General features: G+C 65.8%; 47 protein-coding genes (1 of these 47 running past the window's edge). 18 read left to right on the top strand and 29 right to left on the bottom strand.

From position 1 onward, the window contains the following. Positions 1-85: 85 nt before the first annotated feature. The 7 genes from trxA to ACQP0C_RS41340 all read right to left on the bottom strand — a co-directional run bounded on the left by trxA (position 86) and on the right by ACQP0C_RS41340 (position 11,528). Positions 86-412: a thioredoxin gene (gene trxA / locus ACQP0C_RS41370; protein ID WP_354960257.1), complete on the bottom strand. Its 327-nt coding sequence runs from the start codon at positions 410-412 to the stop codon at positions 86-88. A 32-nt stretch (positions 413-444) separates the two neighbouring features. Continuing rightward, complete coding sequence (gene trxB, locus ACQP0C_RS41365; protein ID WP_433729311.1) at positions 445-1,431, bottom strand: thioredoxin-disulfide reductase; 987 nt, start codon at positions 1,429-1,431, stop codon at positions 445-447. A gap of 242 nt (positions 1,432-1,673) precedes the next feature. Next, positions 1,674-2,519 carry a hypothetical protein gene (locus ACQP0C_RS41360; protein WP_433729309.1) on the bottom strand — a complete coding sequence of 282 codons (846 nt, stop codon included), beginning with the start codon at positions 2,517-2,519 and terminating at the stop codon, positions 1,674-1,676. Between the two features lie 102 nt (positions 2,520-2,621). Beyond that, the gene (gene sigM / locus ACQP0C_RS41355) at positions 2,622-3,206 is read right to left on the bottom strand and encodes an RNA polymerase sigma factor SigM (RefSeq protein ID WP_433729307.1); all 585 of its coding nucleotides are present in this window, start codon (positions 3,204-3,206) and stop codon (positions 2,622-2,624) included. Between the two features lie 411 nt (positions 3,207-3,617). Continuing rightward, the gene (locus ACQP0C_RS41350) at positions 3,618-8,105 is read right to left on the bottom strand and encodes a lipid II flippase MurJ (RefSeq protein ID WP_433729305.1); all 4,488 of its coding nucleotides are present in this window, start codon (positions 8,103-8,105) and stop codon (positions 3,618-3,620) included. Between the two features lie 184 nt (positions 8,106-8,289). Further along, entirely contained in the window at positions 8,290-10,995 is a 2,706-nt protein-coding gene (locus tag ACQP0C_RS41345; RefSeq protein WP_433729303.1) for a DUF6049 family protein, read from the bottom strand. Continuing rightward, positions 10,992-11,528, bottom strand: a complete 537-nt coding sequence (locus tag ACQP0C_RS41340) for an NUDIX hydrolase (protein WP_354960251.1) — start codon at positions 11,526-11,528, stop codon at positions 10,992-10,994. The genes ACQP0C_RS41345 and ACQP0C_RS41340 overlap by 4 nt, the downstream gene beginning before the upstream one ends. 622 nt (positions 11,529-12,150) lie before the next feature. Between ACQP0C_RS41340 and ACQP0C_RS41335 the strand changes: the two genes are divergently transcribed. Beyond that, positions 12,151-13,581, top strand: coding sequence for a CCA tRNA nucleotidyltransferase (locus ACQP0C_RS41335; protein WP_433729301.1), 1,431 nt, complete (start codon positions 12,151-12,153; stop codon positions 13,579-13,581). Positions 13,582-13,615: 34 nt separating this feature from the next. Here ACQP0C_RS41335 and ACQP0C_RS41330 read toward each other — a convergent pair whose 3' ends face one another. The 3 genes from ACQP0C_RS41330 to ACQP0C_RS41320 all read right to left on the bottom strand — a co-directional run bounded on the left by ACQP0C_RS41330 (position 13,616) and on the right by ACQP0C_RS41320 (position 19,955). Continuing rightward, entirely contained in the window at positions 13,616-14,431 is an 816-nt protein-coding gene (locus ACQP0C_RS41330) for a hypothetical protein (RefSeq protein WP_433729299.1), read from the bottom strand. Between the two features lie 207 nt (positions 14,432-14,638). Next, the gene (locus tag ACQP0C_RS41325; RefSeq protein ID WP_433729297.1) at positions 14,639-18,250 is read right to left on the bottom strand and encodes a hydantoinase B/oxoprolinase family protein; all 3,612 of its coding nucleotides are present in this window, start codon (positions 18,248-18,250) and stop codon (positions 14,639-14,641) included. 73 nt (positions 18,251-18,323) lie between these two features. Next, positions 18,324-19,955, bottom strand: a complete 1,632-nt coding sequence (locus ACQP0C_RS41320; RefSeq protein ID WP_433729295.1) for a DUF4185 domain-containing protein — start codon at positions 19,953-19,955, stop codon at positions 18,324-18,326. A gap of 157 nt (positions 19,956-20,112) precedes the next feature. On the opposite strand from ACQP0C_RS41320, the gene ACQP0C_RS41315 reads away from it, so the two are divergent. After that, positions 20,113-20,667, top strand: coding sequence for a hypothetical protein (locus ACQP0C_RS41315; protein WP_433729293.1), 555 nt, complete (start codon positions 20,113-20,115; stop codon positions 20,665-20,667). Here ACQP0C_RS41315 and ACQP0C_RS41310 read toward each other — a convergent pair. Beyond that, on the bottom strand, positions 20,657-22,009 hold the full coding sequence (locus ACQP0C_RS41310) for an MFS transporter (RefSeq protein WP_433729291.1): 1,353 nt from the start codon (positions 22,007-22,009) through the stop codon (positions 20,657-20,659). The genes ACQP0C_RS41315 and ACQP0C_RS41310 overlap by 11 nt on opposite strands. Positions 22,010-22,044: 35 nt before the next feature. Further along, complete coding sequence (locus tag ACQP0C_RS41305) at positions 22,045-22,512, bottom strand: NUDIX hydrolase (RefSeq protein ID WP_433729289.1); 468 nt, start codon at positions 22,510-22,512, stop codon at positions 22,045-22,047. Between the two features lie 260 nt (positions 22,513-22,772). On the opposite strand from ACQP0C_RS41305, the gene ACQP0C_RS41300 reads away from it, so the two are divergent. Then, entirely contained in the window at positions 22,773-23,558 is a 786-nt protein-coding gene (locus tag ACQP0C_RS41300; RefSeq protein ID WP_433729287.1) for a pirin family protein, read from the top strand. 115 nt (positions 23,559-23,673) lie between these two features. Further along, the gene (locus ACQP0C_RS41295; protein ID WP_433729285.1) at positions 23,674-24,156 is read left to right on the top strand and encodes a DUF4190 domain-containing protein; all 483 of its coding nucleotides are present in this window, start codon (positions 23,674-23,676) and stop codon (positions 24,154-24,156) included. On the opposite strand, the gene ACQP0C_RS41290 is transcribed toward ACQP0C_RS41295, so the two are convergent. Then, the gene (locus ACQP0C_RS41290; protein WP_433729283.1) at positions 24,134-24,685 is read right to left on the bottom strand and encodes a hypothetical protein; all 552 of its coding nucleotides are present in this window, start codon (positions 24,683-24,685) and stop codon (positions 24,134-24,136) included. The two genes, ACQP0C_RS41295 and ACQP0C_RS41290, sit on opposite strands and share 23 nt — an antisense overlap. A gap of 132 nt (positions 24,686-24,817) precedes the next feature. Between ACQP0C_RS41290 and ACQP0C_RS41285 the strand changes: the two genes are divergently transcribed. The 3 genes from ACQP0C_RS41285 (at position 24,818) to ACQP0C_RS41275 (ending at position 28,154) form a co-directional block, all read left to right on the top strand. Then, positions 24,818-25,669 (top strand): Scr1 family TA system antitoxin-like transcriptional regulator, encoded by an 852-nt coding sequence (locus ACQP0C_RS41285; protein WP_433729281.1) that lies wholly within the window; start codon positions 24,818-24,820, stop codon positions 25,667-25,669. A gap of 10 nt (positions 25,670-25,679) precedes the next feature. Further along, positions 25,680-26,057 carry a DUF397 domain-containing protein gene (locus ACQP0C_RS41280; protein WP_433729279.1) on the top strand — a complete coding sequence of 126 codons (378 nt, stop codon included), beginning with the start codon at positions 25,680-25,682 and terminating at the stop codon, positions 26,055-26,057. Positions 26,058-26,135: 78 nt separating this feature from the next. Continuing rightward, positions 26,136-28,154: a M13 family metallopeptidase gene (locus ACQP0C_RS41275; protein WP_433729277.1), complete on the top strand. Its 2,019-nt coding sequence runs from the start codon at positions 26,136-26,138 to the stop codon at positions 28,152-28,154. Between the two features lie 48 nt (positions 28,155-28,202). On the opposite strand, the gene ACQP0C_RS41270 is transcribed toward ACQP0C_RS41275, so the two are convergent. The 8 genes from ACQP0C_RS41270 to ACQP0C_RS41235 form a co-directional block, all read right to left on the bottom strand. Further along, positions 28,203-29,282: an ABC transporter ATP-binding protein gene (locus tag ACQP0C_RS41270; RefSeq protein ID WP_433729275.1), complete on the bottom strand. Its 1,080-nt coding sequence runs from the start codon at positions 29,280-29,282 to the stop codon at positions 28,203-28,205. 66 nt (positions 29,283-29,348) lie between these two features. Then, positions 29,349-30,677, bottom strand: coding sequence for an ABC transporter substrate-binding protein (locus ACQP0C_RS41265; RefSeq protein ID WP_433729273.1), 1,329 nt, complete (start codon positions 30,675-30,677; stop codon positions 29,349-29,351). 17 nt (positions 30,678-30,694) lie between these two features. Further along, the gene (locus tag ACQP0C_RS41260) at positions 30,695-31,486 is read right to left on the bottom strand and encodes a carbohydrate ABC transporter permease (RefSeq protein WP_433734806.1); all 792 of its coding nucleotides are present in this window, start codon (positions 31,484-31,486) and stop codon (positions 30,695-30,697) included. Positions 31,487-31,557: 71 nt separating this feature from the next. Continuing rightward, the gene (locus ACQP0C_RS41255) at positions 31,558-32,487 is read right to left on the bottom strand and encodes a carbohydrate ABC transporter permease (RefSeq protein WP_433729271.1); all 930 of its coding nucleotides are present in this window, start codon (positions 32,485-32,487) and stop codon (positions 31,558-31,560) included. 335 nt (positions 32,488-32,822) lie between these two features. Further along, entirely contained in the window at positions 32,823-33,722 is a 900-nt protein-coding gene (locus ACQP0C_RS41250) for a L,D-transpeptidase (RefSeq protein ID WP_433729269.1), read from the bottom strand. A 402-nt stretch (positions 33,723-34,124) separates the two neighbouring features. Then, complete coding sequence (locus tag ACQP0C_RS41245) at positions 34,125-35,525, bottom strand: cytochrome P450 (protein ID WP_433729267.1); 1,401 nt, start codon at positions 35,523-35,525, stop codon at positions 34,125-34,127. 16 nt (positions 35,526-35,541) lie between these two features. Further along, complete coding sequence (locus ACQP0C_RS41240; RefSeq protein ID WP_433734805.1) at positions 35,542-36,765, bottom strand: serine hydrolase domain-containing protein; 1,224 nt, start codon at positions 36,763-36,765, stop codon at positions 35,542-35,544. An 86-nt stretch (positions 36,766-36,851) separates the two neighbouring features. Further along, the gene (locus tag ACQP0C_RS41235; RefSeq protein WP_433729265.1) at positions 36,852-37,406 is read right to left on the bottom strand and encodes a DUF6764 family protein; all 555 of its coding nucleotides are present in this window, start codon (positions 37,404-37,406) and stop codon (positions 36,852-36,854) included. A gap of 259 nt (positions 37,407-37,665) precedes the next feature. On the opposite strand from ACQP0C_RS41235, the gene lppU reads away from it, so the two are divergent. Together lppU and ACQP0C_RS41225 are read left to right on the top strand one after the other, a co-directional pair. Next, entirely contained in the window at positions 37,666-38,334 is a 669-nt protein-coding gene (gene lppU, locus ACQP0C_RS41230) for an LppU family putative lipoprotein (protein WP_433729263.1), read from the top strand. Between the two features lie 39 nt (positions 38,335-38,373). After that, positions 38,374-39,825, top strand: coding sequence for an MFS transporter (locus ACQP0C_RS41225; RefSeq protein WP_433729261.1), 1,452 nt, complete (start codon positions 38,374-38,376; stop codon positions 39,823-39,825). A 50-nt stretch (positions 39,826-39,875) separates the two neighbouring features. Here ACQP0C_RS41225 and ACQP0C_RS41220 read toward each other — a convergent pair whose 3' ends face one another. Then, positions 39,876-40,550, bottom strand: coding sequence for a S1 family peptidase (locus tag ACQP0C_RS41220; protein WP_433685948.1), 675 nt, complete (start codon positions 40,548-40,550; stop codon positions 39,876-39,878). A gap of 632 nt (positions 40,551-41,182) precedes the next feature. Between ACQP0C_RS41220 and ACQP0C_RS41215 the strand changes: the two genes are divergently transcribed. The 9 genes from ACQP0C_RS41215 (at position 41,183) to ACQP0C_RS41175 (ending at position 50,665) form a co-directional block, all read left to right on the top strand. After that, positions 41,183-42,001, top strand: coding sequence for an MlaE family ABC transporter permease (locus tag ACQP0C_RS41215; RefSeq protein ID WP_433729259.1), 819 nt, complete (start codon positions 41,183-41,185; stop codon positions 41,999-42,001). Between the two features lie 4 nt (positions 42,002-42,005). Further along, positions 42,006-42,869, top strand: a complete 864-nt coding sequence (locus ACQP0C_RS41210) for an ABC transporter permease (RefSeq protein WP_433729257.1) — start codon at positions 42,006-42,008, stop codon at positions 42,867-42,869. A gap of 6 nt (positions 42,870-42,875) precedes the next feature. Further along, positions 42,876-44,369, top strand: coding sequence for an MlaD family protein (locus ACQP0C_RS41205; RefSeq protein WP_433729256.1), 1,494 nt, complete (start codon positions 42,876-42,878; stop codon positions 44,367-44,369). Beyond that, positions 44,366-45,409, top strand: coding sequence for an MCE family protein (locus ACQP0C_RS41200; RefSeq protein WP_433729254.1), 1,044 nt, complete (start codon positions 44,366-44,368; stop codon positions 45,407-45,409). The genes ACQP0C_RS41205 and ACQP0C_RS41200 overlap by 4 nt, the downstream gene beginning before the upstream one ends. Continuing rightward, positions 45,409-46,404, top strand: coding sequence for an MCE family protein (locus ACQP0C_RS41195; protein WP_433734804.1), 996 nt, complete (start codon positions 45,409-45,411; stop codon positions 46,402-46,404). The genes ACQP0C_RS41200 and ACQP0C_RS41195 overlap by 1 nt, the downstream gene beginning before the upstream one ends. Continuing rightward, the gene (locus ACQP0C_RS41190) at positions 46,401-47,507 is read left to right on the top strand and encodes an MlaD family protein (RefSeq protein WP_433729252.1); all 1,107 of its coding nucleotides are present in this window, start codon (positions 46,401-46,403) and stop codon (positions 47,505-47,507) included. The genes ACQP0C_RS41195 and ACQP0C_RS41190 overlap by 4 nt, the downstream gene beginning before the upstream one ends. Then, complete coding sequence (locus ACQP0C_RS41185) at positions 47,504-48,610, top strand: MCE family protein (RefSeq protein WP_433729250.1); 1,107 nt, start codon at positions 47,504-47,506, stop codon at positions 48,608-48,610. The genes ACQP0C_RS41190 and ACQP0C_RS41185 overlap by 4 nt, the downstream gene beginning before the upstream one ends. Next, complete coding sequence (locus ACQP0C_RS41180) at positions 48,607-49,785, top strand: MlaD family protein (protein WP_433729248.1); 1,179 nt, start codon at positions 48,607-48,609, stop codon at positions 49,783-49,785. The genes ACQP0C_RS41185 and ACQP0C_RS41180 overlap by 4 nt, the downstream gene beginning before the upstream one ends. Before the next feature lie 169 nt (positions 49,786-49,954). Next, positions 49,955-50,665, top strand: a complete 711-nt coding sequence (locus tag ACQP0C_RS41175) for a hypothetical protein (RefSeq protein ID WP_433729246.1) — start codon at positions 49,955-49,957, stop codon at positions 50,663-50,665. A gap of 109 nt (positions 50,666-50,774) precedes the next feature. On the opposite strand, the gene ACQP0C_RS41170 is transcribed toward ACQP0C_RS41175, so the two are convergent. The 7 genes from ACQP0C_RS41170 to tnpB all read right to left on the bottom strand — a co-directional run. Beyond that, positions 50,775-51,377, bottom strand: a complete 603-nt coding sequence (locus ACQP0C_RS41170; RefSeq protein ID WP_433729244.1) for a ribonuclease H family protein — start codon at positions 51,375-51,377, stop codon at positions 50,775-50,777. Positions 51,378-51,387: 10 nt separating this feature from the next. Further along, positions 51,388-51,858, bottom strand: a complete 471-nt coding sequence (locus tag ACQP0C_RS41165; protein ID WP_433729242.1) for an SRPBCC family protein — start codon at positions 51,856-51,858, stop codon at positions 51,388-51,390. 148 nt (positions 51,859-52,006) lie between these two features. Beyond that, positions 52,007-53,185, bottom strand: a complete 1,179-nt coding sequence (lhgO, locus tag ACQP0C_RS41160) for an L-2-hydroxyglutarate oxidase (RefSeq protein ID WP_433729240.1) — start codon at positions 53,183-53,185, stop codon at positions 52,007-52,009. Positions 53,186-53,204: 19 nt separating this feature from the next. Continuing rightward, positions 53,205-53,936 (bottom strand): hypothetical protein, encoded by a 732-nt coding sequence (locus tag ACQP0C_RS41155; RefSeq protein WP_433729238.1) that lies wholly within the window; start codon positions 53,934-53,936, stop codon positions 53,205-53,207. 350 nt (positions 53,937-54,286) lie between these two features. Next, positions 54,287-55,078, bottom strand: coding sequence for a TIGR03084 family metal-binding protein (locus ACQP0C_RS41150; RefSeq protein ID WP_433729236.1), 792 nt, complete (start codon positions 55,076-55,078; stop codon positions 54,287-54,289). A gap of 190 nt (positions 55,079-55,268) precedes the next feature. After that, positions 55,269-56,624 carry a hypothetical protein gene (locus tag ACQP0C_RS41145; protein WP_433729234.1) on the bottom strand — a complete coding sequence of 452 codons (1,356 nt, stop codon included), beginning with the start codon at positions 56,622-56,624 and terminating at the stop codon, positions 55,269-55,271. Between the two features lie 50 nt (positions 56,625-56,674). Beyond that, positions 56,675-57,671 carry the 3' portion of an IS607 family element RNA-guided endonuclease TnpB gene (gene tnpB, locus ACQP0C_RS41140; RefSeq protein ID WP_433729232.1) on the bottom strand. 482 nt of this gene lie beyond the right edge of the window, so the window shows 997 of its 1,479 coding nt (coding positions 483-1,479); the start codon falls outside the window, past its right edge; its stop codon occupies positions 56,675-56,677.

Here is a 57,671-nt window from a genome sequence, read left to right as displayed (position 1 = left end):
GGAATTCGGCAATTCCCGGCGTCCAGGCATCCTACGGCGCGTCGTCGAATGACGGCGTTGTTTGGACGTGTCAATTTATGAAACGTCAGATAATGCCGTCGAGTTCGCGCAAGAGGGCGGCTTTGCCCTTCGCTCCGACGATTTGCTTAACCGGCTTACCACCGGAAAACAGCATCATAGTTGGCAGCGAAAGGATCTTGTAATCGCGGGCGGTATCCGGGTTGGCGTCCACGTCCAGCTTGGCCACGGTGAGCTTATCCGCGTGCGCGCCGGCGATCTCCTCCAGTACCGGGGCGACCATCTTGCACGGACCGCACCAGTCCGCCCAGAAGTCGACGAGGACGGGCTTCTCGCTGAGCAGCACGTCATCGGCGAAGGACGCGTCGGTCACGGTGACCGTGTTTTCGGACATGGGTATCTCCTTGCAGTGCAAAAGTGATGAGATCAGTTGGCGGGCACGGCAACTGCGTTACCGGCGTGATCCAGGGTGTTCGCGGTGATATCACCTTGTTCGGCCAGCCAGCGCTCGGCGTCGATCGCGGCGCGGCAGCCGGTGCCCGCGGCGGTGATGGCCTGACGGTAGGTGTGGTCGACCAGATCGCCCGCGGCGAAGACGCCGGGCACCTTGGTGGCTGTCGAGGGGTGCTCCACCTGCACGTAGCCCTCGTCGTCCAGCTCCACCTGGCCCTGTACCAGCTCGCTGCGCGGGTCGTGGCCGATGGCCACGAACAGCCCGGTCGCCGCGAATTCCGAGGTCTCGCCGGTGCGGGTGTCGCGCAGTGTCAGGCTCGTCACACTGGTATCGCCGTTGACCTCGGCGACCTCGGCATTGAGTACGAACTTGATCTTCTCATTGGCCTTGGCGCGCTCCAGCATGATGCGTGAGGCACGGAATTCCTCGCGGCGGTGCACGATGGTCACGCTGTTGGCGAACTTGGTGAGGAAGGTCGCCTCCTCCATGGCGGAGTCGCCGCCGCCGACCACCACGATGTCCTGGCCCTTGAAGAAGAAGCCGTCACAGGTGGCACAGGCGCTGACGCCGCGGCCGAGCAGCTTCTGCTCACCGGGGACGTTCAGATAGCGCGCGGCCGAGCCCATGGCGAGGATCACGGCGTAGGCCTGGTAGGTCTCATCGCCGACGGTGACCGTCTTGATCGGGCCGCTCAGGTCGATGGCGTCCACATCCTCGGTGCGGATATCGGCGCCGAACCGCTTGGCCTGCTCGCGCATTTCCTCCATGAGGTCGGGGCCCATGATGCCCTCACGGAAACCGGGGAAGTTCTCGACCTCGGTGGTTGTCATGAGCGCGCCACCGAACTGGGTGCCCTCGAAAAGCAGGGGCTGGAGTTCGGCCCGGGCGGCGTAGACAGCGGCCGTGTAACCGGCGGGTCCGGAGCCGACGATGATCAAGTCGCGAACTGCGGTGCTCATTTGACCCTTCCGAGGGAGACTTCGTTAGACGTGACGGTCAACAACAGGGTAAACGGTGTTGTTCCCGCGATTGCGGCCGCTTCCGGCCGCCGGACAGTGGGCTATGACACGTGACGACCGGTTTCGGATGTATGTGGGTAACTCCCAGCACTGAACCGATCCTTCGACCGCCGGTCGGCAATGCCATTGTCGTGGCACTCACGATGCCGCCGAAGGTTCAGGCAGGCGCAGGAGCCCACTCGCTAACCGATATCGGTGAGTGCCAACTGTTGGGGATCGTTGGTGCCGCAACCGATTCCGACGACCAGTGCGGTGATCTTGTGCGGGCGCGGGCCGGTCAGCAGGATCAGGACTGCGTCCTTGCCCTGGAAGGTGGTGTTGGTCGAGCCGAGGACCGTGCGGTCGAGGCCATTGGCGTGTACGCAGCGATTCAGGGCCGCCGGGGTGCCGAGCGCGCCGGTGACATCGTTGCGGCCGAGTGCGCTGAGTGCGACGGTGGCGTCGAATTGGTCACCGAGTTCGACATTGCCGGTGGTCGGCTGTGCGGTCGAGGCGACCTCGTGTCCGCGCATGGTCGCCACCAGTACGGCGGTGCAGCCCGCGGCCGCGATGACGGCCGCGGCGGCGAGCCAGCGGAGCCGGCGCGGGCGACGGTTCGCGAGCGGGATCGGTGCGATGGCGGTTTCCACGGGTGAGTCGGAGACCGGGTGCTGCTCGGAAACCGTTGCGTCGTCGGCGGGTTCGGGCGATCCGACGGTCGACGTCTCGGGCCGGGCGGCGGCCGAGGGTAGGTGGTGGACGGTCGCGACCCGCTCGGTGGGCTCCTCGGCCAGATCGAGGCCGTCGACGAACTCTTCCAGCCGGGCCGCGATATCGGCGGGCATCGGGTGGATGATGCGCTCATCGCGACCCAGGGTGCGCAATTCGGCGCTCACGTCGTCCAGCGAATTCAGGAAGCGCAGCGCCTCCGGATCGCTGCGGACCACGGGCCAGAGCTGTTCGCTGAGTTCCGGTGCGACATTGTCGGCGTGCAGGTCGGCGAGCAGTTCCGGCGAGAACGGAGGCTGCGGAACGGATCGGGTCGCCATCGCACCTCCATCGTCCTCGAGTAGGTATCGCGGGGGCCCACACGTCGCGGGCACAGCAATTACATCGTCTGGTTGTCCGTCACTATTAATGACGCAGCTCAGCTACTTCCGGTTCCCCGGATCACGCAGAAATTCCAAACGTTCTTGCAGCCGCTGCCGACCGCGCGCGCATCGGCTCTTGATCGTGCCCTCCGGGACGCCGAGCAGCGCCGCCGTCTCGGCGACACTACGCCCCTCCAGTTCCACCGCGACGAGTGCGGCCCGCTGCTCCTGCGGCAGCGTGAACAGGGCGCGGTCGATGACCAGCGACATCTCCAGCTCGGCGATATCGTCCCTGGCGTCCTTCGGTTCCGGCATGGTCTCCGGCGACAGCGATACCGCTCGGCGGGTCTTATTGCGCCGGATCCGGTCCAGACAGGCGTTCACCACGATGGCGTGCAGCCAACTGCGCACCTCGGCCTCGGCGCGAAAGGAGGCGGCGGTGCGGTGCGCGGACAGCAGGGCGTCCTGCAGCGAATCGGCGGCATCCTCGCGGGTATAGGAGGTACGCAGCGCGGTCTGCCAGAGGTGGTCGTTATGGCGGCGCAGGAGTTCGGCGAAGGCGTGCCGCTGGCCACGCACATGGGCCTGCAGCAGTTCGGCGTCGGTGAGCTCTTGCGGGACGAACGAACGTTCACGAAACACCACAGGCCGCGCCTTCCCCCCGTGGGAATCGTCGTTCAGATCGGACGGCAAAACCAACCCCTTGGACAGCTCTCGCGCCGACGACGGACGTGACCGACCATCATCGAAGATTTCGCAGCATCCAGGATCGAACAACCAGAACCCGGGGAGCTCCCCTGCCGAGAGCGCGGGATGATCATATCCTCAGTAACGAAATGGCAGCAACCAGAGCGGTCGGGACGGGGTGCACGCTCGATCGGCGCGATGTGCCCGGGGAATCGACACCGGCGGGCGAATGCGAGGACGCGACAACTGGTTTCGCGAGAACGTAGGTGACTCGTCGGGTACGTCCAGATGTCGATGAGCACTCGACGCTGGACCGGTACGCGGGCCTAGCGGGTCTTACCTGTGCGGCCTAAATACGCGGTGAGGCGGTCACGCTGCGGCGTCGAAGCGGACTTCGGCGATCGAGGTCTGGAACTGGCCACCGGAGTTGCCCAGGCCGGTGATCCACACGAGCACGTAGCGGGCCGCCTGATCGGTGTGGACCGGGATCTCGGTGATGCCGTTCTCTAGTCGTGCCGAGCCGATCAACTGGGTCTGGTCCAGGGTCGGCGATGCCGTCGGCGAGGTGCGGATCTCGACCGAGGTGCCCACACTCGGCGATTCGATCGAGACGTTGGTCAGCTTGGCCGGACTCGGCAGTGTGGCCAGCAGCCCGACGCCCTTCTTGAGCGCCGGGAACTGCTGGAAATACTGATCGGTGCGCCAAGCGGTGCCCGAATCGTGATCGAGCACCGCCCCCGTACCACCGACATTGTCCGGCGTGCCCTCCGGGGAGAAGACCGTCACACCGGTCACCGGAACCGGCACCCCGCCCGTCGGCGTACCCGTGGCGCCGCCGGGCGTCGGCGCGGGGCCGGGTGCGCTGTTGGTGGTGAGCCCGATATTGCGCTGCTCGTTGAGCGGGGCGTCCGAGGCGCCCGGTGCGAAGACACTCACCATCCACCAGATGATGATGCCGACCACCAGCGCGGCCAGGATGCCGAGCCCGACCATGATCCACATCATCCGCTGCGAGCGTTCCCGTTCCGCCGCAAGCAATTCCGGATCGGCGAGCGATTCTTCGGCGCCGCTCTGCGGACGCTGACCGAGGCGCAGTACCGGGATGAAGTCGGTCTTCTGATCGACCACCGAGGCCTGTTCGAGCACATGCTGCACAGTCGCCGCGGTGCGCACACCCTTATTCGATTCCAGCGAGCGAACCGCGACCGCCGAAATCTCGAACGGCACCTCGGGCCGGATCTGCCGCGGCTCGACGGGAGTTCCATCCGAGCCGAAATCGGCCAGCCGCAGTCCGCCGACCGTCGCGGCGGTACCGGTCATACCGCCGGCGCGGATCGGCCAGCGCGCGGTGATCAGTGCGTAGAGCATCGCGCCGAGGCCGCGCACATCGGACTGCGCGTCGGAATCGGACAGGGTGCCGGGGAATGCGAGCACCGCATCACCGGTCGCACTGATCCGGACCCGATCCGGATGATCGATGGACAGTGAACCACCGCCGCGGTGCGCCAGCTCGGCGGCCGAGGCCAGTGCCCGGATGGCTCTGGCGGCACCGATCGGTGACGGCACCGTCTCGGCCATTTCGCGCAGCGACCGGCCCGGTGTCCATTCGGCCACCACGATGCCGCCGGAGCTGCCGCGCACCACATCCAGCACGCGGGCCAGGCCCGGCGAATTGATCCGGCCGAGGCGCAGCGTGCGCGACAGGATGGCCTGCGGACCGTCGTGGCCGGAGTTGTCGGTGGCCTTTTGATCGGCGTCGACGAAGGTGAGCGCGACCTCGCGGTCGAGCTTGATATCGAGCGCCTGCCAGAATTTCAGCCCACGGGAACCGCCGTGACTGGCCAGCAGTCGGTAGCGGCCGCCCGCGACCGATGCGCCCGGAATCAGCTTGGGACCGCGCGGTGTACGTCGACCGGCCGGATCGCCGCCGCCCATCGGCGGCAGCTGCGGCGGGATCGGGATCATCCCGGTGTCGTACATCGGATCGCGCTGCGGCGCCTCCCGCGGTTGCTCACCGGATCCGGGCCCCGAATCGTGCCCCGGCGGCCCTTCGGCCGCCGGGTTCGCGTATGCGGGATCGGAGGCCTCCCCGGTGGACGGAACATCTGTGGAGAGCCCGCCTGCCTTGGTCGCAGCAGATTCGGCGGCTGGGACGCCGCCCGGCGCCGCGTCGTCGCTCACCCTCGTTCCTCCTTCGCCCTGATATGTCGAAGTTTCGGCGAACTCGCCACTTGTGCTTCTCTGCCGAACAGGGTACGGGAACTCACCCATACCGGTGCTGTCAACGGTGTGAGCTCTGATCACGGGCAGCACCATGGTCTGGGCATCCATGTACGGGTCGAAGCCTGGGTATGCCACATAGGGCTCGGGCCGCCGGAACACCTGCGTCGCGTATTCGTCCGAGACCGGACCCTCGAGGTCGAGATCCGGTGCGGGCGGGGTGAACCCGAGGCGCCGGGAGATGGCCACGGTGATCGCGACGATCTCTGGAATACCCGCGAGTCGCATCAGCCCGAACGCGACCGCGAACATGACGATCGCCGATATCGTCACCCGGATCAGCGAACCGGGTCCGCCGGAGAGCCGGTCCAGCCCGAGCACCTTGTCCACGATGAGCATGACCGCGCCGCCCGCGACCGAGGCGAGCAGGACGCGGGTCACCGTGCGTCCGACATTGACCATGCGCAGATCGCCGAGACTCTGGTGCAGCAGATAGCCGCCGATGATGGCGCCGGCCAGGAAGCCGAGACCGGTCGCGACACCGAGAATGATCACGACCTGATCGCTGCTGCTCGCGAGGAACGGCGCCAGCGCCGAGAACAGGATCTTGATCGTGGTGATGCCCAGGATGATCCAGGTCGGGGTCCAGGCCTGCTCCCTGGCGTAGAAGACGCGCAGGTGGATCAGCACCAGCGAATACGGGATCAGCGCGAAGGCCGACCAGCTCACCGCCTCACCGAGACGTTCGGCGTCACCGGAGAAGCGGGCGTAGCCGAACAGCGCCTCGCCGACCTGCGGTCCGGCGAGGGTCAGGAAGGTGACCACGGGGACCAGGGCGATCATCGTCAACCGGGTCGCGACGGACAGATCGTCCACCACCGCCGGGGTGTCGTCGGCGGCCGCATTGCGGCTCAGCCGCGGCATGATCGCGGTCAGCAGCGTGACACCGAGTACGCCGTACGGCAGTTGGAGCAGCAGCCAGGCGTTGGTGTAGATCGCCGGTCCGGCCGCGTCGGCCGCCGAGGCGATGTGGTTCGAGACGATCAGACCCACCTGGCTGATCACCACGTACACGATGATGGCCGAGCCCATCTTGCCGAACTGCCTGAGCCGCGCGTCGATGCCCCACAGCGGACGCAGATCGATGTTGTTGCGCCGGATCGCGGGCAGCAGGCTCAGCGCCTGGGTGGCGACGCCGAGGGTGATACCGCCGCCGAGGACCAGCAGTTTCGGATCACTCATCCGGACCGGATCCAGGGTGATCTCACCCGGTGTCAGGGCATAGAGGGCCAGCACGACCAGTACGACGACGTTGTTCAGCACGGGCGCCCAGGCGCCCGGTTTGAAGTTCTGCCGGGTATTCAGGATCGCCGTGAACAGCGCCGACATGCCGTAGAACAGGATGGCGGGTACCAGCAGATAGGTCAGCGCCGTCGTCAGCTCGGTATTGACCTTGCCGTCGGAGGAGACGAAGACCCGGGTCGCCAGCACCGGCGTGGCCGCGGCGGCGAACAGCGTGGCCGCGGCGAGTACCGCGAAGGCTGCGGTCACCAGCCGGCGGACGAAGGCGGCGCCGCCATCGTCGTCCTCTTGTTCGGCACGCACCAGCGTCGGCACCACCATCGCGGTCAGCACCGCGCCGAGCACGAGCTCGGTGATCATATTCGGGATCAGGTTGGCCGAGGTGTAGGCACTGGCGATGGCCGGGCCGAGCGCGGTCAGCAGCAGCAGCTGTTTGCCGAAGCCGGTGACCCGGCTGATCAGTGTTGCGATCGCGATCGATCCGGAGTCGCGCAGCAGTCGCGAACTAGCGCTCTGCTCGGTGTCGGTGGCGACCGGCTCCGCGGCGGGTTCGGCGGGCCATTCCTGGGTGCGTGGGCGGCTGCCCGGCTCCCGTGGCGGGCGCTGCTGTTCCACCGGGGGCTGCCCCCGGTCGACGTGCGGTCGCTCCGGTCGCGGTCGTTCGATCGGTGGCTGCCGCGTCACGGCGGGCTGCGGCTGCGGTGTCTGATAGCTCGGCCGTGGCGCCTGATAATTCGGCGGCGGCGCGAAACGCTGTGGCGGCACCCGCGGCGGCTGCCCCTGCGGTCCGGGGGCTGGCTGGCCAGGCGGCATCGGGCGCGGCCGGGCCGGGCCGGGTGGTGGTCCGGCGGGGTATTGGCGCTGGCCCGGATGCGATTGCTGGCCGGGATGTGGCCGGGGGTCAGGATATTGCTGGCCGTCCGGGTACTGCTGGGGCTCGGGGTACTGCTGGGGCCGGGGTCCCGGCCGCTGCGGCGGCGCGGATTGGCGAGGCAGTGCGCCCGATGGTGGCGCCATCGGTCCGTTGGGCGGCGGCGCGGGTTGACGGGGCAGTGCGCCGGACGGCGGCGCCATCGGTCCGGTCGGTGGCTGGACGACGCGCGGTGCCGGGCGGGCGCGTGGCACCGGACGCGGTGGCTGGCCGGGGCGGCTCACCTGGGGCACGCGCGGCGCATCGCCGTAGCGGTCATCGGGAGTCATATCCGCGTCCTCCGGTTCTTCCGGTGACTGCGCCAGGCGCCGCTCCCAGGGTGCCGCGGGCGCCCGGCGGGCCTGGGGTCCGTCGGGCCGATCAATAGGTCGTTGCCGATGAGCGGATAGATCATCGTCGCTCATCGTGCCTCCTGCGCCATGCTGTCCCCCCGCCACCCGGCCGATGGCGTCCAGGGTGTTACGCGATTGTCCTCCACGATGCCACGAGAGGTGCGGGGTCGGTACCGATCAGGGACGGTCGACTGCTTGCGGGTCGGTCCAAGAGACTCTGCGACGACAGCCGAGTACGAGCGCGGTGTCGTCGTCCTCATCTCGCCTCCTGCTGCTCCTGTTGCCGTAGTACGCGCTGACGGGCTCGCCGATACCTGTTCACCCGGCGCCGGGTGCCCGGATCGAACCCTTCGTCGGCCGGATCCGGCTGTCCGTGGAACCGGCGCCACAACCGACGCCCGGCCAACAGGAACAGCAGTATTCCGGCACACGCCGTAATTATCGCCAAGGTCTGACCGTAAGCGTTCGAACGCACCGAGACCGAGGTGGGATTGCCGAGTGCGACACCGTCGGGCGTGGTAAGGGAGATCGGAATGACCAGGTTACGGCTATCGCTCACCTCGGTCGGAATCTGGAACGACCGGCTCCCGGTGGGCGGCAGTGTTTCCTCGCCGGGATCGGTGATCTTCGTCTCCGTCGGTGCTTCGATCCGGAACCTGATCCGGATGGCGACCGGCAGCTCGTTGCGGGCGACCAAGAGCAATGGGCTCTGTTCGGAGGCCAGCGTGTACACCCCGCCGGGCGGCAGCACGGTGACCGAACCATAGAGCCTGTCCATCGTGCGCGTGGTCTGGTCGAGGCGGCGCTGGGCATAGGTGTCCGGCTGCGCCGAATCGCCGGAGCGGCGATCCGAGAGCGTCAGTACGCGCAGCAGATCGTCGCGCAGCGGGGTCAGGAATTGGCGCGGTGTCGGCTCGTTCTCGGGCACCTCGACGAGGGCGTGCATGAGTTCGGTGATCCGGCGTCCCTGGTCGCGGACCGGGACCACGAAGCGATCCGGGACGGCGTCGTGGGCGGCCTGCGGCAGATAGTCGGGTTCGTGCGGCTGTGCGTCGGGCGGCTCGGCGACCAACTCGGTGAGCGTGCGCGGGGTCGCGAGATTGTTGCGCAGCAACAGCTCGACCTGTTTGAGGATCGCGGTGGCCTCTTCCCGGTTCGCGCCCCACTGCTGCGGTGGCACCAGCAATAACGAACGCGGGCGGCTCGGCTCGGGGTTCAGCGCGGTCCAGCTGATGGCGCCCAATGCGTCCTGCAGCCGGGCCATCCGCGAGTCGTTGGTGACGTCGTAGCGCACCCGGGACGGGGTGAACGACGGTGTCGGCGGGTTGGAGCCGACCGCGGCGAGGGCGGTCGCGGACCAGATGTCGAAGGTCGCCGCGTGCAGGGCCGGATCGGCGGGCGGGGTCGCCGGTTGGGTCGCGGCGCCGGGAGTCGGCGTGGTGGTTGTGCCGGGCACGGAGGTGCTCGGCGCCGCGCTGGTCTGTGGTTCCGGTTCCGGGGTCGCCTCCGCCGTACCGTTCGGTGTGACCGGCGCCGGGGCGATTTCGGCGAGGCGGACCACATCGGGGGTGCTCGTCTCCGGCAGCGGCGGACTCGTGGTGTAGGTCTGGTTGGCGGTGCTCTGATTGCCGTTGATGCGTCCGGTGGTCGGCGGCTGTTGCGACGCCGCGGTGGTCCCGGCGGTGCCGAGCGGGACGGCGGTGGTGTCGGCCAGTACCGCGGTGCCGAAACCGTGGCTGCGCAACAACATTCCCGCGCTGTCATCGATGGAGCCGGAATCGGGCACGCTCACCCCGCGCACCGACTTGGTGGCCAGGATCGAATCGACGATATCGGCGGGTGCGTCCAGCGCGCGGGCGGACAGGTCCGGATCGTTGACCGCTGCGAGCGCCGTCACATCGACCTGCGCGAACGGCAGTGCGACCGTGCAGACCGAGGACGCGACCGCGCGCAGCCGGTCCAGCCAGGTCTGGGCCTGATCGGCGCCGGAGCCCGCCCTGGTCGCGCCGTCCGGATCGGACGGGCTGGCCAGCACGCGATAGCCCCTGGTCATGGCCTGTGCGGTGATCAGCAGATCGGGATCGACCGCGACGCAGACCGCCGAGGTCAGCGTCCGATCGCGCGTGGCCGGATTGGTGCCGAGCACCGATTCCAATGCGCCGAGCAGTTGGTCGAGGCGTCCGCCCTTGCCCAGCGATGCGGCCAGTTCGTCGTCGGTGAGCTCCGCCTTCCCATTGACCGAGCCGGGGACGCCGGCCACCAGTCGCGGGCGATCGGCCAGCGGCCAGAGCAGCGTCGTCGCCACCGGCGTATCGGGCACCGGCTGGGTAGCGGCACCGGAGGCATCGGCCGCTGGCGGGACGCCGAGCACCGGGAGCAGGAACCGGGCATCGTCGAGGCGGGCCTGCGTGCCGTAGGCCGGTTCCCCGTTGACGTTCAACAGCAGCGGATAGACCCCGGGCTTGGTGATATCGAGGGCGGCCGAGCTTGCCGAGTGCAGCGCGATGCTGATCGTGAACTGTTTGCGCTGGCCCGGGCTCAAACGTTCCGCGACATCCTCGAACGGTCCGGTCACGTCGTAGTTGACCTGGTCGAGCCGCAGTGTCGAGCGCAGCGCGCCCGGTGTCGCGACCGCGGCGGCGCGCTGAACGCGGACGCTGATGTCCTCGACCACCCGATCGCCGATATTGGTCACGGTGCCCGCGATCGTGAGGGTCGGGTCGCTGGTCGTGGTCACCGCGGACGGATTCACCGAATCCAGGGTCAGCTTCAGGAATTTCGGCGATGACGAACTATTCGGTGTCGTCGGCTGGGCGGCGGCGTGCTGAGTGATCAACACCGGTAGCGCCGTCGCGGAGCCGAGAATGGTCAGGACCGCCGCGATGATCCGGAACAGGCCCACCCGTCGCCCGGCCACCACCCCCCACGGAATCGCTGTGCGATGCCGAAAAGTCTGGGTCATCGCTTGCCGGTCTCCATCCGGTCGATCATCCGGTTCGCCACTTCGGCGAGGCGCCGCTCATCGGCGTAGGCCAGCCGAGAATCCAGTTCGCTCAATGGAACCCACGCGACCTGTGTGACCTCGACGTCGGCGTCGGAGAGTTCACCACCGATGGAGCGCAGCAGATAATGATGCACGGTCTTGTGTACCCGGCGACCCTCGGTGACGAACCAGTAATCGATGCTGCCGAGTTCGGCGACCACGATTCCGTTGATTCCGGTCTCCTCGGCGACCTCGCGGATCGCGGTCTGCTCGGGCGTCTCCCCCTCTTCGATATGTCCCTTGGGCAGCGACCACAGCAGTCTGCCACGCCGATCGGTCCGCCCGATCAGCGCCGCACTGCGATTCTCGCTCGGACCGTCCAACCCGTCGACGACAAGTCCACCCGCCGAGGTTTCCCGTACCGTGCGCATGCGCGGTTTCGCCGCGTTGGCGGCCGAACCGCGGCGCCGGGGTTGGCGGCGTCGACTGTTCGCGCGATCGGCCGGAGACACCACGCAATCCTACTGTGCTGAATTGCCGCGCCTCCGGCGCTCTGTTTTTGGCCGCGCGGGCGCGGCGGGTTCGCGGCCCCCTTGGTCTCGCGTCCGAGCCGTCGAGACTCGCGACTTCGTCGCATGCGCTTCGACGGCTCGGACGCGAGACGGGCCCGAACGGGTCGCTCGTAAGACTCGCTCCGTGGTGGTCGAATGGGGGCGGGCAGGTCGGTGCTGGATGTATAGCCGCTGAGCGGGCGAGACTCGTGGCTCTGGCGCAGGCACCTCGGACGGCTCGTATGTGAGATGGGCCGCGAACGGGTCGCTCGTAAGACTCGCTCCGTGGTGGTCGACTGAGGGCGGGCAGGTCGGTGCTGGATGTATAGCCGTCAAGCAGGCGAGACTCGTGGCTCTGGCACAAGCACCTCGGACGGCTCGTATGTGAGATGGGCCGCCAACGTCGCTTGGTTGCGTGAAGCCGTCGGCCCGCTGGTGCCTGTGCCTTCTATATAGGAGGCACGCGCCGTCTGTGTAGATAGACGCGTGGGACGGGTCGGTGCGGAGGTCGCGCTGGAATATCGGTTGGGCGGGCTCGGTAAGCTGCTACTTCGTGGTTTCGCCCAAGTCCGAGGATGCAGCGTTGGATCGACGTACCCGATTGCTGGCCGCGGCCGCGGTCACGCTCGGAGGGCTATCCGATGTGCTGACGCCATTGGGCGAGTTGTTCGCCGCGCGCGGTCATGAGCTGTACCTGGTCGGGGGCAGTGTGCGCGACGCTGTGCTCGGGCGGCTGGGGACCGATCTGGATTTCACCACCGATGCCAGGCCCGAGCAGGTGCAGGAGTTGCTGCGCGGCTGGGCCGATCATCTGTGGGATACCGGTGGGCTGGCTTTCGGCACGGTGAGCGCGTCCAAGGCCGATCAGCAGTTGGAGATCACCACCTTTCGCAGCGATACCTATGACCGGGTGTCGCGCAATCCCGAGGTGACCTTCGGTGATTCGCTCGACGGTGATCTGGTGCGCCGCGATTTCACGGTCAACGCGATGGCGGTGAAGATCGGGGCCGAAGGGTCGCTGGAGTTCGTCGATCCGCTCGGTGGCATGGACGCGCTGCTCGCCGGAATGCTGGATACCCCGGCGGCGCCGGAGGATTCGTTCCACGACGATCCCCTGCGCATGCTGCGGGCGGCGCGTTTCGTCGCACAACTCGGCTTCGACCTGCATCCGCGGGTGCGGGCCGCGATCACCGCGATGGCGGGTGAGATCGAGCGGATCACCGCCGAGCGGGTGCGCGCCGAACTGGACAAACTCATGGCCTCGGCACATCCGATCGACGGCATCAACGTCATGTGCGAGTCCGGTCTGGCCCAGCTGGTGCTGCCCGAGGTGCCCGCGATGAAGCTGGAGATCGACGAGCACCACCAGCACAAGGATGTGTACTGGCATTCGCTCACCGTGCTGCAGCAGGCCATCGACCTGGAGGACGGCGATCCGGACCTGGTGCTGCGCTGGGCCGCGCTGCTGCACGATATCGGCAAGCCCGACACCAAGCGCAATGAACCGGGCGGCGGCGTCAGCTTCCACCACCACGAGGTGGTCGGCGCGAAAATGGTGCGCAAGCGGATGCGAGCGCTCAAGTACTCCAAGCAGTTCACCGAGGACGTGGCGCGACTGGTGTTCCTGCACTTGCGTTTTCACGGCTACGGCAAGGGGCAGTGGACCGATTCGGCGGTGCGCCGCTACGTCACCGATGCCGATGATCTGCTGCCTCGGCTGCACAAACTGGTCCGCGCCGACTGCACCACCCGCAATAAGCGCCGGGCCGCCGCGCTGCGCGGCACCTATGACGAGCTGGAGGTGCGCATCGCCAGGCTGCAGGAGCAGGAGGATCTGGATCGGGTCCGCCCGGATCTGGACGGCAACGCGATCATGGAGCTGCTCGGCATTCCCGCGGGGCCCGAAGTCGGCAAGGCGTGGCGGTATCTGAAGGAGCTGCGCTTGGACCGCGGACCGCTCGGTCGGGACGAGGCCGAGGCCGCGCTGCTGGAATGGTGGAAGTCCCAAGGCTGAATGTCGTGGGCCGGAAACCGGATTCGCAGCCGGGTCAGAAGACGATCAGCGTGGTCCCGGCCACGATCGCGGAGCGGATCTGCGCCAGATCGAACGAACCGGCGATCTGCGGCAGCTCGACCCGGAAGCGCACCAGATCGCCCTCACGGGTGGCGTGCACGATGCGCGCGTCGTTCGGCAGCCGATCCAACAGGATCGCCGGGGCGGTGGGGATATTTCGCGGTATCCGCATGCCCAGCCAGTTCGCCCGTCGGATCTCGACGGTCACCAGGTTGTCGCGCACCTGCGCCTCCACCAAAGCGGTGATGCGGCGGCGTCGATGCTTCGCCCGGATCAATCCGGTCGCGTCGATGCCGAGCTGCCAGTCGAGCTGTTGGGTATTGAGCCAGCCGACCAGCGCCTTGGTGGTGACGGTCCCGTTCAGGTCCAGCTGCTGTGCCCGCACCTTGGTCGGCACGCCGGGCACCAGGCGGACCCCGTGCGCGATCACGGTGACCTGCTCGATCGGGTGATCGTCCCAGCGCATCCTGGACAGCACGGTTTTGGTCTGGAAATGCGCGCCCCGGCGGCGCACCTTGAGCACCTGCAGTGTCGCGTGCAAGTCATGGCCGAGCAGAGTGGCGCTGACCTCTTGGCCGCCGAACCGGCTGAGAATGCCCTCACTCAGCACGGTCATCAGCACGTCCGGCATCAGCGCGGTGACCGTGCCCGCACCGAGGTCGGCCACCGGATCGACCCAGGCGGTGGTGAAGGAGAGCCACTGCTCCAGCAGCGATTGGTCGAAGAGTCGCTTCCCCAAGTCGACGGCCCGCATCGGTGACCATGACGTCGGATCGAAATACATGGCCATGATTGCTCCGAGCGTACTTGGCATCGGCGAACACGACCATGTGCGCAGCTGTGACGAAGTGGGCAATACTGCGTATCGACGGAATGACATGGCCGAACGTCGGCGTTCTATCCGTATATACGGATCAATTCGCATGTCTTATCCGCATCTGCGGAACAATGCTGACGGCTCTTCGGATACGTGACGCGGCCGAACTGCCAGGTCGAATCAGCTGCCGTATCCCCCACCGCCGGGCGTCTCGATGACCAGCACATCACCGGACTCCAGTTGCGCCGAATCCGCGCCGCGCAACTCCTGCACCGTGCCGTCCGCACGCTCGATCCGGTTGCGGCCCATTGCGCCCGGCGCACCGCCGGCCATGCCGTAGGGCGGCACCCGGCGGTGACTCGACAGCGTCGATACCGTGACCGCCTCGGTGAACCGCAGTCGGCGCACGGCACCGTCACCGCCGTGCCATCGACCAGCGCCACCGCTGCCGGTGCGCACCGAGAATTCCTCCAGCAGTACCGGCAGCCGCCACTCCAGCACCTCCGGGTCGGTGAGCCGGGAGTTGGTCATATGGGTCTGGACCACCGGCGCGCCGTCGAAGCCGTCGCCCGCACCGGAACCGGAACCGATCGTCTCGTAGTACTGGCTGCGCTCATTGCCGAAGGTGACATTGTTCATCGTGCCCGATCCCTCGGCCTGCACTCCGAGCGCCGCGTACAGCGCGCCGGTAATCGCCTGGGAGGTCTCGACATTGCCGGCGACGACCGCGGCGGGCGGTTCGGGCGCGAGCATCGAGCCGGGCGGCACGATGATCCGCAGCGGGCGCAGGCAGCCGTCGTTGAGCGGGATATCGTCTGCGACCAGCGTGCGGAAGACATAGAGGACCGCCGCGTTGGCCACGGCATAGGGTGCGTTGAAATTGCCGTCCAGCTGTGCCGAGGTGCCACTGAAATCGATGGTGGCGCTGCGGTTTTCCCGATCGACGGTGACCCGGACATGAATAATGGCACCGAGGTCGGTCTCATAGGCGTATTCGCCGTCGTCGAGCGCGTCGATGACGCGGCGCACCGATTCCTCCGCATTGTCCTGCACATGACGCATATACGCCTCGACGACATCGAGCCCGAAGTGCTCGATCATCTTCGCGACCTCGTCGACACCCTTGGCATTGGCGGCGATCTGCGCCCGCAGATCGGCGAGATTGGTCGCCGGATTGCGGGACGGATAGGGCGCTTCGGTGAGCAACCGGAGGGTCTGCGCCTCCCGGAACCGGCCGTTCTCGACGAGCAGCCAGTTGTCGAAGATGACCCCCTCCTCCTCGATGCGACGGCTGTTCGCTGGCATCGAGCCGGGGGCGATGCCGCCGATCTCCGCGTGATGGCCGCGCGAGGCGACATAGAAAAGGATCTGGGTGCCCGCGGTGTCGAATACCGGCGTGATCACCGTGACATCGGGCAGATGGGTGCCGCCGTGGTAGGGATCGTTGACGGCGTAGGTGTCGCCGGGGCGCATCGTCTCCCCGGATTGTCTGCGCCGGATGACCTCCTTGACGCTGGTACCCATCGATCCGAGATGTACCGGAATATGCGGCGCATTGGCGACGAGGTTGCCGTCGGGATCGAACAGCGCGCACGAGAAGTCCAGGCGCTCTTTGATATTCACTGACTGAGCGGTCGACTCCAGTCGCGCGCCCATCTGTTCGGCGATGGACATGAACAGATTGTTGAAGACCTCGAGCAGCACCGGATCCGCCTCGGTGCCGGCCTGCGGTCCGCTCGCCACGGCGACCCGTTCCATGATCAGATATCCGAGCTCGTTCAGCACCGCCTGCCAGCCGTCGTCGACGACTGTGGTGGAGTTGTCCTCGGTGATCACGGCGGGTCCGAGCACCGCCTTACCGGGCGCCAATTCCGCGCGCCGGTAAAGGAATATCTCGCGCCAAGCGCCGTCGGTGTGCAACCGCACGGACTCCGGCTCGCCGGTGGCCGCGGATGGCCCGGCCAGATCGGCCAGATCGGGTGCTTCGGTGAGCCCGGTCGCCTCGACCGAGAGCGCCTCGATGACGATCGGGCGCTCCAGTACGAAGGAGTAGGTCTTGCGGTGGCGCTCGACGAAATCCGTTGCCATGCTGGCCGGTTCGGTGAGTTCCACGGTCAGCGTGGTGTCGGTGCCGTCATAGCGCAGCTGGGCGCGGCGCACTATGCGCACCCGGTGCAGGGGCACATCCTCGCCCAGTAGTTCGGCGCGGGCGATGGCCTCCAGGTCGTCGGCGATTTCGCGGACGCGCGACATGGACTCATCGCGCAGCGGCAATTCCACCGATTGCTCCCGCATGGCCGTGGTATCGGCCAGACCGATGCCGAGTGCCGAGAGCACACCGGCCATCGGCGGCACCACCACGGTGCGGATGCCGAGGGAATCGGCCACCTTGCAGGCGAGTTGGCCGCCCGCGCCGCCGAAGGTGGTCAGCGCGTACCGGGTGACATCGTGACCCTTCTGCACCGAGATCCGCTTGATCGCGGCGGCGATATTGGCGACCGCGATCTCGAGATAGCCCTCGGCGACCTGTTCCGGGGTGCGATCGTCGCCGGTGCTTTCGGCGATTTCGCCGGCCAGTTCCGCGAATCGGTCGCGTACCAGCGCTTCGTCGAGCGATTCGGTACCGCTCGGACCGAAGACCCTGGGAAAGTAGTCGGATTGGATGCGGCCGAGCATGACATTGGCATCGGTGACGGTCAGCGGTCCACCGCCGCGATAACAGGCGGGGCCCGGTACCGCGCCGGCGGAATCGGGGCCGACCCGGTAGCGGCTGCCGTCGAAGTGCAGGATCGAGCCGCCGCCCGCCGCGACCGTGTGGATATCGAGCATCGGCGCACGCAGCCGGACCCCGGCGATCTGGGTGGTGAAGACCCGCTCGTATTCGCCGGCGAAATGTGAGACGTCTGTGGAGGTTCCGCCCATATCGAATCCGATGACTCGGTCGAATCCGGCGAGTTCGGACATTCGCACCATGCCGACGATGCCGCCCGCCGGACCCGACAGGATGGCGTCCTTACCGCGGAACTGGCCCGCCTCGGTGAGCCCGCCATTGGACTGCATGAACATCAGTCGCACGCCGGTGAGCTGATCGGCGACCTGCTGGACATAGCGGCGCAGCACCGGCGAGAGGTAGGCGTCCACCACCGTGGTGTCCCCGCGCGGCACCAGTTTCATCAGCGGGCTGACCTCGCTGGACAGCGAGATCTGCGGAAATCCGATATCGCGGGCGACGCGGCCGATCGCCTGTTCGTGCGCGGGATACAGGTGCGCATGCATGCAGACCACGGCAATGGCGCGAATACCGCTGTCGTACAGCGGCTTCAATGCCTCGGCCAGGGCGTCCGGGTTCGGCGGTGTCAGCACCGTGCCATCGGCCGTGACGCGTTCGTCCACCTCGATCACGTGCTCGTGCAATAGTTCCGGCAGCACGATCTCCCGTGCGAAGATCTGCGGGCGATTCTGGTAGGCGATGCGCAGTGCGTCGCGGAATCCCTTGGTGATCACCAGCACGGTGCGTTCGCCCTTGCGCTCGAGCAGGGCGTTGGTGGCGACCGTGGTACCCATCCGGACGGCTTCGATATCGGCGCCGCCCGGTCCCGCGTCCGCGAGGATTTCGCGAATGCCGGCCACCGCGGAGTCGTCGTAGCGCGCCGGATTCTCCGAGAGCAGCTTATGGGTGACCAGCCTGCCGTCGGGCCGCCTGGCCACCACATCGGTGAAGGTGCCGCCGCGATCGATCCAGAACTGCCAGCCGGGTCCGTCCGCCGGGCGTGCGGCGGCGCTGCCCGTCATCGGCGCCGCCCGTGCTGAATGCGCTGGTCGATCACATGCGCACCATACCGAACCGCCGGTGCGCCGACCCGAATCAGCGCGGCGGATCGAGTTCGGCGTGCATGAGATACACGTTGTAGGAATCCCAGGCCGAGATGGTGAAGTACAGATCTTCCGCCGTGGACCACGGATGGATGAAGCCGCCGTAGGCCTTCGGATAGTCCTCGGTCGAGACCAGCGCGACGCCGTCGGTCCACGCACCCTGCGGCGCCGCCGCGGTCCGCATCACGATCGCACCGCGAGCGGAGTCGAGGTAGACCATCTGCCACTGCTTGCTGTTCTTGTCGAACCGCACCGACAGTTCGCTGGCCATGCCGAGAACCAAAGGCGTGGCCTGGTTTTCGGCGCACGGGGCCCAGCTGCCACCGACCCAGTACTGGTAGGCGGATTTGTTCAGCACCTCGGTCTTCGGCACCCTGGCCAGGCCGATTACGCCGATCCGGCCATTGGGCGTGCCGAACATGTAGACGTAATCGCCCTGCGGCACCATCGCCGCGACCTGGAAGCGGCCGAGTCCGAAGAAGTTGTCCCACTTGGCATGTTGGTCCTTGACCCAGGTGCGGCCATTGTCGTCGGAGTACGCGAGTCCGCCGTAGTTGGTCGACCACAGGCCCGGGATCCGGCTCCAGTGATTCACCGACATATAGCTCATGAACTGGCGCTTTCCGATCGCGAACCCGGAGGTCGGAATGGTCGTCGTCTCCCAGTTCTTGATCTTGCGGCTGGACAGCAATTCGGCCGCGTGACAGCGGCTGTCCTGCACCATGGTGTCGATGCTGAGGCCATCGGCGAGGTCGTGGTCGGTGCTGTAGCCGAGCACATTGCTGCGCCAGTCGGGTCCGCCGACACCGCCGCTCTGCCAGCCCTCGCCGAAGGTGTCGCCGAAGGCGACGGCGACCTCGCCGGGTTTGGTCTCCCACATGATCCCGAGATCGGTGCCGTCGACCTGCCAGCGCATATCGGTGCGATTCTGCGAACCGTGTCCGGTCACCTGACCGACCAGATCCACCGATTCCACCAGCGGCGGGGCAACAGCCGTGGCCAGCGGCCCCGGCTCGATCGGGTGCACGATATGCGGCGGCGCGGGCTGCGGTTCGGGTCCGTCACCGCCGGGCACCGGGATCGGAACGGGTTCGATCTCCGGGCGGATCTCTATGCGCGGCAGCTGGATCGTTCCCGAACCAGAGCCGGAACCCGATCCGGAACCGGATCCGGAACCCGAGCTGGACCCGGTGTTCGGCGCGGTATTCGGTTCCGGATCGGCGGCGGACTCGGGTGGCTTCGGGGTGTCGCGCACATCCGGGCACGGGTTGCGGCACGGGTCATCGGGCAGCGGCTCCGGATCGATGCGGGTGTTGTCCGGCGCTGGGTCGGGCACCGGCACCGGCGTGATCTCCGGAACCGGCACCGGGATATCGATCTGCGGGGGCAGCTGTGGCAGCGGCGCAGGCGGCGGTGCGTTCGGGTCCGGCGCGCGGTTCAACGGATCGAATCCGATCTCGCCGCAACTGTTCACCGGCGGCGGCGCCCACGGATGCTGCGCGGCCTGCGCGACGGGCGTCGGTATGGTCAGCGCCCCGGCCAACAGCAGGCCGAACAACGCGGGTGCACAGGGATAGGTGGCCGTCGCCGCGAATACCCGCGTGCCGCTCGGCCGAAATCCCATGTCTTGTTGGCTCCCTGTCGATTCGGGTCGATGCATGATCAACTTACTCGACCGTGCTGTTCGAATGCGGTATCGCGAGCGGGTGCGATGGTATCGAATTCGCATTCGCTTCGCGCGATGACGGAACCGGATGGGCGGGCGCCGCGTCCAAATAGATATGAACGAGATCGAGTACGTGTTCGGGACCGGCGACGGCACGGTCCACGTCTGGACCAGCCAGGCGGACCTGGATCTATCCGGATCGGGTGTGGGTGACGCGGTCGGACTCGACTTCGATGGCGACGGCCTGGCCGATGACGTGCTGTGGGATTCGCACGGCACCGGCATCGCCGATGTGGTCGGGTTGGATCTCGACGACGACGGCGTACCCGACCACTTCTTCACCGATCCGACTGGCAATGGCACCTGGAATCACGAGGTCACCGGCAATCCGGCGGATGCGAACAGTGAACACCTCGACTGGATCGTGCGCACCGAGCCGGAGCCGGATCGCCTGGCCGCCAACGGGTTCGGCGCGGCACTGCCGAATGATGACGAGCCGTCACCGGATTCCCCACGGTCGGATCCGCATGCCCAGACGAACAGCATCGCGCAGCGATTCGGCGAGGGAGGGCGGTCGGGAGACGGGTGGGCACAGGTGGCCGCGCTCGGCGAGCACCGCACCTGGTCCGCCGATGAACCCGGTTACCGCGCAATACCGTTCAGCGAGTGACCGGTGCACGCCGGTTGTTCAGCGCGATGGCCGCGATTCCGGCGCAATAGATTCCGGCGCCGACCAGCACCACCCCGATCGAGCGTCCATCCGCCGGTATCACCAGCGCGGTAACAGCGATCGCCGCCACGAACGCGATATTGAAGACGGTGTCCTGCAAAGCGAATACCTGGCCGCGCCTGGTGTCGCCGATATCGATCTGCATCGTCGCGTCACCGGTCAGTTTGATGGTCTGCCCCGCCAGCCCGAACAGGAACGCACCGACGAGCAGCAGTTGATGCGCCCGGTGCGCCGCCGTGCCGGCCGTTGCGATGGCGGTCGGCGTGACCAGCGTCAACTGGACCAGGGTGGCGGTGCACAGACCGAGCACGACCGTGCGCGACCGGCCCAGGCGCGGAATCAGCAGCGGTGCGACGACCGCCGCGACCAGCATTCCCGCCGCGGTGGCGCCGATGGCGAGCCCGAAACGGGTCAGCCCGGTATTGGCCCCGCCGCCGTCTACCGGCGCCTGCCGCAGCACCAGCACCATGATCAGGGTGTTGGTGCCGAAGACGATCCGGTGCGTGCCGATGCCGACCATGGCGGTGGTGACCTGAACCGCCCCCCAAACCGCCGCCGCACCATGGCGCAGGCCGGTGACGACCGCATGTATCGCACTGTCGCGCACCGCCGTTCCCGGCTCCGGACCCAGCACCCCGGCCCCGAATCCGGCCGCGAGCACCGCGCCGAAGACCGACCAGACCGCGCTGATCGCCACCGCGATCGCCGAGGCGAAATCACCGGCGCCCATCAGTCCGATGATCGCGACCGCGGCGGCGGCACCGACACCGGCACAGCCGGACGCCACCGTGGCGAGCACCGAATTCGCGGGCACCAGCCAGTGCTGGTCCAGCACTCGGGGCAGGGCCGCGGACACACCGGAGAGCACGAATCTGCTGATCCCGACCACGGCCAGAGCCAGCAGCAACAAGGGTGTCGAACCGCTACCCGCCAAGAGCCCGACGCTGACCGCGCCGATCAGGATCGCCCGCAGCACATTGGCGACCAGCAGCACCGCCCGCCGGTCCCAGCGGTCCAGCAGCGCACCGGCATAGGGGCCGATCAGCGAGTACGGCAGCAGGAGCACCGCGAAGGCGGCCGCGATGGCCAGCGGATCGGTCTCGCGTTCCGGATTGAACAGGATGGCGCCCGATAGTGCCGCCTGGAACATGCCGTCGCCGAACTGACCGGTGAAGCGGACCAGGGCCAGGCGCAGCACGCCGGGACTCTCGCGCAGCGCCGTCGGTAGCGATACCGGTCGCTCGTCCGCGGGAGTGGAGCCTTCGGGGCGACCAATGGACACCTGGGAAGGCTACCCGCCGCACGGGTGGAGCCCGATCAGCGAATCCCGTCCGTGATAAGCGCGCTGACCGCCGCACGCATATCAGGGGCCATCGGCAGCTCGTCCAGGGCGGCGGCATCGATCCAGGCGAAGGCGTCGTGTTCGCCGGGCGCCAGCGCCACCTCACCCGGTTCGGCTTCGACCAGGAAGCTGTACTTGCGGACCCGGGCCTTGGTCCGGGTGGCGTAGTCGAAGCCACCGAGGAAGTCGGTGATATGGCGCACACGCAGACCGGTCTCCTCGAACAGTTCGCGTGCCACGCATTCGGCCAGCGTCTCCCCGGATTCGACTCCGCCACCAGGCAGTTCGTACATTCCGCCGTGGTAATCGTCCGGTACACGGCGGACTACCAGAAGTTTGCCGTCGCGGAAAACCGCGACGCCGACGACGAAATCGCTGATCCCATCGCGCTGCGCGGCATTGCGGAGTTGCCGCTCGATGTGGGCCAGTACCTCGGGTCGCATCTGGTCGTCACCTCCGGTTGCGTTGTGGCGCATGGTGTTACGAATCCGCCCTGGGTGCGGGCGGCCGCTTCGGTGCGGTAGCGGGTGGATCAGGGTGACGATTCGACGAACCGGTTGGTACTGCTCGCCTGCCGTTCACCCGCCGGTCGCTCGCGTAAAATGCCGAGTGCAGGACAATTTACTAGGAATTCGGAGTACCGCGTCGTAAGTGCTCCTACCCTGAAAGGTGATCGGTGCACGGTCCCGAGAGGAGGACCATGATGTCCACACTCACGACACCACACATCGATGTCCATCGCGGCGGCGATCGCATGAAAACGCGCGTGTCCTGGCTGGATTCGAAGCACTCGTTCTCCTTCGGAGAGCACTACGATCCCGAGAACACCCATCACGGACTGCTGCTCGTCAATAACGAGGATATCGTTTCCCCTGGTCAGGGCTTTGAAACCCATCCGCACCGGGATATGGAGATCGTGACCTGGGTGCTCGGCGGCAGCCTGGTGCACCAGGATTCGCTCGGTCACAGCGGCGTCATCTATCCCGGCCTGGCGCAGCGGATGAGCGCGGGCACCGGGATCCTGCATTCGGAGAAGAACGACTCCTGGCGGCTGGACCTCGGCACCGAGCACAACGAGCCCGTGCATTTCGTGCAGATGTGGGTGGTGCCCGACGAGCCGGGCCTGGAGCCGGGCTATCAGCAGCTCGAGATCGATGACGAATTGGCCGGTGGCGCGCTGGTGACCGTGGCCTCCGGCCTGCCGCGTTATCGCGACCGGACCGCGATCGCCATCGGCAGCAGTCATTCGGCCATGCACGTGGCGCGGATGGCGGGCACCGGTGATATCGAGCAGTCGATCGACCTACCGGACGCGCCGTACCTGCATCTGTTCGTCGCCAGGGGCGAGGTGGAGATGGAGGGTGTCGGCCCGCTGTACGCCGGTGATGCGGTGCGGCTGACCAGGTCGGGTGGGCAGCGGGTCATCGCCCGCGGACCCGCGGAGATTCTGGTCTGGGAGATGCACGCGCGGCTCGGCTCGCAGCCCTAGCGATAGCTCGCAGGTCGCTGGGAAGGATGAGCCGGGCTCGGCATTAACATCTCCGCTCAGGTACTGCGATCAGTAGCCGATTGCCGCGCAAGCGCACCGGTCGAGAGGAAGCCCCATGTCGCAGTATCCGCCGCCAGGTCAATATCCGCCGCCCGGTGACTACCCACGTCCGGGGCCGTATCAGGGGCAGCCCAACTACTGGCAGGAATCGCCGAAGCGGACGGGTCTGGCCATCACGACATTGGTGCTCGGCATCCTCGGGTTCCTGAGCTGCTGGACGCTGATCGGCGGCTATCTGTTCGGCCTGTTCGCACTGATCTTCGGCATCGTCGCGTTGTTCAAGATCCGTTCCGGCCGCGCGGGCGGCACCGGCATGGCCGTCACCGGTCTCATCCTCGGCGTACTCGCCCTGATCGCGGCGATCCTGCTCAGCATTGTCGGCTGGAGTTTCTTTGTCGACTCCGGCGGTAAGGATTATCTGGACTGCGTGCAGAAGGCGGGCAACGATCAGACCAAGCTCAACGAATGCCGGGACAAATGGCAGCACAGCATCGAGCAGAGCTTCAGCGTGACGCTCACTCCGCGCCCGACGCCGTGATGTGGGTGACCACCGACCGTTCGAGTGCGTGGCCGCCTTTGCTGGCACATGCCCTGGTCGCGGCGATGACATCGCAGAGTTCGGGGCGGTAGTCGTCCTCGGGTGGCGCGACCCAGACCCGGTAGCCGCTGTTTTCGTCGGTCGGCGAGGGCAGCACGATCCGGCTGCCGGGTAATGCCACCGAGGCGCAGACCCGGAACATTTCCGGGAACAGCGTCATATCGAGATACGAGTTGTCGGTCGGACCGGTGAGGAAGGACCAGCGGCTGGAGCGCGGGTGCGCGATGATCGGTCCGGTGCGTCCGCAGGCGGCCAGCAGGTGGGCGCGGACGCGCTTGCCGAGTACGGCGGGCATGACGACCGCGCCGACCGCGCCGATCTCCAACAGGATGCGCCCGAGTGTGGCATCGACGACGCCGTAGAGTCCGTTGTCCTTGCGGTAGTGGCGACAGCGGGCCAAGGCGTCCTGGGCCGCCGCGAAGTCCTGGGCCACTGGGTAGCTACCCGGTTCCATTCGCGACGTACTCATGACGAACCTCGCCTCGGCTGTGAGTGGATCGACGTGAAAAGCAAAGTTGCCGCTGAAATCGACCATAGACTGGCACAACTGGGATGACAATAGTCACACGCCGATAAATTCTTCGGCGTAGCATCCTTAGCCATGGCACCCGTTTCCCCCACAGTTGCTCGATGGGAACTGGTGCTGCGTCTGCGGGAATTGCGCGAACAGCGCGGCTTCGATTCGGCCACCTTCGCCAAGCGGGTCGGCTTCACTCCGGCCAATTGGTCGCACGTCGAGAAGGGGCGACGAGTTCTCACCACCAACACCATCGGACCGGTGCTCGAACTGCTCGAGGTGGACGCTGAGGAGCGCGAGGAGTTGCTTGCCCTGCTCGAGCAGAGCAAACAGCGCGGTTGGTGGGCCAAATCGTCGGCCCTGATCGGGCCGGAACTGCAGCGGCTGTACGGCATGGAGTTCGGCGCACAAAGCATTCGCAGCTATGACAGTTTGGTGTTTCCCGGACTGTTGCAGACCGAGGATTACGCCCGCGCACTCATCCGTGCTGACGTAATGATCCGTCCGGTACAGGTCGAGCAACTGGTAGCCATCCGGATGCGGCGACAGGATCGGCTGCGCGGTAAGGGGGCGGTCGAGTTGACCGCGGTAGTCGGCGAGGGCACCCTGCTGCAGCAGACCGGCGGTCCGGAGGTACTGCGCGGACAGCTGGAGTATCTGGCGAAGTTGATCGAGCAACTCGACAATATCGAGGTGCGGGTCATCCCGTTCGCGGCCAAGGCGGGTGCGGTGCTGGGGGGTTCCAGCTTCCATCTGATCGACTTCGCCGGCGAACAGCTGCCGACCTTCGCCTGGGCCGAGAGCGCCGTCTTCGGCGGGGCGGTCGATGATCCGGAACAGGTACGCGATTTGAGCTTCGCTTATGTGCGCGCGCTGGAGCAGTCGTTGACTCGTGACGAGTCATTGGCCCTGATCAGCCACTATGCACGAGTGTAAAATCCTGCCCATGGCCACCACCGCTACCCTCCGGTCGGTTTTCACTGACTGGTTCACGTCGACTCGATCGAACAACGGCAATCAATGCGTCGAGGTCCGGTTCGATGGTGACGCGGTGCTCATCCGTGACAGCAAATACCGCCGCAACCCGGCCAACCGCCCCGCCGAAGAGCCCATCATCACCGTTACCGCGAGCCTCTGGACCTCGTTCATCAACCTCCTCAACAGCGGGCGATCGCACAACGAGTTGATCGCGCACACTCACGCCGACGGCAGCGCCACCGTGCGCCACGGCGACATCACTCTCTCCTACACCCCCGATGAGTGGGATGCCTTCGTCGCCGGAGCGCGCGACGGCGAATTCGACCGCATCATCCTGCCCGCCTGACCGTTCCTCCCCGGCCGTCCGCGCGGCCGGGGCAAACCACGGCGACGGCATTCTCGCCACCTCGGCATACTGGAGATCGTGACTTCCGATCTGAGCAGTCCCTCCGGTATCGATCTGTCCTACCTCGACCAGGCCGTTCGGGCGCAAGACGACCTGTTCGCGCATGTCAACGGTGCTTGGCTGGATACCCACCAGATACCCGCGGACCGCGCGGTCGACGGTGCCTTCCGGGCGCTGTACGACCAGGCCGAACTGGATGTCCAGGCGATCATCCAGAACACGGCTGGCTCATCGGCCGAGCACGGCAGTGACGCGCGCAAGATCGGTGATCTGTATTCGAGCTTCATGGACACCGACACGGTGGCCTCGCTCGGGCTCGCGCCCATCGCGGGTGAACTCACCGAGATCCGCGAGATCGCCGATCGCGGCGCCTTCGCAGCGCTGCTCGGCAGGTTGCAGCGCACGGGCGTCGGCGGCGCGCTCGGTGTGTACATCGACACCGACGATAAGAACTCCAACCGCTATCTCGCGCACGCCACCCAGTCCGGGATCGGGCTGCCCGACGAGTCCTATTACCGGCAGGACGAATTCGCTGCGATCCGCGCCGAGTACATCGCGCATATCGGGCGGATGTTCGCCCTGGCCGCGGCGGAACCGCAGATCGCCGCGCTGCTGCCGGAAGATCTGGCGACGGTCGGACAGCGGGTATTCGAACTGGAACGAAAACTCGCGGCCGGGCACTGGGATGTGGTGCGCCGTCGCGATGCCGAACTGAGCTACAACCTCACCAGCTATGACGCGCTGGTCGCGGAGAATCCGGAATTCGATTGGCATGCCTGGACTTCCGCGCTCGCCGAGGGCGTGGCGAAGTCCGGACCGGAGCTGTTCGCCGAAGTGGTTGTGCGCCAACCGGACTACGTGCGCACCTTCGCCCAGACCTGGGCCGCCGAATCGCTGGCCGACTGGCAGGCCTGGGCGATGTGGCGGCTGTTGCGTTCGCGCGCGGCCTATCTCACCGATGCCATTGTCGAGGAGAACTTCGACTTCTATGGCCGCACCCTCACCGGGGCGCAGGAGAACCGCGAACGCTGGAAGCGCGGTGTTTCGCTGGTGCAGGATCTGCTCGGCGAGGCGGTCGGAAAACTGTATGTGGCCGAACACTTCCCGCCCGAGGCCAAGGCGCGGATGGTCGAGCTGGTCGCGAATCTGCAGGAGGCCTACCGTCGCAATATCGCCGATCTGGACTGGATGGGCCCCGAGACCAGGGCCGCGGCACTGGCCAAACTGGAGAAGTTCACCCCCAAGATCGGCTACCCGGACACGTGGCGCGACTATTCCGCCATCGTGATCGTGCCGAGCGATCTGGTCGGCAACTATCGCCGCGGCTACGCCGCCGAACACGACCGCGATCTGAACAAGCTCGGCGGACCGGTCGACCGCGGCGAATGGTTCATGACCCCGCAGACGGTGAACGCCTACTACAACCCGGGCATGAACGAAATCGTCTTCCCCGCGGCCATTCTGCGGCCGCCGTTCTTCGATATGCACGCCGACGCGGCCGCCAACTACGGTGGCATCGGTGCGGTGATCGGCCACGAAATCGGGCACGGCTTCGACGATCAGGGCGCCAAATACGACGGCGACGGCAATATGGTCGACTGGTGGACCGATGCCGACCGCGCCGAATTCGGTAAGCGCACAAAGGCTTTGATCGATCAGTACAGTGTGCTGTCGCCCAAGGCGCTCGCCGATGACCACACCGTCAACGGCGAGTTCACCATCGGCGAGAATATCGGCGACCTCGGTGGTCTGTCCATCGCTTTGGCCGCGTACCAGATCGCCCTCGAGGGCACGCAGCCGCCGGTGCTCGACGGCCTGACCGGCTTGCAACGCGTCTTCTACGGCTGGGCCCAGGTCTGGCGCACGAAGGCCCGCGATGAGGAGGCCATCCGTCGCCTGGCGACCGACCCCCACTCCCCGCCGGAATTCCGCTGCAATGCGGTGGTTCGCAATATCGACAGCTTCCACGAGGCGTTCGATGTGCAGCCGGGCGACGAGCTGTATCTGGAGCCCGCGCAGCGCGTCAAGATCTGGTGAGCATCCGACTGCCGGGTCGCCGATCACGGCGGCCCGGCAGGCCGGGTGTCAGCGCAGGCGTTCCTCGGATTCGGCGTCGAAGAAGAAGACCTCGTCGAGTTTGGGGCGCAGGCGCAGGCGGTCGCCGAGGGCCACTTGGAAGCGGCGGTCCACGCGGGCGACCACCTTGCCGGAGCGGCTGTTCCATTCATCGGTGACGCCATGGCTGTAGATGAATGATTCCGCGCCGAGCTCTTCGAGGAGTTCGGCGGCCACGGCGAGGCTGTTGTCCGTATCGGTGGTGGCTTCCCAGGATTCCGGACGGATGCCGACAACGACCCGTTCGCCGGTTGCGGTGCGGGGCAGGGGAATTCGCAACTCACCCAGGACGGCGGCACTGTCGCGGACCGGGGCGTCGAGCAGGTTCATACCGGGTGAGCCGATGAAGCCCGCGACGAAGGTGTTCACCGGATTGTCGTAGAGCTCGCGGGGTTTGGCGATCTGCTGGAGTTTGCCGTCGCGCAGCACCGCGACGCGGTCACCCATGGTCATGGCCTCGACCTGGTCGTGGGTGACGTAGACGGTGGTGGTGCCGAGACGCTTCTGCAGTGCGGCGATCTGGGAGCGGGTGCTCACCCGCAGTTTGGCGTCCAGGTTGGACAGCGGTTCGTCCATGCAGAAGACCTGTGGGCGGCGCACGATGGCACGACCCATCGCGACGCGCTGGCGCTGTCCGCCGGAGAGTTTCGCCGGTTTGCGATCGAGCAGATGCTCGAGTTCGAGCATCTTCGCCGCCTCCTGGACGCGAACCGCGGTGTCCGCCTTGTTCATTCCGGCATTGCGCAGCGCGAAGCCCATATTCTGCGCGACGGTCATATTCGGGTAGAGCGCATAGCTCTGGAACACCATCGCCACATCGCGGGCGCGCGGCGGCAGTCCGGTGACATCCTTGCCGCTGATCAGAATCCGGCCCGCCTCGACCGATTCCAGTCCGGCCAGCATGCGCAGGCTGGTCGATTTGCCGCAGCCCGATGGGCCGACGAGGACGATGAACTCCCCGTCGGCGATATCGAGCTCCAGGCTGTCGACAGCAGGCGTCGGCGCACCGGGATACAGATGCGTCACCCCGTCGAAGTGCACTGTTGCCATGCTGTCACTCCCTGCGTCGGATTCGTGGCGCGCCCGGGCCGGATGCGCGCCGCGGTCGGTCGGTACTTACTTGGGCAGCTTCGGCGTGATCTGCCGATCGATAATGGCCTGTAGCTGGCTGGCCACATTGGCGAAAGCCGTTGCCGGATCGGCGTTCTGCAGACCGATCTGCTCCAGCCCGGTGCCGATGATCTGGTCACCGCCGGGCACGAAAACCCGTGCGTAATCCTGCGATTTGGTCACCGCGAGCTGCTCGATGGCCACCTTCGACTTCGGATTCTTGGTGAGGAAGTCGACCTCGCTCGGATCGGTCACCGCCGACTTGCGCACCGGCATATATCCGGTGCCCTGCGAGAAGTACGCGGTATTGGCCGCATTGGTGATGAACTCGATGAATTTGAGCGCATTCACCTTCCGCTGATCCGAGATACGCGACGGAATCGCCAGGCCAGCACCACCGGTGGTGACGCCCGGTCCGTTGGGGTGCGGCAGGAATGCGGTGCCGAACTCCAGCTTGCCCTCGGCGTTCTTCTGGATGCCCTTCAGATCACCGGTGGAGGCGATGGTCGAGGCGATGACACCGGTGCCGAAGTCGACGGCGATCTGCGGTTTGATGCCCGCGTACTTCTTGGTGTGGATCATATCGCGCAGGAACTGGCCCGCCGCAATGGTTTTGGGATCGGTGAACTTCAGCGTCCACTGATCGGAGTAGGCGCCGCCGAAGGTCCAGTTCGGTCCCTGGAAGGTCCAGGCCAGGTAGTTCTTGGCATCACCCCAGCCGTGCGCGAGCTTGCCGTCACCGACCACCGACTGGATCTTCGGGCCCCACTCGTCGAATTCCTTCCAGCTCTGCGGGCCGCGGTCGGGCAGACCGGCCTTCGCCCATACGTCCTTGTTGTAGTAGAACAGCGGTGTCGAACGCGAATACGGCAGCGCGTAGTGCTTTCCGTTGAACACATAGTCCGCGGCCAGCGAATCGACATAGTCGGCCAGCTGCACCCCGGCCTCGGCGAAGTGCCCGTCCAGCGGCTCGATGGTGCCGTTGAGCGCGTAGTTGAACCACCAGACATCCGAGAGCACAACGACATCGGGCAGTTCTCCGCCGGACAGCGCCGCATTGAACTTCTGCGACACCTCCTCGTAGTTCTTGCCCGCGTCGACCAGAACAACCTTCAGGTCCGGATATTTCGCCTGGAACCGGTTGATCAGCTCGGTCTCGAGGTCCTTGGAGGTGCCGGGGTGATTCGACCAGAAGGTGATGGTGTTGGCGTCACCGGACTGCTTGCCGCCACCGCCGCTGCCCGCACACGCGGTCAGGGCGGTACCCGCGGCGAGCGCACCGGCCAGTCCGATGAATCCGCGCCGCGATAGTGCGGGAAATTGTGAAGTGGACACGGTTTCTCCTGTATCGGTTAGCCCTTGACCGCACCCGAGGTGAGGCCCTTGATCATGTGGCGCTGCAGCAGCAGGAATACGACGAGAATCGGCAGCATGGTCAGCAGCGTGCCCGCCATCACCGGTCCCCAGTTGGTGACGCTCGGATTCTCGGTGTTCTGCAACAGGGTGAGGCCGACCGGCAGGGTGGCGACCCTGGTGTCATCGGCCATCAAGAACGGCCAGAGGTATTCGTTCCACTCGTTGACCAGCGTGACCACGGCGAAGGCCACCATGGTCGGTCCGGACATGGGCAGCACCACCCTGGTGAGCAGTCGCCACCAATTGGCACCGTCCATCCGCGCCGCCTCGATCACCTCCGAGGGCAGCGAGAGAAAATGATTGCGCATCAGGAAGGTGCCGAAGGCCACCCCGCAGAGCGGAACGATGATGCCCTGGAAGGTATTTCGCCAGCCCAACTGCGCGACGAGGGCGTAATTGGAGATCACCGTGATCTGGTTGGGCACCATCAGCGCCGCGATGATCACCAGGAACACCACGGTCTTGCCCGGAAAGCGCAGGAATACCAGGCCGTACGCGCTGAACACCCCGAGCACGAACTTCACCAGCGCGACGATCCCGGTGACGATCAGCGAATTGCGCAGGAACGTCCAGAACGGCAGCGCGGTGGTGGCCTCCTCGTAGTTCTCCGGATGCCAGCTGTGCGGCCAGTACACCGCGGGCTGGGTGTAGATATCCGGACGCGCCTTGAACGAGGTGATGAAGATCCAGAACAGCGGAACGCCGACGATGATCAGTACGCACACCATCGCGGCGTAGCCGAGCAGGGTGACCGCGCGCTGTCGGCGCCGATACGAAAGTGTCTCGATACCAGCGTGTTTCACTGCTCGCCCCGATCCATGATGCGTACCTGCACCAGCGTGATGACCAGCAGCACGAGGAACATGATGGTGGCCACCGTCGCGCCGTATCCGGCCCGGAAGTTGCGGAAGGACTCCTGGTAGACCTGGTAGACCATGGTCGTGGTGCCGGTGCCCAGCGGTCCGCCGCGCGTCATCACATTGATGATGTCGAAGACCTGCAGCGAGTTCAGCAGCACCGTGATGGACAGGAAGAATGTCGTCGGGCGCAGTTGCGGCAATAGCACTTTGGTGAAGGTGGTCCAGCGGCTCGCGCCGTCCATTTCGGCCGCTTCCATCAGGTCGGCGCGGGTGCCCTGCAGTGCGGCTAGATAGATGACGAAGGTATAGCCCAGGTTCTTCCAGATATAGGTGACCGTCACCATGAACAGTGCCCAGTGCGGATCCTGGTAGAAGTCGGGCACCTTGTCGACGCCGATGCGCTGCAGCACATCCTGGACCAGTCCGAAGCTGGGATCGAAGATGAACTGGAACGCCACACCGATGGCCGCGCCGGAGATGACGAACGGCGCGAAGATGGCCGAGCGGACCACATTGCGCCCGAACAGCTTACGGTCGAGCAGCAGCGCGAGTGCCAGGCCGAGCACCATGCTCCCCACCACCGCGGCCAGGGTGAACACCACCGTGTTGGTGACGATCTGCCACGAATCGTCCCTGCCCCACCACTCTTCGTAGTTCGCGAACCCGATGTAGTTGACGAACGTATCGGAGATGTTGAAGTCGGTGAACGAGAGCCGGATATTGTCGGCCAGCGGGCGGTAGACGAACAGCGTCAGCAGCGCCAGATTCGGCCCGAGCAACACCAGGAACAGCGCATAGTCCTGCCACGGCCGGTTACGCAGCCCACGCCCCCGCGGCTGCGGCAGCACTCGTTCCGGCCTGGTTCGCACCGCCGCGACTTTACGTCGCGCAGCAAACAGTCGGTTAATGCTGGGCGCCGACCCGCTGAACTTCTCGCGCGCTCCCCGAACCTGGCGCCGGTCATGCGGTGGCACGAGTGTTTCGTCGCGGGCCGACGGTTGTGTCGGCGGCTGGAATCTGGGCGTACCCGGCGAGTTACCCATGTTCTCCCGAAATCAGTTGTAGCGTTGCGCCACTCGGGAGGCTATCCGGCAACTGGTCTGTCGTCCGGAAAATCCGGAACACCATCTGCTGAACAAAAAGAACTCAGCCCAGGCCGTTCGTGCCTGGGCTGAGTCGTTCTCGGGAGCTGTCCGGTCGGTGCTCAGTCGTTCCAGTCGCCGTAGCCGTCACGCGCGTTCAGCGTGCCGCCATTGGTGTTCTCGACGATGACCGGATCGCCCTTCTTCGCGTTCTCGAAGAACCACCTGGCGTTCTCGGTGCTGACGTTCAGGCAGCCGTGGCTGGCATTCGAAACACCTTGCTGCGCAACCGACCACGGCGCCGCGTGCACGAAGATGCCGCTGTTGGAGATCCGGGTGGCGTACTCGACCTCGACCTTGTAGCCCTCGGGATCGGTGGTCGGCACACCGTAGGTGGACGAATCCATGGTCATCTTGCGCAGCTGTTCGCCGACGAAGTAGGTGCCGTTCGGGGTCTCGTGCTTGGTCTTACCCATCGAGGTCGGCATGGTCATGATCTCCTCGCCATTGCGAGTGATCGTGATGGTGTGGGTGGTGTCGTCGGCGGTGGTGATGAACGCGTCGCCGACCCGATAGGCGGTGCGGGTGCCGCCCGCCTCGACGGTCACATCGGTATTGGCGGGCCAGAACTCGTTCGGCCGCCAGCGCACCTGCTTGTCGCTGAACCAGTAGAAGTGTCCGGGCGCCGGATTCGAGGAGGTGATCTTGATGGCCTGCTCGGCGGTGGCGTGATCGGTCACCGGATCCTTGAAGTTGATGATGATCGGCTGCGCGACGCCGACGGTCTCACCGTCGCCGGGGCTGATGCTCGGCGGCGCGAAATTCGCCTGGACGCCCGGATCGGTGGTGGGCGAGGTCGACGAGCCCGAGCCGAAGCCGAGCGGATCGGCCTGTGCGGGCGCGACGGCGGTGACACCGATGGTGGCGATCGCCGCCGACAATAGGATGCCCTGCCGGAGTCGGCGGGCTAGCGCTCCGCGACGAGGAGCAGTCGACGTCCCGGTGTTCAAAGCGGCATGCATAGGTTTCTCGTCCAATCCATCTCTCGTCGACGCCGGTGGCGCAGCGAGATCTCTCATAGCTGTGGTGCGCGCATGGTGGTCCCACGAAGATCGACGTGGAATCCGCCGCGCATACGCCCACGGAAAAACGGCGCGGGGGAACATGGAGCACCCCACGGGTATTTATGACGCAACCCGACCCTGACGTCCTTCCTACCGTCCCGAGGCGGTCGGAAGCCAGTGGTGTTTCGGATTAATACGGTTCACGCATCAAATGTGGCGTAGGACACATATGCCGTTGTGGGTCACCATCTTTCGTGATAAGTGCCGGTCACGGCGGTGAAACTCGATGCATTCGAAGAGTGGTTCGCTGGCATTTTCGCGGCCATTGTCAAACCTCTTCGTGACATAAATCACGATGCCTCATGCCACGATTTCGAACGGAATGGACCGGTGCGGACCCGTCGCAATGTTGTGTGGCACCGATAGCGGCGCCCGCCCCCGCGCATACCGCGGCGTGAGCCGCAGCCGCACCCGGCCCAGGACGGTGGCGAGCGCGATCCGCAGTTCGTAGTCGGCCAGCGCCGCCCCGACACACCGTCGATGTCCGCCGCCGAACGGCGCGAATTCGAACGGCCGGTACTTGCGGTCGAGGAATCGCTCCGGTCGGAACCGCTGCGGATCCGACCACACCGCGGGGTCGGAGTGCAGCAGCGGTATCGCGACGCCCATCGTCTCGCCCGCCGCGAGCGCGACGCCACGCAGTGTGAACGGCGCGGTCAGCCTGCGCAGGACGATCGGCACCGCGGGATGCAGCCGCAGCGTTTCCTGACAGACGGCGTCCAGATACGGCAGACCGGCCAGTTCGAGCGGGGTGGCATCTGGGCCGGCCGCCCGCAGCTCGGCGCGCAGGCGATCCAGCGCCGCGGGTTCGCGATGCACATGGAACAGCGCCCACACCAGGGTCGTCGCGGTGGTCTCGTGCCCGGCGACGAGCAGGGTGCGCAATTGCTCGCACAGCTCGGCATCGGAGATCGCGGTGCCGTCGTCATAGCTGGTCGTGAGCAGCATGTCGAGAATGTCCGTGCGCACCGCGCGGTCGTCGGCCGCTGCACGTCGGCGCTCGATATCGGTCAGGATCAGCTCGTCGAGCCGTTCGCGCGCCACCCGGAACCGGTCCCACGGCGCATGGCCGAACACCCCGTGGCGCAGGGCGGGCAACAGCATCAGCGGTCCGGAGAAGGCGGTGAGGAATTCCGCGACGGCGGCGGTGTATTCGGCGCGCCGCTGGCGGCTGTCCACTCCGAATACCGCCTCCAGAATGACCCGCAGTGTGATCGCCCTGGCCGCCGCGCGCGAGTCGATGCGGGTGCCCGGATGCCAGGCTTGGCCGAATTCGCTTGTGTTGCCGGATATTTCGTCCAAAACGGAGTCGCGGATGAGCTCGCCGTAGGCGCGGATCCGGGCGCTGTGGAACGCGGGCACCAGTAGTGCCCGATCGCGCCGGTGCCGTTCACCGGCGGCCAGAATCAGCGAGGCGGTGCCGACCAGTGGCTCGATCGGATTCGGCCGTGGCGGTTCCAGCAGTTCGATCGGCGCGCGAAAGATTTCGCGGGCGCCGTTGGCGGTTCCGGTGAACAGCACCGCGCCGAAGCCGGGAAACCGGACATAGAACGGATCACCCTCGTGGCCGCGTCGCCACCGGAAGTACCGCTCGAAATCGATGCCAGCGGCCAGCGCGTGCGCAAGGACCATCCGAGGTGCGCGCGGCGTCGAATGTGCGCCGTCCAGCGCCGTTTCGGGTGGTGCGTCCGCCTGCTCCATATCTATAGCAACGAATTCACCGCTCGCCCGGTTCGACCGCCCTGTCCGGCTTCGCTCTGCGCGCGATGTGACTGGCAATGGCGGCCAAGCGTGCGAGGCGGGCGTCCCCGAGTGCGGTCACCGCATTGCCGAGGCGATTGGTGACGAAGGCGATGGACATGCCGAGATCCGGATCGGCATAGGCGCCCGAACCGCCGAGACCGTAGTGGCCGAAGGCATTTCGCGGCTGCTGCTTGGACATCACCACCGGTCGGTGATAGCCGAGGGTGAATTTCAGCGGCAGCCCGAGCACATAGTCGCGGCTGTCGGCCCGCTGCGTCTGGTTGATGAGCTCGATCGTCTCCGGTTTCAGCAACTGCACCGCGTGGATGCCGGGTCCGCCGCGTCCCGGAGCCACCGCCTCGACCCGACCACCATTGGCAAGCGCCCCATACATCCTGGCCAGTGCGCGCGCCGAGAAGACGCCGTTCCAGCCCGGCATCACCGCATCGTGCACGCGCGGATCGCGGACCAATTCGTCGAAATTCTCCGGCATACCGGCCTCGGCGAGCCCGCGCACCGGCCGCACCCAGGACAGCACCGATGACGCGGTATTCCAACGGATTCCGGGCGGGCTCAGATGCGGAAAGATCTTGGCGATCCGGTAGCGCTCGGATGCCGGTACCTGGAACCAGAATTCGTCATAGCCCAGTGGCTCCGCGATCTCGCGCCGCACCAGATCGGTGAACCGATCACCGGTAGCGCGCTGCACGATCTCGGCCACCAGCCAACCGAAGGTGATGGCGTGATAGCCGGAGGTGCGGATCCGCCGCGGATCGGCCGGGCTCTCGGCCAGTGCCGCGACGACGGCGTCGTAGTCGAGGATGCCCTCGCGGCCGGGGACCAGGCCGCGGACCCGGTGCAGTCCGGCGCGGTGCGAGAGCACATCGCGCACGGTGATGTCATCCTTGCCGTGCGCGCCGAACTCCGGCCAATACGTCGCGACCGGGGTCTCGTAGTCGATCAGCCCCCGCTCGGCCAGCCGGTGCACCACGGTCGTCGCGACGCCCTTGCCGGTGGAGAAGGTGAGTGCCACATTGTCGCCGTTCCAGCGGCGATCCTTGGCCGCCCAGCCCGCCCAGATATCGACGACGGGCCGACCGTCGAGATAGATGGCGAGGGCGCCGCCGCCGCGCGTCGGCTGGGTGAACATGCCGAAGAAATGGTCGGCGAGTCGGACGAATCTCGGGTCGACGAGCATTTCCCGTGGCGCGCCTGGCCGCCGGTCCGGTGCCGGGATGGCAGAAACCACGGTCGCACCTCCTGCTGGTCAGCGGGGCCGAAATATCAGCCTAGCTCGGATCTCGGGGTTTGCCAGCGCCCGAAAGGCGTGGTCAGACAGGTCGTACCGGTCGCCGAATTCCAGGCGAAGGCCGCCGTGCCGAGGCACACCACCGAACGGTCGGCGGTCGAGACCTGGGCGCGCGAGCCTTCGAAGGCGATCGATATCGCGAACAGCGGTATGGCCGCCTGGGACTTGCCGATCTCGGAATCGGTTGCCGCAGCGGTGATCGTGGTCAGTGCGACCGCGTCCGAGCCGTAGCCGAAGGCGATCGGGATTCCGCCGACCCCCTCGCTGGCGCCGACCCCGCCCGCCGCGCCCACACCGAGCGCCGCCGCGCCGGCGGCGGCGTGCGCGTAGCCGACCCCGTCGTATCCGACCGACCGCGCCCGGCCGGAGGTTTCCGCCGCGGCCCGGCATGCGGTGTTTCCGTCGATCACGGTCACATCCGTACCGTTGTCGGACGCGCAATGCACATCGGTTGCTGATGCCGCCGCGGGCAGTACGAGCGAGGTGCCGACCGCGGCGGTGGTGTAGGCGATCGCGCTGATCAGCTTCACGGACGGGCTCCTCTCACACCGGAATCCCCACCATACCCAGATCGGTTGCTGGCACGCCGATTCCGCTGGTGTGCCGCCTTACCGGGGTGATCGGGCCGATGTCTCGGCCCGCATCGTGCGGCTGCGGTAGCGAAGCTGTCGACTCGACGCACGCGCGGTCGGTGGTGTATGCATTGCGTGGTATCTCACGCACTGCTAGATCAACTTCGGATTCCGACGGGGGTATGAGTTCGGAGCGTTACAGCCGGGAGGACTGTACGTGTCTCGTCAACTTATCTCGGGTCGCCTCGCGATGGCGGCCGTCGCCGCGGTCGCGGTGGTCGCCGCGCTCTCGCTCGCGGGCTGCGGCAATAAAATCAGCGGCACCGCCCAGCCAGCGATAGGGAACGGGACCATTGATGCGGTCTCGTCCACCAATACCCCGAAAACCTCAGGGGCCAGACCCACTTCGGGTCGGCCGACGACCGGCGCCCGCCCGACCTCGGGCAAGCCGACCACGACCACCTCGGCGACCAAGGGTGGCAATACCGACTTCCAGGCCAATGTCGGAGATTGCGTAACCCTCGGCGGTACGACCGATAACGCCACCATCGCCAAGGCGTCCTGCGGCAGCCGGGCGTCGAACTACAAGGTGATCGGCAAGGCGGCGACCAGTTCACAGTGTGTCGCCGACCGCGACTCCGCCTACTTCGAAACCCTCAACGGCACCCAGCAGGGCGCGATCTGCCTGGATATCGACTGGGTTGTCGGCGGCTGCATGGATATCAGCGGTGAGGACCCCAAGCGCATCGATTGCACCGAACGCGCCAGCCAGGGTGTGAAGGTCACCAACATCCAACAGGGTGCCGACGATGCGAGCGTCTGCGGCAGCAATAGTGGGTTCGAGTACCCGACGCGGCACTTCGTGGTCTGCGTCCAGAATCTCTGACCCACCCGAAAACCGGCCCGCGGAGGTTACGTTGGGCCGGTGAGTACGGAAGAGTTACCCCGGCTGGGTTCGGCGACCGGCCGCTGGATTCTGCTGGCCACCATCCTCGGATCCTCGGTGGCTTCGCTGGACGCCACCGTCGTCAATATCGCGCTGCCGCGCATCGGTGAATCTCTCGATACCGATGTCGCCGGATTGCAGTGGACGCTCAATGGCTACACGCTGACCCTGGCCTCGTTCATCCTGCTCGGCGGTTCGCTCGGCGATCATCTCGGTCGCCGCAAGGTCTTCGTCTGGGGTGTCATCGGTTTCGCGCTGGCCTCGGTCCTCTGCGGTGTCGCGGTGAATATCGAGATGCTGGTGGGCGCGCGGATTCTGCAGGGGGTGGCGGGTGCGCTGCTCACACCGGGCAGCCTGGCCCTGATCTCCTCGTCCATCGATCAGCGCGATCAGGGTGCGGCGATCGGCCTGTGGTCCGGTTTCGGTGGTGTCGCCGGCGCGCTCGGGCCGTTCCTCGGCGGCTGGTTGATCGAGCTGGCGGGCTGGCAGTCCATCTTTTTCATCAACGTGCCGCTCGCGTTGGTCGTCGTGCTCGTCACGCTGAAGCAGGTGCCGGAGAGTCACGACCCGAATGCCGCGGCGCGACTGGATATTCCGGGCGCGGTGGTGGTCGCGCTGGCCTTGGGCGCGTTGACCTTCGGTTTGATCGACAAGATGGCGCTGCTGGTGGTCGCCGGTCTGCTGTTGCTCGCTGTCTTCGTGGTGATCGAACTGCGCAGCGATCATCCGCTGGTACCGCCGTCGCTGTTCGCCTCTCGGATCTTCACGGCGGCCAACCTCGTCACTTTCGCGGTCTACGCCGCACTCGGCGGTGTCTTCTTCCTGCTGATCTTGCAGTTGCAGCTGGTGGCGGGGTATTCGCCGCTGATGTCAGGGATGGCGACGGTCCCGGTGACGCTGATCATGCTGGCGCTGTCCGCACCCGCGGGCCGCTGGGCACAGGTGCACGGTGCGCGCATTCCGATGACGGCCGGTCCACTGCTCGCCGCGGCCGGGCTGGTGCTACTGCTGCGCATCGGACCCGATGCCACATATCTGACCGATGTCCTGCCCGGCGTGCTCGTCTTCGGTCTCGGTCTGTCGGTGCTGGTCGCCCCCCTCACCGGCGCCGTACTCGGCGCGGTGCCGTCGAGTGAGGCCGGTATCGCCTCGGGTGTGAACAATGCCGTCGCCAGGACGGCCCAGCTGCTCGCCGTCGCCGCACTGCCCGGACTCGCCGGAATCACCGGATCCCTCGGCGATCCGGTCGAATTCGACCGGGGCTTCGGCGTCGCGATGTGGATCTGTGCCGGCCTGCTGATGACGGGGTCGCTACTCGCCGCCGTACTGCTGCGGGCGCCACGGCACACACCGACGCTGGACAATGTCGACTGCATGCCGCAGTGCGGGGTGGCGGGGCCGGCGCTGGCCCCGCTCCATAAAACAGAGTGAGCGGGTCGTTCGACCCGCTCACTCGGGGTTCTTACTGATCCGGCAGTCGGCTAGATCGGGTTGAAGCCGGCCCCGATGCTGCCGCGGGCATTGATATCACCCATGATCGAACTCATATTGGTGCCGACCTCGGGTCCGAAGCAGGCGATGGCGAGATAGGCGTTCACCATGCCGACCAGGGTGGTGCCGACGACGACCGGCGCGCCGGAATCACCCTCCACCACACACATCTGCGCCCAGGTCTCCATATTCGTGCCGAAGACATCGCCATAGGCGAGGCCGCAGGTGTTGCCGGTGGTGCGGCCTTCCTTGCAGACGATCATCGGGAACTGGGCCGGGCCGCCGATCCCGGTGATGGTGACGTTGCCGATCCGGTTGACGGGGACCATCTTGGCCGGGTCGAACTGGATGATGGCGTAGTCGAGATCGTGGTTGGAGTAGACGAACTTGCCGATCACGCCGGCGCCGCGGTCGGCCTCGGCCCACACCTGAGCGCCGGGGTCGCCGCAGTGTCCGGCGGTCAATCCGACCAACCGGCCCCCGCCGTCGTAACCGACCGTCGTGACAGTGCATTCGAACTGATTATCGATGATGATTCCCGACCCACCGCCGACAACGGGCGGTCCCGGCGCGGCATCCGCGGTCCCTGACCCCGTTGCGACCAGCGCCGCACCGAGAGCTACGGCGAAGGCGGCGTTGGCCACCTTGGCGAGTTTGCTGAACATGTCCCTCCAGACGTCGGAAGTCCGCACGATATCAATCTGTCGCACCCATCGTGTCAGTATTCGGTTCCGGGCGCGTGTCGTATCTGTCGCGATCCGCTCGCGAGTCGCTCGAGAGGGTCCGTGGCGATCGCTCGTGGGTCGCTCGAATGGATGTGCTCTTCGGTGTCGATCGTGTCGGCGAGGCCTCATTTTTCGACATTTCGGATGCAGCGTCTCATTCTGCGCAATAGCGAATCTCTATAACAGTGTGCATCAGAAAGCGCGCAATAGTGTTTCGGTTCTGTTCGAACGGTGATTGCGCAGGCCATTCCAATCGGCCTTTATTTTACATGAATATTATCCGCGCAAATAGTCGAACATGCCATATGCGGGGCAGATAGGGCATGGTCAAACTGTAACTTGTTCCAGAAGTATCACGGTTAACTTTGGGACCGATCCCAAGCTTCGAGCCACTGGTCATAGCGTTTCTCCAACAGTGGCTCCGATCTATGACTGCAATCACACCGGGATGGTGTGTTCTGCGCTACTCCGTAGTAAGGTGCGTCAAGCAAACAAGTCGTCGGGGTTTGGTTACCGGCGTCGAGAGGGGTTAGCCAGTGCAGTCGACCAAGAGTCCACCAGCGCGGTCACGGATGAGTGATGCGGTCGATTGGACGAAGGCCTACTGGGAAGACCATCCGAAGCGTTCATTGGAGACGTTCGGTAGACAGATCACGATGGGGTTCGCGGCAGTCGCGGAGTTGTTCATCGCGATATTTCGCCGCCGCTTTCCTTATCGTGAGTTCATCCGTCAGTGCGCGTTCATGTCGAGTGTCGCCGCGGCACCGACGCTACTGGTCGCCATCCCCATCGGCGTGATCGTCTCCATCCAGGTCGGCGCGGTCGCCACCCAGGTCGGTGCGACCTCGTTCATCGGCGCGGCGAACGGTCTCGGCATCATCCAGCAGGGTGCGCCGCTGGTCACCTCGCTGATGATCGCGGGCGCGGTCGGTTCGGCGATCACCGCCGATCTCGGTTCACGCACCATCCGCGAAGAGATCGATGCGATGCGGGTGATGGGTGTGGACCCGCTGCGTCGCCTGGTCGCGCCTCGGCTCGGTGCGGCCATGCTGGTCAGCGTATTGCTCTGCGGCTTCGTCGTATTCGTCGGATTTTTGACTGGCTACATTTTCAATATTTTCGCCCAGAACGGCACCCCGGGTTCCTATATCGGCACCTTCTCCTCGTTCGCCGTCACCATCGATCTGCTTGTCGCACTGGTGAAATCGTTGATCTTCGGGTTGCTCGCGGCGATCATCGCCTGTGATACCGGGCTCAATACCCGGGGCGGTCCGGGCGGAGTCGCCAACTCGGTGAACTCCGCGGTCGTCAGTTCCGCCATCATGTTGTTCGGCGTGAACTTGATCATCACCCAGATCTACAACGTTCTCCTCCCCCCACAGGTGGTCTGAGCCGGTGTCAACAACCTATGTACCGCCGCTGCTGCGGCCACTTCGGCATATAAAGAAGTTCGCGCAGGCCCCGGTGGATCTGGTTGCGCGCCTGGGGCACCAGGTGTTCTTCTTCCTACGGTCGGTGGGCTCGATCCCGTTGGCGCTGCGGCACTACCCGAAGGAAGTCTGGCGGCTGCTTTCGGATGTCACCTGGGGCAACGGCAGCCTGGTCGTCGGTGGCGGCACCATCGGCGTCATTCTCATCCTCAGTGCGTTCGGCGGGATGACGGTCGGCATCCAGGGCTACACCTCGCTGAATCTGCTCGGCCTCAGCCCGATCACCGGCGCCATCTCGGCATTCGCCACCACCAGGGAGCTGGGCCCGCTGCTCGCGGCACTCGCGTTCGCCGCGCAGGCCGGTTGCCGATTCACCGCTCAACTCGGTGCGATGCGGATCTCCGAAGAGATCGACGCACTCGAGTCCATCGCGATCCGGCCGCTGCCCTACCTGGTGAGCACCAGGATGTTCGCGGCGATGATCGCCATCATCCCGCTCTACTGCCTCGGCCTGGCCATGGCCTACATTTCGTGCTCGCTCACGGTGCAGTTGATCGGCAACACGCCGAGCGGTACCTACGCGCACTACTTCTATCAGTTCCTGATACCAGGGGATGTGCTCTACTCGCTGCTCAAGGCGATGGTGTTCGTCGCGATCACCACGTTCATCCAGTGCTACTACGGCTTTTTCGCCTCGGGCGGTCCGGAGGGCGTGGGTGTCGCGGCCGGTCGGGCCATCAAGATGTGCATCATCATTGTGGTTTTCGCGGACCTGTTCATGACATTGGCGATCTGGGGCGTCAATCCCGGCATCCGGATCTCGGGGTAGGACGAGATGATCATCGATCCCAGTGGGCGTGGCCCCACCATGCGACAGCTGTTGGTCGCCGGCGTATGCGGACTGGTCGTCTTCGCGCTGATCCTCGGCTTCCTGATGGCAAGATACGAAGGCTATTTCGTGCCCAAGGTGCATGTAGTCGCCAATCTGAAGACCACCGGTGACGGGTTGCCGCGCGAGGCCGACGTGAAGTTCCGCGGCGTGCTGGTCGGTGCGGTCGACCACGTCAAGGTGGCCGAGAAGGGCGCGCTGCAGGAGGTGAATATCAACCTGAAGCCGGAGTTCGCGGGTGATATCCCGTCGAATGTGACCGCCCGCGTGGTGCCGAGCAACCTGTTCGCTGTCACCTCGGTGGAATTGGTTTTCAACGGCCCCGCGGACAAGTACCTGCACGAGGGCTCGACCATCGAGCAGGACACGAGCCAGGGCACCATCGCGCTGCAGGACACCCTCACCAACGTGCGCAATATCCTCGCCAAGCTCGACCCGGTGCAGTTCGGCCGGGTGCTCGGCACGCTCTCGCAGGCACTCGACGGTAGCGGCCGGATGCCGGGCTCCACCGTCGAGCGGTTGGACCGGTGGCTCACCTCGGTGGACGAAGCCATTCCGAATCTCGGTGTGCTGCTCGATGATTTCTCGGCCTCGTTCCGCGCGCTCAACCAGTCCGCGCCCGAACTGCTCGATGTGCTCGGCAGTTCGGTGAAGACCGCGCAGACCATCGCGGATCACCGTGCCGCCCTGGTCGCGTTGATCAGCGGCACGGCGGGCACGGTGGATACGGTCAACGCCCTGTTCGCCCGCAACGGCGATATCGGCAAGCAGATCACCGCGGGCACCAGCGATATGTTCGGCGCGCTCGCCGCGGATGCGAATTCGATTCCGGAAACGATTGCCTCGCTGAACAACTCGCTGCGCAAGTTGACTACGACCTTCCACTGGGGTCCACAGCGGCAGATGGTCTGGAATGCGGGCGCGACGCTTACCCCGTACCGGCCCTACGAACAGGCGGACTGCCCGCGCTACGGCAACCTGCCCGGCCCGAGCTGCGCCACCGCACCCGAGGTCTCCGATCCCGGCTACCTGCCGCAGTCGATGATGCCGCGTTCGCTGGAAACGGCGCAGGGTCTGGCGAAACTGCCACTGCCCGCCGGCTTCCCGGAGATCCCGGGTCTGACCTCGCCGGGTGATGCGCTCGCGACGGCCGAGCCGAAGCCGGTCAGCCCGTTCGCCGGTACTCCGCTGGAGGGGCTGTTCCCGAATCTGGTGCAGCCAGCACCGGGTGCGCAGCCCTCCGCCGGTCAGCCCGCGGCTCCGCCCGCGCCCGCGCAACCGGCGAGTGCGCCCGTGACCGCCGGTCCGATTTCGTACGAAGGAGATGCCGCGATCGTGGCGCTGCTCGGTCGTCGGCCGACGACAGCCGAATATCTGCTATTGAGCTCGGCAATGCGCGGCGGCACCCTGCAGGTCACCGAAAGCGGTACTGCCAAATGAGCATTCGTAAACCACTGATCGGCTTCGGCCTCTTCGCGATCGTCTCGATCCTGGTCACCGTCGTCGTCTGGAATACGCTGGCGCGCGTCGTGGAGGGTGATACCAACACCTACACCGCGACCTTCAGCGATGTGCTCGGCCTGCGCGAGGGTGATGACGTCCGGATGGCGGGCGTGCGGGTCGGCAAGGTCGAGAAGATCGAGCTCACCCGCGATTCCAAGACCAAGAAGGCCCTCGCCAATGTGACCTTCATCGTGCAGCGCAACCAGACGGTGTACGACGATACGAAGGCGCTGGTGCGCTACCAGAACCTGATCGGCCAGCGCTATATCGCGCTGGCTCCCGGCAAGGCGGCGAGCCCGGCGGCATTGAAGAACAAGGCCACCATTCCGCTGGAGCGCACCGAACCGTCGTTCGACGTGTCCGGACTGCTCAACGGATTCCAGCCACTGTTCCAGGTGTTGCAGCCCGAGCAGGTGAACCGGCTCTCGGAGACCTTCATCCAGGCATTGCAGGGTGACGGAGTTTCCTTGAGCGCGTTCATCACTCAGGCCGCCACCCTGGCCACGGATTTCCAGCGCCGAGACGGAATTCTCAGCGATGTGATCACCAACCTCAGCGGCGTGATGTCCGGGTTGGCCAAGCGAGGTGATGAATTGGAGACCCTGGTTACCCAGACCCGGGCACTGATCGGCGGCCTGTACGACCAGGGCCAGTCGCTGCAGGCGTCCACGGTGCAGATCGCGGATGCGACCAGCGGCCTGGTCGCCATGCTGAGCAAGATCCAGCCGAAGCTGGTGACCGCACAGGATTCGACGAGCGCCGCGCTGACGCTGCTGATCGCCAATGGCGCGAAGCTGGATCAGGCCGCGATCGACCTGCCCGCGGCGCTGGCCGACCTCGGCAAGTTCACCCAGGACGGCGCCTACGCCAACGCGTACTTCTGCAAGCTGGACATCTCGCTCTACAACATCCTGCTCCCCCGCGGTCTGCTCCCACAGATCGGCGGCAACGGACAGTCGGCGGTGTGCCGCCCATGATGACCAAGATCAAGGACAGGTTCAACACCAACCGGTACTTCTGGTTGGGTGTCATCGGCGGCATCCTCATCATCGCGCTGCTGATCGGCTCGAGCGTGTACAAGCTGATCGGCGTCGGTGAGAAGACGGTCAAGGCCGAATTCGTGCAGACCGCCGGGGTCAAGGTCGGTGACAAGGTCAATGTGGCCGGTGTCCCGAGCGGGCATGTGGCCGGTGCGAAGCTCGAGAACGGGCATATCCTGCTCACCCTCAGCGTGAACAACGACGTCGAGCTCGGGCCCGATGCCAGGGCCTCGATCAAGATGGCGACGCTGCTCGGCGCGCGCTACGTCGATCTGGACCCGGGTGACGGCTCCGGCCTGAAGGACAGCCGAATTCCGTTGTCCAACACCTCGGTTCCGTACAACCTGGCCGATGTGGTCGAGTACGGCACGCCGAAGTTCGAGGCGCTCGACACCAAGCAGCTGGCCACCTCGCTCGACCTGATCAATAAGCAGATGGGCGATTCGCCCGCGCTGACGGCGCAGGCGCTCGACAGCGTCGGCGCGCTGGCGAAGGTGTTGGATTCGCGCAAGGCGGAGGTCGACAGCCTGCTCAAGGATCTCGACCGGGTCACCAGGATTCTCGGCGACAACCGCAACAGCGTGCTGTTGGTGATCACCCAGGGCGAGGCCATCGCCAACCGGGTGATGGAACGCCAGAGCCTGCTGCGGCAGCTGCTCGACAATGTCGCGGCGCTGAGCCGTCAGCTGCAGGAGATCGGCGCGGCCAATAACAATCAGCTCGGCCCGACCATCGAGCAGCTGAACACCATGGCGGAGGGCCTGCAGAAGAACAAGGACAACCTCGACCGGCTGCTGCAGATCATGCCCGTGTCGGTGCGCACCTTGAACAACGCGTTCGGCAACGGTCCGTACGGTGAGGTCGGCCTGCCCTGGCTGTTCCCCGACAACTGGTTGTGCTTCGCCCACATGATCGAGGGGTGCCGGGGATGAAACTGACCCGAATCAATCTGCGGCGCTTGGCCGAACCACTGATGATCAGTGTCGCGGCCCTGGCCGTCGGCAGCTGCTCGCTGGTGCCGAGTTCGGTGAACAGCGCACTGGGCAACACCATGACGATCACCGCGGACTTCGAGAACATCGCCGGTGTCTTCGAGGGCAATCCGGTCACGGTGCTCGGTCTGCAGGTCGGCAAGATCGACAAGATCATTCCCAAGGGCACCATGGTCGAGGTGCACATGACGATCGACAAGGACGTCAAGATCCCGAAAGACGCGATGGCGGCGATCGTTTCGCCGTCCATCGTGACCGACCGGCACGTCGAACTCACCCCGGTCTACACCCAGGGCGAGACCATGTCCGACGGCGCGCATCTGCCCAAGGCGAAGACCAAGACGCCGGTCGAACTGGACACGATGCTCAAGACCATCGATCAGTTCGCCGCGGCGCTCGAGCCGGAACCGGGCACCGAGGGCATCGGCCCGCTCTCCGGCCGGGTGCTCTATCCGATGTTGAACGGCAATGGCGAGAAGATGCGCGACACCCTCAATGCGCTCTCCGGTGCGTTGAAGGTCGGCGTCGACAATAAGGACGCGGTCGCCAGCATCATCGTCAAGCTGAACGAGCTGACCACGATGCTGGCCGAAAACGACCAGTCCGTACGCGATTTCAGCAACCGGATGACGCAGCTCAGCGGACTGCTTGCCGATCAGGCCCCCGGCTTGGAGGCCACGCTGCGGCAGCTCAACGACTTCCTGTCCAATACGAGTTCGGCATTCGTGCAGTACCAGGATCAGCTGGGCAGCTCGCTCGCCGGTCTGACCAAGGTGACCGATCAGTTGCGCGCCAATGCTCGCGGCGTCACCGAGGTCGTCGACCTCGCGCCGTTGCTCATGCAGAACCTGGACCGGTCGATGAACCGGCAGCTGGGCTACGTCCGGCTGCACGGCAACCTGCCGACCTTCCTCAACGGTGAACTGCTGAGCGTGTTCTGTGAACGGATTCAGATGCGTTCGGATGGTTGCCGTACCGGCAAACTCGAGGACCTCGGTCCGGACCTTGGTGTTACGGCGGCACTGCTGGGGATGACCAAATGAGCGACCGGTTCACATCGAAAGCGCGCCGCGCGGTGATCGCGTTGGCCGCGGCCGCCGGGGTGGCCATCACCTCCGGCTGTGGTCTCACGGTGGAGAGCCTGCCGCTGCCCAAACCGGGCGTGTCCGGTGACACCTACACCCTGCAAGCGAAATTCGACAACGCGCTGAACCTGCCGGATCAGGCGAAGGTGAAGATCGGTGGCTCCGACGTCGGTGTGGTCTCCAATATCAAGACCAAGAACTTCGAGGCCATCGTCGATCTGAAGATCAGCAAGGACATCGAACTGCCGGTCGGCAGTACGGCGGAACTGCGCCAGGCCACCCCGCTCGGCGATGTGTTCGTCGCGGTGTCGAAGGACAAGGCGCAGCCGGGTGCGCCGATGCTGCACGACGGCGACGTCCTCGGCCGGGACAAGACCTCGGCGGGTGCCACCGTCGAGGAGCTGTTGATCTCGGTCTCGCTGCTGTTCAACGGCGGCGGCGTGGCCGCGCTGACCAAGCTGACCTCGGAGATGGATTCCATTGTCGGCGGTCGCGGTGATCAGATAGCGCACCTGATCACCGAAATGACCGGCGTGGTGGGCAGTTTGAACGACAACAGCGCGCGCGTGGACAGCGTGCTCGCCCAGTTCAGCTCGCTGGCCAACACCCTCGAGGGCAGGCATTCGGAATTGGGGCAGGTCGCCGATACGCTGCCGCAGATGATCGGCGCCATCGCGGAGAACAACCGCGGCATCGGCGATCTGCTGCAGAAGATTTCGGTGACCAGCGCGGCGCTCGGCGACTACGCCAATACGTCCAGCGACCAACTGAGCGATCTACTCGACAATGTGCACAAGCTGATGAACGCTCTGTCGCAGACCGAGCAGAACTTCGGTCCGGCCTTGGATGCGCTGCGCGAGATACGTCCCGGGCTCGACGCGTCCTTCCGCGGTAACAGCCTCGCGGTCTACGCCACTGTCACCAATATCCACAACTTCAGCTTGTTGTCGGATCCGGCGCAGGGCAAGTTCTTCGACGGACGTGATCTCAGCGACTTCGCGGGCAGCCTGATCACCGTCCTGCAGGCAATTCAGGGACGACTGCAGGGGGGTCACCGATGAGCTGGCTCGGCAAACTGATGCAGCGCAAGATGCTGCTGTCCACCATCGGCCTGGTGCTGGTGTTCATCGTCGGCGCCAGCTATCTGCTGGTGAGCGTCATGCGGGTGAACCCGCTGAAGTCGACCTATGCCGTCACGGTGAACCTGGACCGCTCCGGTGGCCTACAGCCGGGCAACGATGTGACCCTGCGTGGCTATCGCATCGGCAAGGTCACCTCGATCGAATTGGTCGATCGCGGACAGTCCATCGCCGCGAAGACCGAAATCGATTCGAAGTACAAGATTCCCTCCGACACCAATATCTCGGTGGGCGCGCTCTCCGGCGCCGGTGAGCAGTACATCGACTTCCGGCCGAATGCCGAACAGGCGCCGTACCTGCGGGATGGTTCGGTCATCACATTCGATGCGGCCAAGATCAAGACCCCGACTCCGATCTGGGCGGTGCTCGACAATTCCAGTGCGCTGATCTCCCAGATCGATCCGGATAAGTTCAGTGTCATTCTGACCAATCTGGACATCGCGCTCAGCGGTGGCCCGGATCAGTTGCGCGGCATGGTGAACGGCATCAGCCTGGCCATGGCCGGTTTCGACAATCTGCTGCCGCAGACCACGAATCTGATCTCCAACCTGCGCACCATCGCGAACACCACCTCGAACGCGCAGCCCGATCTCCAGACGCTGACCCGCAATTCGGGCCAGCTGTTCGACCAGTTCAACAATGCCAACGGCGAACTGCAGGCGGTGCTGGAGAAGGCACCGGGACAGTTGACGAGTCTCGGTGCGGTGCTGGACAAGACGGCCGATCCGATCACCAGCCTCGCGGCCAACTTCGCGGCGATGACCCGGGCGGCGCAGTTGCGGGTACCCGCGCTGCAGGCGTTGTTCCCCTCGCTGAATATCGGGTTGTCCGCGGCCGGTGTGCCCGCACACGACAACGAGTTCCACGCCGTCGCGGATATCTGGGTTCGGCCGATCTGTCAGTACAAGCACACGCCGATTCGCAATGAGGTGATCCAGGACGGCTCGCTGCCCAAGTGGAACTACTGCGAGAATCCGCCGCCCGGGCTGCAGGTTCGCGGTTCGGCGAATGCGCCGCGGCCGAATGTGCCGGATAACGGTGCGCAGATGCCGCCGGGCGCGAATCCGAATGACATGACCCCGCCGCCGCTGCGGTGAGTCAGTTGACACAACGAGCGGTACGTATTCGACGGTGAGTCACCCCGGCCCGGCTGGGATATCCGAGGCCGGGAATACTCCCCCGCAGAGTGCGAACGGTTCGTCCGGTGCGGACCGACAAGGCAATATCGGTGCGCTCGGGTGCGCCGGGAAAGTGCAGGATTTATCGATGTCCACTGATGATGTCGGCGCCGAGAACCAGAACTCGGATGCCCCGAAAGCCGACGCCGTGCCGGCCGAGGACAAGACCGTCGAGATCGGGAAGTCGGGCGATGCGGCTGCCCCGAAGTCCGAGCCGAAGCAGTCGGACACGCTGGCCAAGGGCGCGGCGCAGCCGGGTCCCCAGAATGGCGGTAAGGAGCGGGGCGCGCTGGTGCCCATCGTCGCCGCATTCGTCGCCGGTGTGCTGCTGGTCGCGGCGGTGACCGCCGTTATCGTCTTCTACCGGCAGGCGAGCAATCGCGGCGACCAGTTGGACGCGCACGAGGCGGCCACCGCGGCCGCGTGCGACTACGGCAAGCTGATCTCCACCTACGATCCGCAGACCATCGACGACTACCTGAAGAAGGTGGACGCCGCGTCGACCGGTGAGTGGAAGGACCAGTTCGCCAAGCTCGGTCAGGATCTCAAGGGTGTGGTCGTCGACGCCAAGGCCACCTCGTCCACCTACGACATGCAGTGTGGCTTCCAGTCCGGTGATACCGAAAGCGCGAAGGTGCTGGTGGTGATCGGTCAGACGACCACCAATGTGAATATCGCCGCCGCGAACAAGCCGCCGAGCAAGGTCGAACTCGTGGTGGTCGCCGGTCTGAAGAAGGTCGGCGACAAGTGGCTCGTCGACAAGTTCGACCTGCCGATCCTCAAGCAGATGGGCAACTGAGCAAGCCCTTCGGCAACCGAATACGAAGACGCCTCCGGGCGGGTGGGAATGGCACCACCCGCCCGGAGGTCTTTTCCGGCGGTCTTGCGCCCGGTCGCGCCCGGCGCTCTCAGAACAGGGTCAATGCCTGAGGGGCTGGTGCGACCGGCTTCCCCGCGGACCGCGGCCGGGAGGTTTTGGCTGCCCTGGCCGAATTGCCGAGGGCGGTGGTCTTTTCGGTCTTGTCCTCTACCGACGGCAGCTCGGGGAGTTCCGCGGTCGGTACCTCACCGGCGGCCGCGGAGGCCGCGGCCTGTCTGGCCGCCTCGCCCGCGAGGGTATCGGCCATCTCGTTGAAGTAGTTGCCGACATGTCCACGCACCCAGCGGAATCGGACCGGGCCCGGCCGGGAGGCGATGGCCCGGTCGATCTGCTTGATGAGTTCGACGTTCTTCACCGCGCCGCCGGTGGCGGTGCGCCAGCCGTTGATGCGCCAGCTGGCGATCCATTCCGACGCGCATTTGATCGCGTATAGCGAATCACTCTCGATGAGCAGCGGTTCCTCGCTGGGATGGGCGACTATCGCCTCCAGCAGCGCACGCAACTCGGCGACCTGATTTGTTCCGGTGGCGGCTCCCCCGCTGCGCGAGCCGCCCTGATGATTGACCCAAGCCCAGCCGATGGCGCCGCCGGGATTGCGGAGGCAGGATCCGTCGGTGCTCACGATGATCATGGCTGGCACCCTACGCAATCCGACCGACAAGATCGGTACCGTGGAATTCCTCTATCTCCCTTCGCAACTGGGACTCGGTGCGGCGCAGCGCCGAGCGCACGGCGGAATCCACCACGCGCAGGCACAGGCGGCCGAAGAGCCCACCCGGTGGAGCGTACTCCGCTTCCGAGGTCAGCACCGAGCGTCCATAGCCGAGTGGATCGAAGCGCAGCGTCAAAGTTCCCGACCACCGTCCGCGTAGCGTGTAGCCGATCACCACATTGCGCCGGTACTCGGTGATCTCGCATGTCATGGTCGGCCGCCACGGCCCGAATCTGGCGCGGGTGGTGAAGACGGCGCCGAGACCCTGGTCGAGCTCGCCTTTCGGCTCGAACGCGGCGACGCCGAACATCCAATCCGGCACGAACTGATGGTTGTCCGTATAGGTGAAGGCCACCTCGACCGGGGCTCCAACGTCGCTCGCGTACTTGATGTGGCCCATAGGCCCTCCCTGTTGGCTGCCGCTAAAAGTACTACAGCTCTCCTCTTTATTGGAGTGGTTGCCCGGAATTTGGCTGGACAGCTTTCCACATCAGCGACCGGGTGGTCGCTTGGTTTGCTGGGATGGGCGACTCAGCTAACGAATCGGGTCAGAGTTGGTCGACGATGTACTCGGCGATCGGCATGGCGGAGGTGGCCGCCGGTGACGGGGCGTTGAGCACGTGGACCGAGCGCGGCGTGCGCTCGATCATGAAGTCGTGCACCAGTGTGCCGTCGCGCAGCACCGCCTGCGCGCGGATCCCCGCCTCGCGCGGCCGCAGGTCCGCGAGCGTCAGCTCGGGGCAGTACCGACGGCATTCGGCCAGGTAGCCGCGCTTGAACAGCGAATTGCGCAACTCCCGCAACCCGGTCCGCACATGGGCGCGGGCGACCCGGTGGAAGCCGGGAAAACCGAGTACCGCACGGGCGTCGCGGGCGTCGAAACTGCCCTTGCGATAGCCCTCCCTGGCCAGGCCGAGCACCGCATTGGGACCGACGGTCAGCGCGCCGTCGATCGTCGGACTCAGGTGTACGCCGAGGAACGGCAGTGCGGGATCGGGGATCGGATAGATCAGCGTGCGCACCAATCCGGCTCGGCTGGGCGGTAGCTGGTAGTACTCGCCCCGGAACGGAACGATGCGAAAATCGGTTTGCAGGCCGGCCAGCTCGGCCATCCGGTCGGCCTGCAGACCCGCGCAGACCACCAGGGTGCGCGCGGTCCAGGAGCCCGCGGGGCCGGATGCAGTGACCGCGTCCGTGGTTTCGGTGAGCTCGGTGATCTGCGCGCCGAGCACGATCTCGCCGCCCGCGGCCCGGACCTCATCGGCGAGTGCGGTGGTGACGCGGGTGAAATCGATAATGCCCGTGGCGGGTACGAACAGGGCGCCGACGCCGGTCACATGCGGTTCCCTGCGGGTGAGTTCGGCGGCGTCGACCAGTTCGACATCGACGCCATTGGCGACCGATCGTTCGTGCAGCGCGAGCATTCGCCCGTGCTCGGCGGCATCGGTGGCCACCAGCAGTTTTCCGCAGACGTCGAACGGTATGTCGTGTGCCGCGGCGAATTCCTTGGTCCAGGCGGCACCCTGCCTGCACAGTCGTGCCTTCAGACTGTCCGGCGGATAGTAGATGCCGGAATGGATGACACCGCTGTTGTGCCCGGTCTGGTGGGTGGCCAAGGCGCTGGCCTTGTCGACGAGCACCAGGCTGGCGCCGCAGTGGCGTCGCAGAATCCGATGCGCCGTCGCGACTCCGACGATCCCGCCCCCGATGACACAGAAGTCGTACATGGGACGCAGAGTAGGCGGACTACACCACGATGGTGCGGTTCGCGGTCGTCGTGGCGGGATTCGGTGTCGCGTCGGCCGTGGTCGGGGCGTCGGTGGCGGGTGCGGTCGAGTCGTCAACGCTCGGCGCGGGTTTCGTGGTGGGTGCGGGATTGCGCTGCAGCCGGAGTCCGTGTTCGCCGAGGGTCGGATCCGAGAAGGCCAGTGTCACTTCGCCATTGTGCATATCGACCTCGGTGCGCAGCTGGGTGACACCGCCGGGATCGGCGTGGATGCCGAACCGCTCCCGAACCGGTTCGGAGAGCAGGAGATGCGCCAGTGTGGTCAGCGCATCGGTATCCACGGTGAAGGCGACCGAATCCGCGCGGCCGGTGGCCACCTGCGCGCCGACATAGGCGGTGCCGACACGCAGTTTGCCGCCGATTCCGGCCGACACCGCGGTCGGCGAATCGGCATTGGCCTCAGGGGTTTTCGCCGTGCCGTCCGTGGTCTCGGCAGGAAAACGGGCGAATAGCGCGGGTAGGTCGCGACTTGCGCCGGTCAGCAGCGCATCCGGGAGCTCGGGTCCGCGGTCGGTGCCGATATCCAGGATGTTGCGCGTCGGTGGTGCCGCGATTTCGCCGGTGGTGTGCTGGGTTTCGGCCATCTGGTGGACGATGTAGGCCCCGGCGGCCACGGTGAGACTGAGGCTGGCGGTGCCCGCGAGGACGATGGCGGCGTGCCGCGCGATCTGGGCAGGCTTGCGTGCTGCCACGATGCGTTCCTTTCCCTCCGCCCCTGATCCCCTCGTCGGCACGGCCCGCATCGTTGAAAGCCGTACAGGTGTCCAGGTTACAGGGGTGGCGGCAGGCGACGCCGCATGGGGGAGATCAGCATCACAATCCCAGGGTGGCCGGCACGCTGGCGGACTCGAGCCACTCGGCGTCATTCATGTTTCCACCACCTGACAAAGGGGTAAATAGACATAGCTGGCGAGCGTCATTCTCGACTGCCACATCGAGACACCCGGCCAACGGCGTCCGGCCGACACGAACGGCGCACCCAAGTGTGACGCTCGCCCGCTCCGATTTCCATCGTTGGACCGGGCGCTCGGGATTCGGCGGGTCAGTCGAACTGACCCGCCGTCCGGCCCGTTCCTGTCGGTCCCGCGAAAGCCTGTGCGATGGTGAGCCATTCGGCTGCCTGCGCACCTACGGTTTCGAGTGCGAGGTCATCGCGGTGGCGGCGCTGCGTCACCAGCAGACAGAAATCCAGGGCCGGACCGGTCACGCGCTGCGTGGCATCGTCGGCTCCCCACGACCAGATGTCGCCGTCGGGTGCGGTGAGTTCGACCCGGAATTCCGCGGCCGGCGCGGTCCTGCCGTGCACCGTGTAGGCGAAATTCCTGGTCCGCACGCCGATATGCGCGACCGTGCGCAGCCGGGCGGTCGGTGTTCTGGTCACCCCGAGCGCGTCGGCGATGTCCTGGCCGTGCGCGAAGGTCTCCATAATGCGGGCGCTGACCATCGACGCCGCGCTCATCGGCGGCCCGAACCACGGCAGCTTGGTGCCGGACGGGACCGCGCGCAGGGCGTCGATCAGATCGTCGCGGCCCCGGCGCCAGCGGTCGAGCAGTTCGGCGGCGGGTGCGGTGGCCGCCTCCTCGGCGGCCTCGTCGACGAAGGTCAACGCCCTCGGGGCGGCATCCTCGAGCAATTTCGCGAAGCCGTCGGTATCGGCGGCGGCCATGGTGGCGACCTCATCGGTCCAGGCCAGATGCCCGATCTGATGGGCGATACTCCAACCGGGCGCCGGCGTGGGCTGCGACCAGTCCGCTGCCGCCAGCGCGGCAACGATGCGTTCCAGTGCGGTGCATTCGTCGGAGAAGTCGCGCAGCAGCGCCTCGAGGTCAGCCATCGGTTTCCTGTCTCGTCCGCGGCGTGCTCGAATCCCTACGCAGGCTGCCTCCGCCGGGCCTGTCGCTCGCGCCCGTCGAGGCGCACTACTTCGTACGCCGTCGCGGTTCAGCATCGCAGCGGCTCCGAAAAAATGCAAGCATGCGTGCTTGTATTTGCTACGGACCGCTCCCCTGCCCGGGTCGGGCCGGTTACCAGCCGAAAATCGTCAGGTGGGCGGCGCCGACCACCAGGCCGAGCAGCGCGCCGTGCAGGTACAACAGCCAGGCATCCTGTTCGACCGAGGCGTAGAACATCTCCATGAACTCCCCCGGGGTGAGGTCCTGGAGCTTGCGCGCCGCGAACTCATCGATCTTCTCGGCCTGTTCGAGGGTGAACGCCTCGTCCTCGACCAGGCTCGGGGCCAGACCGACCGCGGCACCAGCCGCGCCGACCTTGAGATTGTCGAACTGGCGACGGCCGAACGCGACGCGCACGATCGAGGTGGTCGGGCCGAGCTGGCGATGGATCTCATCGGAGACCAGCCGCTCGATCAGCTGCCGGGTCTTATCACCATTGGGTCCCTCGAGCAGTTCCTCAGACAGATTCGGCAGCGTGAGCACCTGGTAGGCGAGGATATGCGCGAGATCGGTGGCCGCCTGCGGCTGCCGCTTGGCCAGCAGCGCCTGCTTCCACAGGTATTTGTAGCGCGGCTGCGGATCACCCGGTTCGAAGACCATTTTGACGGCGATGACATTGACGATCACGCCGATCGCCGCGGAGGCCAGCAGCACGATCGCCCACCCCGGCACCCAGCCGAGCACCGGAATGGTGTGGTGCACATGCATATACAGTGCGAGCAGCAGGCCGAACGGCGCGCCGAGCAGGCCGATCCGCACCATGAAGCGCAACTCCGGTGCGGCGATGGTGGTGGTCAGATCCTTCAGGATGTACGGGTTTTCCCGCAGATAGCGGATGACGAAGGATTTGATATCGATGAGCTGGTCGACATTGTCGCCGAGCGATTCGAAGGCGCGCTTGGTCAATGCGGGCAATTCCCGATCCACCCGCTGATAGATGATCTGTTTCATGGCCTTGGGCACGCCGCGCCACAGATCCGGATTCTCCCGATACATCAACTCGTCGACCAGGGGCTGCACCTGCTTGCTCGCGAGTACCGCGATGTAGTCGGCAATACCCTGCAGATCCAGTTCGTGAATGAAATCGCGCGGACTGCCGATGCGCATGAGCGCCTTGTCGACACAAATGCTGGCCATCTTCTCGGCACGCGCCGGAATGAAGCCCTGAAATCCGAACCGGCGGCCGTCGCCGGAGAATGTCGGCAGCACCTGGACCCGGCGCGGAAAATACGGATACAACACCTGCAGGCCCGGAATCCGGATGCCGCGAAATACGACGGGCCAGAACAGCATCAGCACACCGGTCCAGTTGGTGAGCCATCCGGCCAGTGCGCTGAAGATGGGGAAGGTGATCAGATCGACGCTGAACTTGGACAGGCCGGTCAGCTGTTCCCAATCGATGAACACTCCGGATGCGAGTGTTGTCATCGTGGGATCCCGTTGCCCGAGGTCTGAGTGTTTGTATGACGACTCATGTTTCAGGCAGCCGTTCCTTGCGGAGTGGCAGTCCCCGTCTGATCAGCGTTGGAGTCGCCGTGCGGGGTAGACGCTTCGACGCCTCCTGCCTTCCCCACCGCGGTGGCGGGGTCGGTCTTGCGGGTGGCTCCACGTCCTTGTCCAGCCGTGACGCTGGCGGCCGGGCTACTCCCGGTACCGGTCCTCGTTGCACTACCGATGGTGGTGTCGCCTAGGCGGGCGAGGTTGATCGCCGCATTCAGATCCCGATCGATGGGCGGGCATCCGTTGCGGCAGTAGTAGATGCGGTCCCGCAGCGATAGCTTGGTTTTCGCTTGGCAGCGGGAACACGTCTGGGTGGAAGGAAACCAGCGCCCGGCCATGCTCAGCGTGGTCTGGTTCCAGGCAGCTTTGTAGCCGAGCAGGGTCGCGATCCGACCGAGCGCGGCATCGCCGACCGCGCGGTTCAGGCCGCGTTTGCGGCTGCCACCGCGGCGGCTCATACCGTTTATGTTGAGGTCCTCTACGACAACGACCCGGTGCTCGCGGGCGAGTTTGGTTGTCGCTGTATGGAGTTCATGGCGTCGGATATTGCCCACGCGGGCATGGAGTTTCGCGATCCGAGCCTGGGTGCGCAACCACCGCCTCGACGGTTGGCGGCGGCACCGGGCATCCGGGTCCCACGGCCCCTTTTGGCGCCTCGCTCGCCGCTGCAGTGCCCGCAGGTGTGACCGGGTCGCGGCCAGTGGCTTCGGTGCTGGCACGCGATCGACCTCGGTGCCGTCGGGCGCGGCGACCACGAGCAGGTCTCGCACCCCGACATCTACCCCGACCACTTGGTGTTCGGATCGGGGCGCGTGCGCAGCCCGCTTCTTGCCTTCGACGATGGTCTGGAACGAGCAGTACCAGCGACCACCGTCGAATCGTACGGTGGCCGACAGGATTCGCGCGTTCCCGGCCTCCACGTGGCGGGCGAGTTTGCGGGTCGACTCATGGGTGTGGATGGTGCCCAACACCGGC

Origin of the sequence: Nocardia sp. CA-129566, assembly GCF_050956075.1 — a bacterium.
In the GTDB taxonomy this organism is placed as follows: Bacteria; Actinomycetota; Actinomycetes; order Mycobacteriales; family Mycobacteriaceae; genus Nocardia.
The sequence above is the reverse complement of the archived record's forward strand: the minus strand, read 5'-3'. Positions and strand labels throughout refer to the sequence as shown.

Bases quoted from the DNA above. Each gene is read 5' to 3' on its own strand.
- trxA (WP_354960257.1), bottom strand. From the start codon at position 412: ATGTCCGAAAACACGGTCACCGTGACCGACGCGTCCTTCGCCGATGAC.
- trxB (WP_433729311.1), bottom strand. From the start codon at position 1,431: ATGAGCACCGCAGTTCGCGACTTGATCATCGTCGGCTCCGGACCCGCC.
- ACQP0C_RS41360 (WP_433729309.1), bottom strand. From the start codon at position 2,519: ATGGCGACCCGATCCGTTCCGCAGCCTCCGTTCTCGCCGGAACTGCTC.
- ACQP0C_RS41350 (WP_433729305.1), bottom strand. From the start codon at position 8,105: ATGAGCGACGATGATCTATCCGCTCATCGGCAACGACCTATTGATCGG.
- ACQP0C_RS41345 (WP_433729303.1), bottom strand. From the start codon at position 10,995: ATGACCCAGACTTTTCGGCATCGCACAGCGATTCCGTGGGGGGTGGTG.
- ACQP0C_RS41330 (WP_433729299.1), bottom strand. From the start codon at position 14,431: ATGGCCATGTATTTCGATCCGACGTCATGGTCACCGATGCGGGCCGTC.
- ACQP0C_RS41325 (WP_433729297.1), bottom strand. From the start codon at position 18,250: ATGACGGGCAGCGCCGCCGCACGCCCGGCGGACGGACCCGGCTGGCAG.
- ACQP0C_RS41320 (WP_433729295.1), bottom strand. From the start codon at position 19,955: ATGGGATTTCGGCCGAGCGGCACGCGGGTATTCGCGGCGACGGCCACC.
- ACQP0C_RS41315 (WP_433729293.1), top strand. From the start codon at position 20,113: ATGAACGAGATCGAGTACGTGTTCGGGACCGGCGACGGCACGGTCCAC.
- ACQP0C_RS41305 (WP_433729289.1), bottom strand. From the start codon at position 22,512: ATGCGACCCGAGGTACTGGCCCACATCGAGCGGCAACTCCGCAATGCC.
- ACQP0C_RS41300 (WP_433729287.1), top strand. From the start codon at position 22,773: ATGTCCACACTCACGACACCACACATCGATGTCCATCGCGGCGGCGAT.
- ACQP0C_RS41295 (WP_433729285.1), top strand. From the start codon at position 23,674: ATGTCGCAGTATCCGCCGCCAGGTCAATATCCGCCGCCCGGTGACTAC.
- ACQP0C_RS41290 (WP_433729283.1), bottom strand. From the start codon at position 24,685: ATGAGTACGTCGCGAATGGAACCGGGTAGCTACCCAGTGGCCCAGGAC.
- ACQP0C_RS41285 (WP_433729281.1), top strand. From the start codon at position 24,818: ATGGCACCCGTTTCCCCCACAGTTGCTCGATGGGAACTGGTGCTGCGT.
- ACQP0C_RS41280 (WP_433729279.1), top strand. From the start codon at position 25,680: ATGGCCACCACCGCTACCCTCCGGTCGGTTTTCACTGACTGGTTCACG.
- ACQP0C_RS41270 (WP_433729275.1), bottom strand. From the start codon at position 29,282: ATGGCAACAGTGCACTTCGACGGGGTGACGCATCTGTATCCCGGTGCG.
- ACQP0C_RS41260 (WP_433734806.1), bottom strand. From the start codon at position 31,486: ATGGTGTGCGTACTGATCATCGTCGGCGTTCCGCTGTTCTGGATCTTC.
- ACQP0C_RS41250 (WP_433729269.1), bottom strand. From the start codon at position 33,722: ATGCATGCCGCTTTGAACACCGGGACGTCGACTGCTCCTCGTCGCGGA.
- ACQP0C_RS41245 (WP_433729267.1), bottom strand. From the start codon at position 35,525: ATGGAGCAGGCGGACGCACCACCCGAAACGGCGCTGGACGGCGCACAT.
- ACQP0C_RS41240 (WP_433734805.1), bottom strand. From the start codon at position 36,765: ATGCTCGTCGACCCGAGATTCGTCCGACTCGCCGACCATTTCTTCGGC.
- ACQP0C_RS41220 (WP_433685948.1), bottom strand. From the start codon at position 40,550: ATGTTCAGCAAACTCGCCAAGGTGGCCAACGCCGCCTTCGCCGTAGCT.
- ACQP0C_RS41215 (WP_433729259.1), top strand. From the start codon at position 41,183: ATGAGTGATGCGGTCGATTGGACGAAGGCCTACTGGGAAGACCATCCG.
- ACQP0C_RS41205 (WP_433729256.1), top strand. From the start codon at position 42,876: ATGATCATCGATCCCAGTGGGCGTGGCCCCACCATGCGACAGCTGTTG.
- ACQP0C_RS41200 (WP_433729254.1), top strand. From the start codon at position 44,366: ATGAGCATTCGTAAACCACTGATCGGCTTCGGCCTCTTCGCGATCGTC.
- ACQP0C_RS41195 (WP_433734804.1), top strand. From the start codon at position 45,409: ATGACCAAGATCAAGGACAGGTTCAACACCAACCGGTACTTCTGGTTG.
- ACQP0C_RS41190 (WP_433729252.1), top strand. From the start codon at position 46,401: ATGAAACTGACCCGAATCAATCTGCGGCGCTTGGCCGAACCACTGATG.
- ACQP0C_RS41185 (WP_433729250.1), top strand. From the start codon at position 47,504: ATGAGCGACCGGTTCACATCGAAAGCGCGCCGCGCGGTGATCGCGTTG.
- ACQP0C_RS41180 (WP_433729248.1), top strand. From the start codon at position 48,607: ATGAGCTGGCTCGGCAAACTGATGCAGCGCAAGATGCTGCTGTCCACC.
- ACQP0C_RS41175 (WP_433729246.1), top strand. From the start codon at position 49,955: ATGTCCACTGATGATGTCGGCGCCGAGAACCAGAACTCGGATGCCCCG.
- ACQP0C_RS41170 (WP_433729244.1), bottom strand. From the start codon at position 51,377: ATGATCATCGTGAGCACCGACGGATCCTGCCTCCGCAATCCCGGCGGC.
- ACQP0C_RS41165 (WP_433729242.1), bottom strand. From the start codon at position 51,858: ATGGGCCACATCAAGTACGCGAGCGACGTTGGAGCCCCGGTCGAGGTG.
- lhgO (WP_433729240.1), bottom strand. From the start codon at position 53,185: ATGTACGACTTCTGTGTCATCGGGGGCGGGATCGTCGGAGTCGCGACG.
- ACQP0C_RS41150 (WP_433729236.1), bottom strand. From the start codon at position 55,078: ATGGCTGACCTCGAGGCGCTGCTGCGCGACTTCTCCGACGAATGCACC.
- ACQP0C_RS41145 (WP_433729234.1), bottom strand. From the start codon at position 56,624: ATGACAACACTCGCATCCGGAGTGTTCATCGATTGGGAACAGCTGACC.